Annotated in this window: 55 protein-coding genes, 1 tRNA gene and 1 riboswitch (1 of these 57 only partly in view); of the genes, 32 read left to right on the top strand and 24 right to left on the bottom strand. The window is 73.4% G+C overall.

Going from position 1 to position 55,425, the window contains the following annotated elements; translation table 11 throughout:
• Positions 1-198 carry the 3' portion of a hypothetical protein gene (locus tag V6U82_RS14735; RefSeq protein WP_128138808.1) on the top strand. The gene continues 9 nt to the left of window position 1, outside the view, so only the last 198 of its 207 coding nucleotides appear in the window; the start codon falls outside the window, past its left edge; it ends in the stop codon at positions 196-198.
• Between the two features lie 9 nt (positions 199-207).
• Here the strand turns inward: V6U82_RS14735 and V6U82_RS14730 are convergent, their stop codons facing one another.
• Positions 208-1,353 (bottom strand): polysaccharide pyruvyl transferase family protein, encoded by a 1,146-nt coding sequence (locus V6U82_RS14730; protein ID WP_334461536.1) that lies wholly within the window; start codon positions 1,351-1,353, stop codon positions 208-210.
• A gap of 74 nt (positions 1,354-1,427) precedes the next feature.
• The gene (locus V6U82_RS14725) at positions 1,428-2,006 is read right to left on the bottom strand and encodes a TetR/AcrR family transcriptional regulator (RefSeq protein WP_334461534.1); all 579 of its coding nucleotides are present in this window, start codon (positions 2,004-2,006) and stop codon (positions 1,428-1,430) included.
• A 92-nt stretch (positions 2,007-2,098) separates the two neighbouring features.
• Between V6U82_RS14725 and V6U82_RS14720 the strand changes: the two genes are divergently transcribed.
• Positions 2,099-2,674, top strand: coding sequence for a dihydrofolate reductase family protein (locus V6U82_RS14720; RefSeq protein WP_334461532.1), 576 nt, complete (start codon positions 2,099-2,101; stop codon positions 2,672-2,674).
• 41 nt (positions 2,675-2,715) lie between these two features.
• The gene (locus V6U82_RS14715) at positions 2,716-3,648 is read left to right on the top strand and encodes a phosphotransferase family protein (protein WP_334461530.1); all 933 of its coding nucleotides are present in this window, start codon (positions 2,716-2,718) and stop codon (positions 3,646-3,648) included.
• A gap of 198 nt (positions 3,649-3,846) precedes the next feature.
• On the opposite strand, the gene V6U82_RS14710 is transcribed toward V6U82_RS14715, so the two are convergent.
• The gene (locus tag V6U82_RS14710) at positions 3,847-5,061 is read right to left on the bottom strand and encodes an ROK family transcriptional regulator (protein WP_334461527.1); all 1,215 of its coding nucleotides are present in this window, start codon (positions 5,059-5,061) and stop codon (positions 3,847-3,849) included.
• Positions 5,062-5,341: 280 nt separating this feature from the next.
• Entirely contained in the window at positions 5,342-6,211 is an 870-nt protein-coding gene (locus V6U82_RS14705) for a universal stress protein (RefSeq protein WP_334461525.1), read from the bottom strand.
• Between the two features lie 104 nt (positions 6,212-6,315).
• Here V6U82_RS14705 and V6U82_RS14700 point away from each other — a divergent pair, with 104 nt between their 5' ends.
• Both V6U82_RS14700 and V6U82_RS14695 read left to right on the top strand, forming a co-directional pair.
• On the top strand, positions 6,316-6,774 hold the full coding sequence (locus V6U82_RS14700) for a MarR family winged helix-turn-helix transcriptional regulator (RefSeq protein ID WP_120568655.1): 459 nt from the start codon (positions 6,316-6,318) through the stop codon (positions 6,772-6,774).
• Between the two features lie 74 nt (positions 6,775-6,848).
• Positions 6,849-8,276 carry an MFS transporter gene (locus V6U82_RS14695; protein ID WP_334461522.1) on the top strand — a complete coding sequence of 476 codons (1,428 nt, stop codon included), beginning with the start codon at positions 6,849-6,851 and terminating at the stop codon, positions 8,274-8,276.
• 1 nt (position 8,277) lies between these two features.
• Here V6U82_RS14695 and V6U82_RS14690 read toward each other — a convergent pair whose 3' ends face one another.
• Positions 8,278-9,018 (bottom strand): alpha/beta fold hydrolase, encoded by a 741-nt coding sequence (locus V6U82_RS14690; protein ID WP_334461520.1) that lies wholly within the window; start codon positions 9,016-9,018, stop codon positions 8,278-8,280.
• A 55-nt stretch (positions 9,019-9,073) separates the two neighbouring features.
• Positions 9,074-9,658: a helix-turn-helix domain-containing protein gene (locus tag V6U82_RS14685; RefSeq protein WP_128138162.1), complete on the bottom strand. Its 585-nt coding sequence runs from the start codon at positions 9,656-9,658 to the stop codon at positions 9,074-9,076.
• Between the two features lie 80 nt (positions 9,659-9,738).
• Between V6U82_RS14685 and V6U82_RS14680 the strand changes: the two genes are divergently transcribed.
• The 4 genes from V6U82_RS14680 (at position 9,739) to V6U82_RS14665 (ending at position 15,249) form a co-directional block, all read left to right on the top strand.
• On the top strand, positions 9,739-10,707 hold the full coding sequence (locus V6U82_RS14680) for an NAD(P)/FAD-dependent oxidoreductase (RefSeq protein ID WP_334461517.1): 969 nt from the start codon (positions 9,739-9,741) through the stop codon (positions 10,705-10,707).
• A gap of 52 nt (positions 10,708-10,759) precedes the next feature.
• Entirely contained in the window at positions 10,760-12,607 is a 1,848-nt protein-coding gene (locus tag V6U82_RS14675; RefSeq protein WP_334461514.1) for a glycoside hydrolase family 15 protein, read from the top strand.
• Between the two features lie 201 nt (positions 12,608-12,808).
• Positions 12,809-14,560 (top strand): ABC-F family ATP-binding cassette domain-containing protein, encoded by a 1,752-nt coding sequence (locus V6U82_RS14670; protein WP_334461512.1) that lies wholly within the window; start codon positions 12,809-12,811, stop codon positions 14,558-14,560.
• A 179-nt stretch (positions 14,561-14,739) separates the two neighbouring features.
• Positions 14,740-15,249 carry a DUF3592 domain-containing protein gene (locus V6U82_RS14665; RefSeq protein ID WP_334461511.1) on the top strand — a complete coding sequence of 170 codons (510 nt, stop codon included), beginning with the start codon at positions 14,740-14,742 and terminating at the stop codon, positions 15,247-15,249.
• A 4-nt stretch (positions 15,250-15,253) separates the two neighbouring features.
• On the opposite strand, the gene V6U82_RS14660 is transcribed toward V6U82_RS14665, so the two are convergent.
• Both V6U82_RS14660 and V6U82_RS14655 read right to left on the bottom strand, forming a co-directional pair.
• Positions 15,254-15,493 carry a hypothetical protein gene (locus V6U82_RS14660; protein ID WP_374226025.1) on the bottom strand — a complete coding sequence of 80 codons (240 nt, stop codon included), beginning with the start codon at positions 15,491-15,493 and terminating at the stop codon, positions 15,254-15,256.
• Between the two features lie 524 nt (positions 15,494-16,017).
• Complete coding sequence (locus tag V6U82_RS14655; protein WP_334461509.1) at positions 16,018-17,214, bottom strand: helix-turn-helix domain-containing protein; 1,197 nt, start codon at positions 17,212-17,214, stop codon at positions 16,018-16,020.
• Positions 17,215-17,366: 152 nt separating this feature from the next.
• On the opposite strand from V6U82_RS14655, the gene V6U82_RS14650 reads away from it, so the two are divergent.
• The 3 genes from V6U82_RS14650 to V6U82_RS14640 all read left to right on the top strand — a co-directional run bounded on the left by V6U82_RS14650 (position 17,367) and on the right by V6U82_RS14640 (position 19,942).
• Positions 17,367-18,116, top strand: a complete 750-nt coding sequence (locus V6U82_RS14650; RefSeq protein WP_334461507.1) for an XRE family transcriptional regulator — start codon at positions 17,367-17,369, stop codon at positions 18,114-18,116.
• Positions 18,117-18,193: 77 nt separating this feature from the next.
• A complete protein-coding gene (locus tag V6U82_RS14645) occupies positions 18,194-18,652 on the top strand; it encodes a hypothetical protein (RefSeq protein ID WP_334461505.1) in 459 nt (152 codons plus the stop codon).
• Between the two features lie 423 nt (positions 18,653-19,075).
• On the top strand, positions 19,076-19,942 hold the full coding sequence (locus tag V6U82_RS14640) for a hypothetical protein (protein ID WP_128138071.1): 867 nt from the start codon (positions 19,076-19,078) through the stop codon (positions 19,940-19,942).
• A gap of 237 nt (positions 19,943-20,179) precedes the next feature.
• Here the strand turns inward: V6U82_RS14640 and V6U82_RS14635 are convergent.
• The 5 genes from V6U82_RS14635 to V6U82_RS14615 form a co-directional block, all read right to left on the bottom strand.
• A tRNA-Val gene (locus V6U82_RS14635) sits at positions 20,180-20,251 on the bottom strand.
• 83 nt (positions 20,252-20,334) lie between these two features.
• Positions 20,335-20,802: a peroxiredoxin gene (locus tag V6U82_RS14630; protein WP_128138072.1), complete on the bottom strand. Its 468-nt coding sequence runs from the start codon at positions 20,800-20,802 to the stop codon at positions 20,335-20,337.
• Between the two features lie 83 nt (positions 20,803-20,885).
• Positions 20,886-21,320: a DUF3052 domain-containing protein gene (locus V6U82_RS14625; protein ID WP_013287823.1), complete on the bottom strand. Its 435-nt coding sequence runs from the start codon at positions 21,318-21,320 to the stop codon at positions 20,886-20,888.
• Positions 21,321-21,430: 110 nt separating this feature from the next.
• Positions 21,431-23,845 (bottom strand): transketolase C-terminal domain-containing protein, encoded by a 2,415-nt coding sequence (locus V6U82_RS14620; RefSeq protein WP_442933441.1) that lies wholly within the window; start codon positions 23,843-23,845, stop codon positions 21,431-21,433.
• A 188-nt stretch (positions 23,846-24,033) separates the two neighbouring features.
• Positions 24,034-24,504, bottom strand: a complete 471-nt coding sequence (locus V6U82_RS14615) for a MarR family winged helix-turn-helix transcriptional regulator (RefSeq protein ID WP_128139335.1) — start codon at positions 24,502-24,504, stop codon at positions 24,034-24,036.
• Between the two features lie 186 nt (positions 24,505-24,690).
• Between V6U82_RS14615 and V6U82_RS14610 the strand changes: the two genes are divergently transcribed.
• Positions 24,691-26,334 (top strand): alkaline phosphatase D family protein, encoded by a 1,644-nt coding sequence (locus tag V6U82_RS14610; protein ID WP_334461497.1) that lies wholly within the window; start codon positions 24,691-24,693, stop codon positions 26,332-26,334.
• 40 nt (positions 26,335-26,374) lie between these two features.
• Here the strand turns inward: V6U82_RS14610 and V6U82_RS14605 are convergent, their stop codons facing one another.
• Entirely contained in the window at positions 26,375-26,779 is a 405-nt protein-coding gene (locus tag V6U82_RS14605; RefSeq protein ID WP_030271630.1) for a secondary thiamine-phosphate synthase enzyme YjbQ, read from the bottom strand.
• A gap of 189 nt (positions 26,780-26,968) precedes the next feature.
• Here V6U82_RS14605 and aceE point away from each other — a divergent pair, with 189 nt between their 5' ends.
• Positions 26,969-29,713, top strand: coding sequence for a pyruvate dehydrogenase (acetyl-transferring), homodimeric type (aceE, locus tag V6U82_RS14600; RefSeq protein ID WP_128137292.1), 2,745 nt, complete (start codon positions 26,969-26,971; stop codon positions 29,711-29,713).
• Positions 29,714-29,846: 133 nt separating this feature from the next.
• Here aceE and V6U82_RS14595 read toward each other — a convergent pair whose 3' ends face one another.
• Complete coding sequence (locus V6U82_RS14595; RefSeq protein WP_013287829.1) at positions 29,847-30,293, bottom strand: SRPBCC family protein; 447 nt, start codon at positions 30,291-30,293, stop codon at positions 29,847-29,849.
• 202 nt (positions 30,294-30,495) lie between these two features.
• Between V6U82_RS14595 and V6U82_RS14590 the strand changes: the two genes are divergently transcribed.
• From V6U82_RS14590 to gltX, 3 genes are read left to right on the top strand one after another with little or no spacing between them, the layout of a single operon-like run.
• A complete protein-coding gene (locus V6U82_RS14590; RefSeq protein ID WP_334461823.1) occupies positions 30,496-31,809 on the top strand; it encodes a GH1 family beta-glucosidase in 1,314 nt (437 codons plus the stop codon).
• Complete coding sequence (locus V6U82_RS14585; protein WP_334461492.1) at positions 31,806-33,083, top strand: MFS transporter; 1,278 nt, start codon at positions 31,806-31,808, stop codon at positions 33,081-33,083. The genes V6U82_RS14590 and V6U82_RS14585 overlap by 4 nt, the downstream gene beginning before the upstream one ends.
• 49 nt (positions 33,084-33,132) lie before the next feature.
• A complete protein-coding gene (gene gltX / locus V6U82_RS14580) occupies positions 33,133-34,542 on the top strand; it encodes a glutamate--tRNA ligase (protein ID WP_194802226.1) in 1,410 nt (469 codons plus the stop codon).
• A gap of 4 nt (positions 34,543-34,546) precedes the next feature.
• Here the strand turns inward: gltX and V6U82_RS14575 are convergent, their stop codons facing one another.
• The gene (locus V6U82_RS14575) at positions 34,547-35,137 is read right to left on the bottom strand and encodes a copper resistance CopC family protein (protein ID WP_334461488.1); all 591 of its coding nucleotides are present in this window, start codon (positions 35,135-35,137) and stop codon (positions 34,547-34,549) included.
• Between the two features lie 192 nt (positions 35,138-35,329).
• On the opposite strand from V6U82_RS14575, the gene V6U82_RS14570 reads away from it, so the two are divergent.
• On the top strand, positions 35,330-35,992 hold the full coding sequence (locus tag V6U82_RS14570; RefSeq protein WP_128137290.1) for a hypothetical protein: 663 nt from the start codon (positions 35,330-35,332) through the stop codon (positions 35,990-35,992).
• Positions 35,993-36,010: 18 nt separating this feature from the next.
• On the opposite strand, the gene V6U82_RS14565 is transcribed toward V6U82_RS14570, so the two are convergent.
• Positions 36,011-36,340 (bottom strand): hypothetical protein, encoded by a 330-nt coding sequence (locus V6U82_RS14565; protein ID WP_334461485.1) that lies wholly within the window; start codon positions 36,338-36,340, stop codon positions 36,011-36,013.
• Positions 36,341-36,443: 103 nt separating this feature from the next.
• On the opposite strand from V6U82_RS14565, the gene V6U82_RS14560 reads away from it, so the two are divergent.
• The 5 genes from V6U82_RS14560 (at position 36,444) to fabF (ending at position 41,485) form a co-directional block, all read left to right on the top strand.
• Positions 36,444-37,718: a PucR family transcriptional regulator gene (locus tag V6U82_RS14560; RefSeq protein ID WP_334461483.1), complete on the top strand. Its 1,275-nt coding sequence runs from the start codon at positions 36,444-36,446 to the stop codon at positions 37,716-37,718.
• Positions 37,719-37,815: 97 nt separating this feature from the next.
• A complete protein-coding gene (locus V6U82_RS14555) occupies positions 37,816-38,988 on the top strand; it encodes an acyltransferase domain-containing protein (protein WP_334461481.1) in 1,173 nt (390 codons plus the stop codon).
• Positions 38,989-39,933, top strand: coding sequence for a beta-ketoacyl-ACP synthase III (locus tag V6U82_RS14550; RefSeq protein WP_120568620.1), 945 nt, complete (start codon positions 38,989-38,991; stop codon positions 39,931-39,933).
• An 83-nt stretch (positions 39,934-40,016) separates the two neighbouring features.
• Positions 40,017-40,256 (top strand): acyl carrier protein, encoded by a 240-nt coding sequence (locus V6U82_RS14545; RefSeq protein ID WP_007072348.1) that lies wholly within the window; start codon positions 40,017-40,019, stop codon positions 40,254-40,256.
• Between the two features lie 2 nt (positions 40,257-40,258).
• Positions 40,259-41,485, top strand: a complete 1,227-nt coding sequence (gene fabF / locus V6U82_RS14540) for a beta-ketoacyl-ACP synthase II (protein ID WP_091421371.1) — start codon at positions 40,259-40,261, stop codon at positions 41,483-41,485.
• A gap of 54 nt (positions 41,486-41,539) precedes the next feature.
• On the opposite strand, the gene V6U82_RS14535 is transcribed toward fabF, so the two are convergent.
• The 3 genes from V6U82_RS14535 to V6U82_RS14525 form a co-directional block, all read right to left on the bottom strand.
• Positions 41,540-41,761: a hypothetical protein gene (locus V6U82_RS14535; RefSeq protein WP_334461452.1), complete on the bottom strand. Its 222-nt coding sequence runs from the start codon at positions 41,759-41,761 to the stop codon at positions 41,540-41,542.
• A gap of 70 nt (positions 41,762-41,831) precedes the next feature.
• Positions 41,832-43,565, bottom strand: coding sequence for a glycoside hydrolase family 3 protein (locus V6U82_RS14530; RefSeq protein WP_436837004.1), 1,734 nt, complete (start codon positions 43,563-43,565; stop codon positions 41,832-41,834).
• A gap of 24 nt (positions 43,566-43,589) precedes the next feature.
• On the bottom strand, positions 43,590-44,081 hold the full coding sequence (locus V6U82_RS14525; RefSeq protein ID WP_128137706.1) for a DUF3145 domain-containing protein: 492 nt from the start codon (positions 44,079-44,081) through the stop codon (positions 43,590-43,592).
• Positions 44,082-44,410: 329 nt separating this feature from the next.
• Here V6U82_RS14525 and V6U82_RS14520 point away from each other — a divergent pair, with 329 nt between their 5' ends.
• Positions 44,411-44,740, top strand: a complete 330-nt coding sequence (locus tag V6U82_RS14520) for a hypothetical protein (protein WP_013287842.1) — start codon at positions 44,411-44,413, stop codon at positions 44,738-44,740.
• 37 nt (positions 44,741-44,777) lie between these two features.
• On the opposite strand, the gene V6U82_RS14515 is transcribed toward V6U82_RS14520, so the two are convergent.
• Positions 44,778-45,407, bottom strand: coding sequence for a carbonic anhydrase (locus tag V6U82_RS14515; RefSeq protein ID WP_128137707.1), 630 nt, complete (start codon positions 45,405-45,407; stop codon positions 44,778-44,780).
• A 148-nt stretch (positions 45,408-45,555) separates the two neighbouring features.
• Between V6U82_RS14515 and V6U82_RS14510 the strand changes: the two genes are divergently transcribed.
• The 4 genes from V6U82_RS14510 to V6U82_RS14495 all read left to right on the top strand — a co-directional run bounded on the left by V6U82_RS14510 (position 45,556) and on the right by V6U82_RS14495 (position 51,070).
• Positions 45,556-46,470 carry an alpha/beta fold hydrolase gene (locus V6U82_RS14510; RefSeq protein ID WP_128137705.1) on the top strand — a complete coding sequence of 305 codons (915 nt, stop codon included), beginning with the start codon at positions 45,556-45,558 and terminating at the stop codon, positions 46,468-46,470.
• A 124-nt stretch (positions 46,471-46,594) separates the two neighbouring features.
• Positions 46,595-48,712, top strand: coding sequence for a HelD family protein (locus V6U82_RS14505; RefSeq protein ID WP_334461440.1), 2,118 nt, complete (start codon positions 46,595-46,597; stop codon positions 48,710-48,712).
• 91 nt (positions 48,713-48,803) lie between these two features.
• Positions 48,804-49,718 carry a cation diffusion facilitator family transporter gene (locus V6U82_RS14500; RefSeq protein WP_334461437.1) on the top strand — a complete coding sequence of 305 codons (915 nt, stop codon included), beginning with the start codon at positions 48,804-48,806 and terminating at the stop codon, positions 49,716-49,718.
• A gap of 143 nt (positions 49,719-49,861) precedes the next feature.
• Positions 49,862-49,992: riboswitch (cyclic di-AMP (ydaO/yuaA leader) on the top strand.
• 4 nt (positions 49,993-49,996) lie between these two features.
• Positions 49,997-51,070 carry a coiled-coil domain-containing protein gene (locus tag V6U82_RS14495; protein ID WP_334461434.1) on the top strand — a complete coding sequence of 358 codons (1,074 nt, stop codon included), beginning with the start codon at positions 49,997-49,999 and terminating at the stop codon, positions 51,068-51,070.
• 25 nt (positions 51,071-51,095) lie between these two features.
• Here the strand turns inward: V6U82_RS14495 and V6U82_RS14490 are convergent, their stop codons facing one another.
• Together V6U82_RS14490 and V6U82_RS14485 are read right to left on the bottom strand one after the other, a co-directional pair.
• On the bottom strand, positions 51,096-51,548 hold the full coding sequence (locus V6U82_RS14490) for an SRPBCC family protein (protein WP_128137703.1): 453 nt from the start codon (positions 51,546-51,548) through the stop codon (positions 51,096-51,098).
• Between the two features lie 101 nt (positions 51,549-51,649).
• Positions 51,650-52,009 (bottom strand): STAS domain-containing protein, encoded by a 360-nt coding sequence (locus V6U82_RS14485; RefSeq protein WP_013287849.1) that lies wholly within the window; start codon positions 52,007-52,009, stop codon positions 51,650-51,652.
• Positions 52,010-52,431: 422 nt separating this feature from the next.
• Between V6U82_RS14485 and V6U82_RS14480 the strand changes: the two genes are divergently transcribed.
• The 4 genes from V6U82_RS14480 (at position 52,432) to V6U82_RS14465 (ending at position 54,779) form a co-directional block, all read left to right on the top strand.
• Complete coding sequence (locus V6U82_RS14480; protein ID WP_120568610.1) at positions 52,432-52,836, top strand: hypothetical protein; 405 nt, start codon at positions 52,432-52,434, stop codon at positions 52,834-52,836.
• Between the two features lie 160 nt (positions 52,837-52,996).
• Positions 52,997-53,671 (top strand): BON domain-containing protein, encoded by a 675-nt coding sequence (locus tag V6U82_RS14475; protein WP_334461417.1) that lies wholly within the window; start codon positions 52,997-52,999, stop codon positions 53,669-53,671.
• Positions 53,672-53,730: 59 nt separating this feature from the next.
• Positions 53,731-54,228: a redoxin domain-containing protein gene (locus V6U82_RS14470; protein ID WP_334461415.1), complete on the top strand. Its 498-nt coding sequence runs from the start codon at positions 53,731-53,733 to the stop codon at positions 54,226-54,228.
• The gene (locus tag V6U82_RS14465) at positions 54,225-54,779 is read left to right on the top strand and encodes a DsbA family protein (protein ID WP_128139060.1); all 555 of its coding nucleotides are present in this window, start codon (positions 54,225-54,227) and stop codon (positions 54,777-54,779) included. Before V6U82_RS14470 ends, V6U82_RS14465 begins: the two co-directional genes overlap by 4 nt.
• Positions 54,780-54,786: 7 nt before the next feature.
• Here V6U82_RS14465 and V6U82_RS14460 read toward each other — a convergent pair.
• Positions 54,787-55,425 (bottom strand): helix-turn-helix transcriptional regulator (locus tag V6U82_RS14460; RefSeq protein WP_334461412.1); only part of this gene is annotated, 639 nt, incomplete at its 5' end.

Genomic DNA, 55,425 nt, shown 5'->3' with positions numbered 1-55,425 from the left:
ACGGTGCAGATCCCTCTGGTGGGCGGCGCGGCCGACGGCGAGACCGTCACCGTCGAGCTGGACGTCAACGGCCGCCCGCCACTGACCCACCACCACCTCGGGTCGAAGGGACTCGCGGAGGCGCAGATCTACGAGCTGGAGTCGGACGACCAGCCGGGCCGGGAGTGGGTCTACGCCTGGCGCGGCCCGGCGGTCTGACGGCCCGGCTCACACCGCCGGCGTCAGCGTGCGCGCCCGGATGCTGTCCAGCACGCTGCGGGTCACCTGTGAGGTGCCGCGCGCCTGCTCGCAGACCTCCGCGACCCGGCGCGCGGTCTCGTCGGCCCGGGCCGCCCGCTCGTCCCACAACCGGTCCACCTCGGCCAGCAACGGGCCCTCCACCTCCCGTTCCACGCCGCGCAGCGCCGGCACACCGAGCCGCTGGGCCAGGTCGAAGACCTTTCCGGCGTACGGCAGCGGCAGGAACGGCGTGCCCATCATGGCCGCGAAGATCAGGAAGTGCAGCCGCATGCCGACCGCGAGGTCGAAGTGGCGCATCAGCCCGAGGATCTGCGCCGGGCGGTAGTCGCCGTGCAGGATCCGGCCCCGGTCGGCGGCGGTCATGTGCGACAGCACGCCGTGCGAGTGCCGGATGTCGTCGCGTTCCATCGGCACGAACAGCACGTACGCGTCGATCCGGTGCACCAGGAAGTCACCGATCTGGGCGAGCAGGCGGTGGTAGCCGTCCACGTCGAGCCGTTCGGCGGCCCGGCCCGGTTCGCGCACGCTGAGCCCGACCAGCCGGGAGCCGGCCGGTACGCCCTCCTCGCGCAGCCACTGCTGGTGGAACTCCTCCGGTTCGAGCAGGAACGCCGGGTCGGCGGTGACGGTGATCGGGTTCACCAGTCCGGCCTCCTCCAGCACCATCCGCGACTCCTGGTCCCGGACCGTCACCTCGACGGCCTGCGCCAGCGTCTCGCGCACCATGCCGCTGTCCAGCGTGTCGGTGAGCGGGCCGACCCCGACCGCGTACGTGATCAGCGGCAGCCCTCGCTCCTGGGCGACCCGGACCACCCGCAGGTAGCGCCGGGCCTCCTTGTCGTAGAGGATCCCGCCGCCGCCGAGGATGAGCAGGTCGAGCTGGTTGAGCACCGGGGACGAGTCGACCCGGCTGACGCCCTCCCACGGCACCGCCTCGACCTCGGGGTGGGCCAGCGCGGTGTGCGCCGGGTTGCGGGAGAAGACGATGATCCGGGCGTTGGGCTCGTGGCGGCGCAGATCGTCCAGCAGGCCCGTGAGGATCGCCTCGTCGCCGAGGTTGCGACCGCCGTAGGAGCCGAGCACGCCGATGGTCAGTCCGGTGCGTTCCCTCATCCGTTGCTCCTTCCCAGGGGCGTCCGCGCCAGCGTTCCCGCTGGCCGCCCCGGGTTAACGCACGGCGAGGTGGCTCAGTCGGTGGCGTCGCCGACCAGACGGGAGACGAGGTCGGAGACCACCTGATCGGTGTCGAACCCGGCGTCGATCGAGGTGGTGAGCAGGTCGAGCAGGAGCCCGTCGACCGCGTAGTGCAGCAGTGCCACCTCGTACGCCCCGCCGGGCAGTCCGGCGGCGACGTGGTGGGCGACGTCGTCGGCGTACCCCCGGCGCAGCACGCCGCCGAGCGCGGCCCGCAGCTCCGGCCGGCGCGCGGCCTCCAGCCGCAGCTCGAACAGCGCCCGGGTGAGGCCCGGCTCGCGGGTGGTGCGCGCGACGATGTCGCGCAGGTAGTCGGTCATCAGCGCGAGTGACGGCTCGCGGCGGCCGAGGTCGGCCAGCACCGCCGGGTCGGGCGCGATCCGGTCGAAGATCCGTTCGGCCAGGCCGGCGAGCAGCGCCGCGCGGGACGGGAAGTAGTTCGAGGTGGTGCCGGTGGGCACGCCCGCCTCGGCGTCGACCGCCCGGTGGGTCAGCCCGCGCGCGCCCGCGTCGGCGAGCACCCGCAGCCCGGCGTCGGCGAGCAGGGTACGGCGTTCCGGATTCCTGGCCACCCGAACACACTAGCAACAACCACGACAGGTGTTGTACATTCATCGCCGAACCACGACAGCCGTCGTGGATCACCTCGGACATCGGAGCCGGTTTGCGCAAGCTCGTGTACTTCGTCGCCAGCACCCTCGACGGCTTCATCGCCGCGCCCGACGGGACGTTCGACTTCCTCCCGCTGACGCCCGACCTGGCGCCCCACCTGGTGGCCGAGTGGCCCCAGACGCTGCCCACGTTCGCCCACGCCCAGCTCGGCATCGACTCCCCGCCGAACGGCCGCTTCGACACCGTGCTGATGGGCCGCGGCAGCTACGAGCCGGGCCTGAAGCTCGGCGTCACCAGCCCGTACGCCCACCTGGAGCAGTACGTGTTCAGCCGCTCCCTGCCCCCGGCCGACTACCCGGACGTGCACGTCGTCGACGGTGACCCGGCGGCCCTCGTCCGCGACCTCAAGAACCGCCCCGGGCGCGACATCTGGCTCTGCGGCGGCGGGCAGCTCGCCGGTCAGCTCCTCGACGAGATCGACGAGATGGTGGTCAAGCTCAACCCGGTGGTCGTCGGCAGCGGCATCAAGCTCGTCGACAGCGGCTTCGACCCGCGACGGCTCACGCTCACCTCGGCGCGCCCGTTCGACGCCGGCGTGGTCGTCCTGCACTACACGCGCAACGGTTAACCCGGTTGCCCCGGACCGCGGGCGGCACGCACCGTGGAACCGTGACGAAGACTCGGCTGCACTGGCACGAACTGCCCGGGCACGTACGCGACGGCGTCGAGGGCGTCCTCGGCGACCGGGTGGTGGCGGCGCTGTCGCAGCCGGGCGGCTTCTCCCCCGGCACCGCCGACCGCGTCCGTACCGCCGGCGGTGGCCGGGCCTTCGTCAAGGCGGTCAGCCCGGCGCAGAACGACCGCAGTCCCGACCTGCACCGCGCCGAGGCCCGGATCGCCGCCGCCCTGCCGCCGGACGCGCCCGCGCCCCGGCTGCTCGGCGGCTACGACGACGGCCACTGGATCGCGCTCGTCTTCGCCGACGTCGAGGGCCGGCACCCGGCCACCCCGTGGCGGGCCGGCGAACTGGCCGCCGTGCTGTCCACGCTGGAGACGATGGCCGCCGCGCTCACCCCGGCGCCCGCCGCCGCGACCGTACCCACCGCCGCCGAACGGCTCGCCCACGACTTCGACGGGTGGCGACGCCTCGCCGCCGACCCACCGGCCGACCTCGACCCGTGGGTCCGGTCCCACCTGCCGGAGCTGTGCGCCGCCGCCGACCGGGGACTGGCCGCGCTCGACGGCGACACGCTCTGCCACGTCGACGTGCGCGCCGACAACCTGTTGCTCGGCGCGGACGGGTCGGTCACCGTCGTCGACTGGCCGTGGGCCTGTCGCGGGCCGGCCTGGCTGGACACGCTGCTCACCGTCGTCAACGTGCAGGTGTACGGCGGGCACGACCCCGACGCGCTGCTGGCCGCCCAGGCGCTGACCGCAGGTGTCGACGCGGCCGACCTGACCGGAGTGCTCGCCGGGTTCACCGGGTTCTTCCTCGACGGCGCCCGCCAGCCCCCACCACCCGGCATCCCGACCGTGCGCGCGTTCCAGCGCCTCCAGGGCGAGGCACTGCTCCCGTGGCTGACGCACCGCCTCACGCCCTGACCGCCCCCACCCCGCCCCGGCCCGCCCCGGCCCGCCCCGGCCCGCCCCGGCCCGCCCCGGCCCGCCCCGGCCCGGCCCGCCCCGGCGATCTTGCAGTTTCGGCCCCCGCGATGCCCCTTTGGCGCGCTTTATCAGGGCCGGAAGTGCAAGATCAACGCGCTCAGGAGGGCTGGACGCGCGGCGGTGCGCGGCGCGGGCTCAGCCGGGGGTGGGGACGCCCAGGGGGTCGGCGAACAAGGGTGAGAAGCCCAGTTCGGCGGCGCCGATCAAGGTCGCGTCGTAGCCGAGCGCGGACACGCGCAGGCGGGCCTTGTCGCGGGAGATGGGCAGCACGTTGGCGGCGATCCGGCTGCGGACGTGACCGGCGCAGACCGGGAAGACCTCGCTGAGCGTGCCTCCGAAGATCACCACGCCGGGGTTGAACAGGTTGATCACGTTCGCCACGCCGATGCCCAGCCAGTCACCGATGTGCCGCAGCGCGTCCTGCGCGGCCGGTTCCCCCTGAGCGGCGGCGGCGACCACCGCGCGTACCGCCTCGCGCCCCTTCTCCCGCGCCGGGCGGCCCGCGACGTCGAGCAGCGCCCGCTCGCCGACCTCGGCCTCCAGGCACCCGCGCGAGCCGCAACCACAGGGTCGCCCCTGGTACGGGTTCACGAGCATGTGCCCGACCTCGGAGGCGTACCCGCCGTCACCGTCGAGCAGCTCCCCGCCCACGATGATCCCGCCGCCGACACCCACGTCACCGTGCAGGTAGACGAGGTTCTGCACGCCGACGCCGGCGCCGCGCTGATGCTCGGCCAGCGCCCCGAGGTGTGCCTCGTTGCCGACCAGGACGGGCAGGCCCAGGTCCAGCCGCCCGGCCAGCTCGGTGCCGAACGCCTGGTCCACCCACCCCATGTCCGGTCCGAACCGGACCATCCCGTCGCCGGGCCGGATCATGCCGCAGTAGGAGGCGCCCACGCCCACGCACACCGACCCGGGTGGCGCCGCGTGGTGCAGGGCCCGCCCGAAGTCGGCGAGCACCGAGACCACGGAGTCGAGGTCGGCCCCGGCCCGTGGCCGTTCCGCCTCCAGCCGTGCCGACACCACACCGCCGAGCCCGACGCGGGCGGCCACCAGCCGGTCCACGGCTATGTCGAAGGCGAGGACGTAGACGGCGTCGGACGCGGGACGCACCACACGCGACGGACGCCCGGCCCGCCCGCTTCCACCGGCCGCCACCTCCCGGACCAGGCCGGCCGCCGCCAGTTCCGCCGTGAGTGCCATGACCGTGCTGCGGTTGACGCCCATCCACTCGGCCAGCTCGACGCGCGTGACCGGGCCGGTCAGGTGGACGCGCCGCAGCAGCGCGCCGAGGTTGAGCCGGCGGCTGTCCCCCTGCGCGTGCCGGTCCGCTGCCAGACCTTTCAGCATCGACCACTCCGTCGGATGGCGACTGGCTTGTGGCCCGAGGATAGTTCCCGCACATCGACGGGTGCCAGCGCCCGCTGGTGCACGCCGGCCGGGTCCGCGAGGCCGATCCGCCGTCGGGCCCCGGCGGCCGGGCGTGGTGCGGGCGGGCCCGATGGCGCTCGGTGGCCTGACGGCGTACCGGCGGCTGCGCCGCAGGCATCGGTGACGCCGGGGTGGAACGCCACGGGTGTCTCCCGGGCCGGGAGACACCCGTGGTGTTCCAGTCGTCGCGGGGTGACCGCTACTCGGCCTCGCGGACCGGGCTCTGCGGGACCACCATCACCGGCCGGTGGGCGCGGTGCAGCGTGGCCATGGCGACGCTGCCGAGCAGGATCTTGCGGACCGCCGTCCGGCCGCGCGAGCCGACCACGACCAAACTCGCCTTGCGCTCGGTGGCGACGGCGGAGAGCGCGTCGGCCACCGCGCGGCCGGGCGCGCCGCCGCCGGCGCGTACGCGCACCGTGGTCACCCCGTCGACCGTCTCCGGCGCGTCCTCCTCGTCGCCGTCCACGGCGGCCAGGACGATCTCCCGCTCCGGGAAGAGGCGGCGGGCGGCGGCGAGCGCGGCCTCGGACCCGGCCGAGGCGTCCCAGCCGACCACCACCGGTCCGGCGGCGAGCGCGTCGTACTCGTCGGTCAGCAGCGGGTGCGGCACGACGAGCACGGGACGCGGGCTGTAGTGCACGGCCATGTCGGAGACGCTGCCGAGCACCGCGCGGGCGCCGCCGAGGCCCCGCGAGCCGAGCAGCAGGACGTCGGCCTGCTTCTCGTCGGCCAGTTCGGCGAGGCGGAGACCCTCACCGCCGTAGCTGCGGCACACGAGCGGTTCGGCGTCCCAGCCGGCGGCCCGGCCCAGCATCACGCCGACGGACGTCATCCGGTCGGCCTCCCGGCCGCCCTCGCGCTCGATCGCCTCGACGAACACGTTGATGTTGCGGGTGCCGGTCCAGAGCCGCTTGCGCAGTTCCTCGCTGGCGAAGGGGGGCGTCCACAGATGCCCGATCCACGCGTGCGCGCCGGGGAACAGCAGCGCGCCCGCCTCGATGGCGGCGCTAGCGGCCGGAGAACCGTCGTAACCCACCACCACTTGCCTGCCGTGCTCGTCGCTCACCGCACCAAACCTCTCTCACCGACGACATCTCACAAGATCGTATCCGGGTCCGGACCGGGTCCGAGCCGGATCATCCGGCACGGAATCATCGGTACGCTGGGCGGATGAGCACCCCGGACCTGTCGTACCTACTCGACCACACCAGCCACGTGTTGCGTACCCGGGTGGCGGCGGCGCTCGCCGAGATCGGGCTGACCGCCCGGATGCACTGCGTGCTCGCGCACGCGCTGCCCGAGGAGCGTACGCAGATCCAGCTCGCCGAGATGGGCGACATGGACAAGACGACGATGGTCGTCACCGTGGACGCGCTGGAGCGGGCCGGGCTGGCCGAACGGCGTCCGGCGCGTACCGACCGGCGGGCTCGGATCATCGCGGTGACCGAGGAGGGTGCCCGGGTCGCCGCGCGCAGCCAGGAGATCGTCGACCGGGTGCACGCCGAGGCGCTGGCGAGCCTGCCGGACGACGAGCGGGAGGTCTTCCTGCGCGCGCTTCGGCGCCTGGCCGGCGGCCACCTGGCCACGCCGGTGCAGAGCCCGAAACCGGCACGCCGGGCTCGCCAATAATCCCTCAATAGATTGTCTGTAACGGAACTATCCGCTACGGTCCCTCCTGTCGCACCTCTCGACAGGAGGACACCATGTCCGCTCCCCGCTCCCGTCGGCTCGCCCTCGGCGTGCTCGCCACCGGCGCCCTGATGACCATCCTCGACGGCAGCATCGTCACCGTGGCGATGCCGGCCATCCAGCGCGACCTGCGCTTCTCCCCGGCCGGCCTGAGCTGGGTGGTCAACGCGTACCTGATCGCGTTCGGCAGCCTGCTCCTGCTCGCCGGCCGACTCGGCGACCTGGTCGGGCGCCGGGCGATGTTCCTCGGCGGCACCGCGCTGTTCACCGCCGCCTCCGTGCTGGCCGGGGTGGCGGCGAACGGCGCCACGCTCGTCGCGGCCCGCTTCCTCCAGGGCGTCGGCAGCGCGGCGGCCACAGCGGTGAGCCTCGGCATCCTGGTCACGCTGTTCCCCGACGCCGCCGAGCGGGCGCGGGCGTTCGCCGTGTTCGCCTTCACCGGCGCGGCCGGGGCGGCCATCGGCCAGGTCGCCGGCGGCCTGCTCACCGACGCGCTGGGCTGGCACTGGATCTTCCTGATCAACCTGCCGATCGGCCTGGCGACGATCGCGCTCGCGGTCCGTACGCTGCCCGCCGACCGGGGCCTGGGCCTGGCCGCCGGGGCCGACGTGGCGGGCGCGCTGCTGGTCACCGCCGGGCTGGTGCTGGGCATCTACACGGTGGTCACGATCGAGCGGTACGGGGCGACGTCGCCGCACACGCTCGGCCTGGGCACGCTCGCCGCCGCGCTCGTCGCCGGTTTCGTGGTCCGGCAGGCCACCGCGCGCCGCCCGCTCATGCCGTTGCGGCTCCTGCGCTCGCGCGGCGTCGCCGTGGCGAACCTGGTCCAGATCCTCACCGTGGCCGCGACGTTCGCGTTCCAGGTCCTCGTCACGCTCTACCTCCAGCAGGTGCTCGGCTACGACGCCACGCGCACCGGGCTGGCGCTGCTCCCGGCCGCTGTCGTCATCGGCACGGTGTCGCTCGGCGTCTCGGCCCGGCTCAACGCCCGCTTCGGCGAGCGGGCCGTGCTGATCGCCGGGCTCGTGCTGCTCGCCGCCATGTTCGCACTGCTGGCCCGGGTGCCGGTGGACGGCCGGTACCTGCGCGACGTGCTCCCGGTGATGCTGCTCGCCGGCGGGTTCGGGCTGGTGCTGCCGGCGCTCACCGCGCTCGGCATGTCCGCCGCCCGCGCCGAGGACGCCGGTCTCGCCTCCGGGCTGTTCAACACCACCCAGCAACTCGGCATGGCGTTCGGCGTCGCGGTGCTGTCCACGCTGGCCGCCGCCCGTACCGCGGACCGGGTCGCCCTCGGCGACGACCGGGCCACGGCGCTGACCAGCGGATTCCACCTGGCGTTCGCGGTCGGCGCGGGGCTCGTGGTGGTCGCCGTCGTGCTCGCGTACGCGCTGCTGCGCCCCCGCACGACGGAGCGCGCCGGCGCCCCGGCGCTCGTGGGGTGAGTCAGCCGGGGGCGCGGGCCGGACGGGTGAGGAACGGCAGCACCGCGAGCCGGGACGCGGGACGGCCGGCGCCGTCGCCGCCCGCGTCCCGCCGGCCGCCGCCGAGCAGGCCGAAGAACTCCGCCGCGTGGCTCACCGGGATCTCGTCCGCGTCGGCGAAGACCAGCAGCACCGGCATCGGCAGCGCGGCCACCTCGGCGGACCAGTCGTAGTCCCGCCGCAGCAGTTCCCCGCTGCGGGCCCAGAGCAGGGGCCAGTCCTGCGGGCGGGGCGCGACCCGCGCGTACCGCTCGTACGGCGGGGTGCCGCGCATGCGCTCGGCGGCCCGCTCGTCGTGGGCGGACATCGCGGCCAGCGTCTCCGGGTACCAGCCGCCCCGCCGGAACGGCGTGGAGACGAGCACCAGGCGGCGGACCAGATCGGGGTGCTGGATCGCGGTACGCAGGGCCACCGCGCCCCCGAGCGAGTAGCCGAGCACGTCGGCGTGCGGCAGCCCGAGGTGACGCAGCAGCCCGGCGACGTCGTCGGCCATCGACTCGTACCGCAGCGGCCGGTCCAGACCGCCGGTGCGGCCGTGGCCCCGCAGGTCGGCGGCGATCAGCCGGCGGCGCGCGGCCAGCGCCTGCCGGACCGGCGCGAACGTCTCCGTCGACCCGTATCCGCCGTGCAGCAGGACCAGCGGCTTGCCGGTGCCGTGCTCCTCGTACCAGATCCGCAGCCCGCCGACGCCCGCATAGGTCACCCGCCGATCGTCGCGCCCTCGGCGCCGCGGCGGGCGCGTTACCGGCGCGCCGGTCTCAGCGGGCCGTGCGAGGGCGGGCGCGCAGGTGGGCGCGTTCGCCCTGGCTGCCGAAGAGGCTGAGGAACTCCACCCCTTCGCTGTCGGCGCGGCCGAACCAGTGCGGCACGCGGGTGTCGAACTCGGCCGCCTCACCGGGTTCGAGCACCAGGTCGTGCTCGCCGAGCACGAGCCGCAGCCGTCCGTTGAGCACGTAGACCCACTCGTACCCCTCGTGGGTCTTCGGCTCGGGCTCGGACCGGCCGCCGGCCGGGATGATCAGCTTGTACGCCTGGATGCCGCCGGCCCGGCGGGTGAGCGGCAGCATGGTCATCCCGTACGCGGCGACCGGCCGCAGGTGGATGCGAGGGTCGCCGGTGGGCGGGGCGCCGACCAGCTCGTCGAGCGTCACGCCGTGTGCGCGGGCCAGCGGGAGCAGCAGCTCCAGCGTGGGCTTGCGTCCGCCGGACTCCAGCCGGGACAGGGTGCTCACCGAGATGCCGGTGGCGGCGGAGAGATCGGTGAGGGTGGTCTCCCGCTCGCGGCGCAGCGCGCGCAGCCGGGGGCCGACCGCGTCGAGGGCCTGGTCGAGGTCGTCGTCCATGCCTGTCAGTTTGCCACATCAGCAACAGAGTTTGCAGCTTTGCCGTCCTCGACCGCAGTCTGGTCGCGGAGGTGGTCACGATGACCGAGAACTACGAGGTAATGGTGGTCGGCGGCGGCGCGGCCGGGCTGAACGGCGCGCTGATGCTCGCCCGGGCACGCCGGTCGGTGCTGGTGGTGGACGGGGGTGAGCCCCGCAACGCGCCCGCCGACGGCGTGCACGCCCTGCTGGGGCACGACGGTCTGCCGCCGGCCGAGCTGCTGGCACGCGGCCGGGACGAGGTGCGCCGCTACGGCGGGCACCTGACCGAGGGCCGGGTCGAGACGGTGAACCGCGACGGCGACGGGTTCGAGGTGGCGCTCGCCGACGGCCGCCGGATCCGCGCCGGGCACGTGCTGGTCGCCACCGGCCTGGTCGACGAGCTGCCCGACGTGCCCGGCCTGCGCGAGCGCTGGGGACGGGACGTGGTGCACTGCCCGTACTGCCACGGCTGGGAGGTGCGCGAGCGGCCGATCGGGGTGATCGGCACCGGCCCGATGTCGGTGCACCAGACGCTGCTGTTCCGGCAGTGGAGCGACGACGTGGTCTACCTGCGGCACACCGCGCCGCCGCTCACCGACGAGCAGGCCGAGCAGCTCGCCGCGCGCGGCGTGCAGGTGGTCGAGGGTGAGATCGCGGCCGTCGAGACGGCCGGGGACCGGCTGACCGGGGTACGTCTGCGCGACGGCCGCACGGTCGGCCGCGAGGTGCTGACCGTCGCGCCCCGGATGGTGGCGCGCACCGGGTTCCTGGCCGGACTGGGCCTGCGCCCGCAACCGCACCCCAGCGGGATGGGCGAGTACCTGCCGGCCGACGAGTCGGGGCGGACCGATGTGCCCGGGGTGTGGGTCGCGGGCAACGTGACCGACCTGTCGGCGCAGGTCGGGGCTGCCGCGGCGGCCGGGGCCCGGACCGCGGCGATGATCAACGCGGACCTGGTGAACGAGGAGACCCGCCGGGCGGTCGAGGCACGGCGGAGGGTGGGTGACCACGAATCCCCTCTAACCTGACAATTCTTCCCTTAGGTTGGAGCGCAGAGGCGGCTGACACCGGGGGGGCGACGTGAAGGGCTATCCGGCGATCGAGGATCACGGGCTCATCGGCGACCTTCAGACCGCGGCGCTGGTGACCTGTGACGGGACGATGGACTGGTTCTGCGCGCCGCGCTTCGACTCGCCGAGCATCTTCGCCGCGCTGCTGGACAAGGACAAGGGCGGCTTCTTCCAGATCGCCCCGCACGAGGTCCGGTACGTCACCAAGCAGCTCTACCTGCCCGGCACACCGATCCTGATCACGCGGTTCATCAGCGCGGACGGCGTCGCCGAGGTGATGGACTTCATGCCGGTCACCGGCGAGCGGGTCACCGACTCGCACCGCATCGTGCGCATGGTCAACATGGTGCGCGGCAGCATGCGCTTCCGGGTGGAGTGCCGGCCCCGGTTCGACTACGCCCGGCAGAACCACGAGCTGGAGCGGCACCGCAACGGCTACCTGTTCCGCAGCCCGTCGGGGACGCTCACCTTCAACCCGATCGACCCGGTGCGGCAGCTCTGGGCCCAGACCGGCGAGATCCGCATGGAGGGCGGCGACCTCATCGCGTACGGCACGCTCAACGAGGGCGACACCGGCGGGGTGATCCTGGAGACCGGCAGTGAGGAACCCCGGATCATCCCGCCGGAAGAGGTCCAGGGCATGTTCGAGTGGACCCGGGACTACTGGCGGCGCTGGGTCGAACGCTCCCGCTACACCGGCCGCTGGCGGGAGATGGTCGAGCGCTCCGCCATCACGCTCAAACTCATGACGTACGCGCCGACCGGCGCGATGATCGCCGCCCCGACCGCCGCGCTGCCCGAGCTGGTCGGCGGCTCCCGCAACTGGGACTACCGCTACACCTGGGTACGCGACACCTCGTTCTCGGTGCACGCCCTGCTCGGCCTCGGGTTCACCGAGGAGGTCAGCCGGTACATGGACTGGCTGGACGAGCGCATCCGCGAAGCCGGCGACCACCAGGACCCGCTGAAGATCATGTACCGGGTGGACGGCTCCTCCGACCTGCACGAGGAGGTGCTCGACCACCTGGAGGGATATCGGGGCTCCCGCCCGGTACGAATCGGCAACGGTGCCGCCGACCAGCTCCAGCTCGACATCCACGGCGAGGCGCTGTACGCCATGCACCTCGCCGACGAGCAGGGCATCCGCGTGTCGCACCAGGTGTGGAAGAGCACCGTGCGCCTGGTCGACTGGCTCTGCCACAACTGGGACAAGCGCGACGCCGGGATCTGGGAGAGCCGGCACCACCCCCGCAACTACACGTTCGGCCGGGTGATGTCCTGGGTGGCGCTGGACCGGGCCATCCGGCTGGCCACCCGCACCGGCCGACCCGGGGACATGAGCTGCTGGACCGAGCAACGCAACCGGATCTACAACCAGGTCATGGCCCGCGGTTTCCACCGGGAACGCGGCAGCTTCGTGCAGGCGTACGACGAGAACGTGCTCGACGCCGCCCTGCTCTACATGCCGGCGGTCGGGTTCGTCACGCCCAGCGACCCGCTCTGGCTGTCCACGCTGGAGTCGATCGAGCGCGACCTGGTCTCGGACAGCCTGGTCCACCGGTACGATCCGCTGCACTCCCCCGACGGGCTGCCCGGCCACGAGGGCACGTTCAACATGTGCACGTTCTGGTACGTGGAGGCGCTGGCCCGCTCCGGCCGGCTGGACGACGCCCGGCTCACCCTGGAAAAGATGTTCACCTTCAGCAACCACCTTGGCCTCTACGCCGAGGAGATCGCCTCCACCGGTGAGCAGATCGGCAACTACCCGCAGGCGTTCAGCCACCTCGCCCTGATCAACTCGGCGCTGGCGGTCAACGACCTGCTCGACGCCGAGGCCCACGCCCGCCTCCGCCGGTAACTCCGGTGATCTCCCGTCCGGCTCCGGGTAGGGTTGGCCGCATGAGGTTCCACGCCGCCGTCATGAAGCCCTGGTCCCTCCGCTGACGGCGGCAGGGTGACCGGCTTCTTCTGACGTACCAGCTCTGCTCCGCCGTCCCGGCGTTCCCGCCGGGCGGTGTCCTCGCGCTGCCCGGCTCCACGACGAGCCGAAGAGCGGACTGTGAACAACCTCGACAACATCCCTTCATCCCCATTCACCTCGGGCGGCCTGCTGCCCGCCGGGCACCGGGCGCACGTCCGGGCCGACGGCGTCGGCGTCGTACGCGGCGGCCGGGTCGTGCTGTCCGACGTCGGCGTGACCGTCTCCGCCGGATCCCGCCTGGCGGTCGTCGGCGAGAACGGCCGCGGCAAGACCACCCTGCTCCACGTGTTGGCCGGCATCATCGCGCCCGACCAGGGCACCGTGGAACGGCTGGGCACGATCGGCGTCGCCCGGCAGCACCTGGAGGCGCGCAACGGCGAGACGGTGGGCACGCTCGTCCACGGGGCGATCCGGGAGTCCGAACGCGCGCTGCGGGCGCTGGACGCCGCCGCCGACGCGCTGGCCGAGGGCCGGGCGGGCGCGGACGACGCGTACGCCACAGCACTCGACGCGGCGACCCGGCTCGACGCCTGGGACGCGCAGCGTCGCGTCGACGTGGCACTGGCCGGTCTCGACGCCTGCCCGGACCGGGACCGCCCGCTGGCGACGCTGTCGGTCGGCCAGCGCTACCGGGTGCGGCTGGCGTGCCTGCTCGGGGCCCGGGTCGACCTGCTGATGCTGGACGAGCCCACGAACCACCTCGACGCGGACAGCCTGGCCTTCCTCACCGCGCGGCTGCGCGAGCATCCGGGCGGCGTGGTGCTGGTGACCCACGACCGCGCGCTGCTGCGGGACGTGGCCACGGAGTTCCTCGACCTCGACCCCAGCGCCGACGGCCGCCCGCGCCGCTACGCCGGGGACTACACCGCCTGGCAGGACGGGCGCAGCCGGGACTTCGCGCACTGGGTACGCGACCACGAGGCGCAGCAGGCCGAGCAGCAGCGCCTTGCCGACGCGGTACGGGAGGCGCAGGGCCGGCTCAGCACCGGCTGGCGTCCGGAGAAGGGCCACGGCAAGCACCAGCGCCAGTCCCGCGCCCCGGGGCTGGTCCAGGCGCTGCGACGCCGGCAGGAGGCGCTCGACGCGCACCGGATCACCGTCCCGGAGCCACCGCAGCCGCTGCGCTGGCCGCCGCTGGACACCCGGGCCGGACTGCCGATCCTGCGGTGCCACGACGTGACGGTGACCGGGCGCCTGCGTACCCCTGTCACGCTCACGCTCGACGGCGGGGACCGCCTGCTGGTGACCGGGCCCAACGGCGCGGGCAAGTCGACGTTGCTCTCCGTGCTGGCCGGCGACCTCGCGCCGTCGACCGGCGAGGTCCGTCACCCGTCCGGCGCGCGCGTGGCGTACCTCGGTCAGGAGGTGCCCGACTGGCCGTCCGGGATGCTCGCCCACGACCTGTACGAGCAGCACGTGGGCCGGCTGCGCTCCACCGGGCGCCTCGGCTCCGGCACGCCCCTGCCCCTGGGCGCGACGAACCTGCTCGACGCCGACGCCCGGCGTACCCCGGTCGGCCGGATGTCGCTGGGACAGCAACGGCGGCTGAACCTGGCGCTGCGCCTGGCCGAACGTCCCGACCTGCTGATCCTCGACGAACCCACGAACCATCTGTCCGCGCCACTGGTCGACGACCTCACCGCGGCCCTGCTGACGACCAGGGCCGCGGTGGTCGTCGCCACCCACGACCGGCAGATGCTCCACGACCTGGCGGCCTGGCCGGCACTGCCGCTCACCGCCCCGGCCCCGGACCGGCGGGTGACGGCGTTCGCGCCCCCGGCGACGCCGGGTCGTCCGGTCACGGAGGGTCATGCCCCTCCGGAAGAGTGATACTTCGAGCGGTATGCCTGAGAGTCATAAATATGCCTCTCAGGCATATCGACTTCTCGTCACCACGTCCTCACCGGGCCGGCGCTGCCCGCGCCACTGCCGGAGCGCGCCGGCCGGGTGCCCGGCTGGACCGGCTGGCTACTGTGGGATCCCGGGACAGTCGGCGAAGGAGCGGCGGGATGGCTGTCGACGGAGCGGACGCCGGGCACGTCGGCCGCCCCTCGCGCTACGAGGAGGCCGTCCTCGGCCTGCTGCGGGGCGACGGGGCGACCGTGCTGACAGCCGGCCTCTGGCTGCTCGTCACGTCCCTGTTCACCGGGCTGTTCCTGACCTTCGCCGGCTGGCAGGTGTGGGAGAACCGCATGCTGGAGACCAGGGGCCGGATCGCCGAGGCGCAGGTGGTGCGCGCCAACTACGAGGGGCGCGGCAAGTCCCTGAACGTCGTCTACGTGTCGGGACCGGTGGGCACGACGGCGATCCTGGAGAACCCGGCGCACCGGCCGGCCGCGGGCGACGTGATAGCGGTCCGCTACGACCCCCGGCACCCCACCCACCTGCGGGAAGCCGACGCGCCGATCTGGCGGTGGCCGGACTTCCTGGTGACCGTGCCGCCGGCGGTGGTGGGCTGCCTCGTCGTACCGGCCGAGTGGATGCGGTTCCGGCGGCGGCTGCGGGAGCGGCGCGGCTGAGCAGTCACCGCCCCCGCGGACCGGCCTCCCGGGTCCACCCGACGAAGCGGCGGTGCAGCGCGCCGGCAGGCGCCCACGGCATGTCCTCGGAGGCCTGCACGAGGTAGGCGCCGAGGTAGAGGGCCAGCGACACGGGCGCACCGGCGTACTCCGCGCGCAGCTCCCGTCTCCGCGTGGGACACGGCCAGGGCAGGTCGCAGCCACCGCAGCTCCAGACCGGCATGACCGGGCCGTGGGTGGTCACCGCGCACCCTCCAGGAACCGCGCGGTGACCGCCCGCGCCTGCCGGCTGGTCGCCCATTCCACCTGCCAGCAGGGGTACGGCGTGAGCCGCGCCCACCACACTCGGCAGCCGGCACACATGCCGTCGAGTCCTCGGACGTGTACCGCGAGGATCGTCTCCTCCGGCCCGCCGCCGCCGGGCCAACGTCAGCGCGGCAGCGGACAGGTACGCGTCGTACGAGACGCGGCGCTCGCGCTCGCGCGAGGCGTCGCCTGCCGGGAACCCGTGCGCGCCTCGCGCCTGGTCCAGTAAGCGCCGCCGGGCGATCTCCTGCTCCAGCGCCTGGAGGCGCTCGCCGAAGCCGGACACCGCCGACGACGCAAGGTACCGACCGACGAGCCGCCGCAGGAACGCAATGGTCACCGTCATCCGTCCGGCCCTCCGTGGTGGGGCACGGAGGACATCTGCTGATGTGCCTCGATCCGCGCCCGGTGGAGATCCAGCGTCACGCCGCGCGCGTCCACGATCCAGGAGGTGACCGTCCGCTAACCAGGTGTGCTGTCCGCTGTCGATCGGCGGCCCGGTGCGTATTCGACGCACAGGTCACGCAACATCGCGGCCTCCGGCACGCCCGACTGCTCCACCTTCGCGAGCAGTTCCGCGGCTCGCCACCAGTTCGACGGCACCACCCGCCCGGACGCCACCGCCTGGGCCCCGAGCGCAACCGCCTCATCCGGCTCACCGGCGGCGACCAGGGCAAGTCCGAGGTCGAGACGCGCCGACGCGGAACGGCGAGGGCGCGCTCCCCCGTCACCGTGTGGATCCAGATCGGCCAGTACCGCCCGCGCCACCTGCTCAGCACCCGGGTCACCGGCCCATGCCAACGTCGTGGCCATATAGGCGGCGGCCTTCGCGGGGTCGTAGCGGTAGTGATGCTCGGCCCGTTCCGGTAGGGGCAGATTCGCCGTCAACCGCTCCACCCGCTCCAGCGCCCGCCGGGTGGCGGCCACATCACCGAGGCGCGCCCACGCGCGAGCTTCCTGAGCGGTCGCCTGAATCCTGGCCGAGCTGCCTTTCGGCGCGACCCGCTGCGCTTGGTGAGAGAGATCGAGTGCCGTGCGGTAGTCACCTTGCGTCAACACGTCCCAGGCCCGGGTCTCCAGACACCACGCCTGGATCTCCGCATGCTCGGCGTGCTCGGCGAGCTCACGAGCAGCGCGCAGATGAGCAGCCGCCGCACTGCGCTGCCGCAGGTCGATGTGAACAGTCGCCCGCAGCACCGCCAACCAGCCACCGGCGACCAACAGCCGGCGCTGCTGAGCAAGCGTGACCCGACCGTCCAGCAGCCGCACCACATAGGCCAGATGCCGTCGGACCAGCGGCAACAGATCCGCCGGTGTCATGGTCGGATAGGCACTGGCGAGGTCGTCGACGCCCTGCTCGATCCGTTCGAGCACCTCACCGCTGACATCACTGGCGGCTACCCTCGCCCGCAACTCGCCCGCCTCGGCCGCATGGTCGATCGGCGCATCGACCAGACGAGCTAGCACACCTCCGGCGTCGAGAATCCGATCCAAGTGGCGCGCCGTGTCGACAGTCGGAGCCTTGAGCCCTGCTTCCATCTCGTGCAGGTGGCTCTTGCTCCGATGGGCGAGCTGCCCGAGGGACCGAAGCGACAGACCACGCCGCTCCCGAAACTCGCGCAGAGCTGCACCGAATCGCGGATCGACGGATGAAGCCACAGCCCAGCTCCAAGCTCAAGAGGCCAGGCGAACTCACCCGGCCGCCATTCTGTCGACCGTACCCCGAAACGTCGCCCGTCGATGACCACCACCGGCCCGACTCGGCCAGATCGGCGGCGACATTACGGCGACACAGGGCTATCGTGTCGTTCATGGCCGCCCCCAACACGGTGCTGCGCGGCGTCCGTACCGGAATGCGCATGAGCCAGGACGACTTCGCCCGCGCGCTCCAAGCCGCCGGCCACCGCGTTGGCGAGCCCAACGACGCCAACAAGCGACTCGTCCAGCGGTGGGAGTCCGGTGCGATCGCCGCACCGCGCCCCGTCTACGCCCGCGCCCTGGAGGTCGTCACCGGTCTGCCCATCTCACTGCTCGGCTTCGCCGCCGTGCCCGGCGGGCACGTCGCCGACGACCAACACGGTGGCCACGACCTGAGCTCACCCGTATCGAGCCTGGCCACGCCGACGCCGTCCTCCAAGCCGGCCACGGCCCACAGGTCGTACGAGGGCGTGTGGCTCAGCCGCTACCAGTACTACTCCAGCGGCCGGGAGGAGTCCTTCGCCGGGCAGCACTTCGTCGTCCTGTTGCAGCACGGCGACAGGCTGACCGCGCGCAGCTTGCCCGGATCGGCGTCCTCGTCTCTGTCGCTGGACCTGACCGTGGACGGCGCCGTCATCACCGGCACCTGGGTGGAACAGACCGAGCCGGCCGGTTACTACCGGGGCGCCCGCTATCACGGGGCGATCCAGCTCCTGGCCGAGCCGACGGGCCGACGGATGGCCGGGAAGTGGGTCGGATTCGGCAAGGACATGGACGTGAACACCGGTCCGTGGGAGCTTGTCTTCCGCGACGCGTCAACCTCCAAGGCGACGCTGGACCGGTACAACACGCCAGCGACGTAGCAAGCGCCGCGCCATCGACTCGACGTCGGACCGGCGACGAACAACACTGCCCTCACGCACCACCTAGCCTCTCGGGCATGGAACGACTACGCGACCTCGCCGTCCGGCTGACGATGGACGAACCGGTCGGCGACGACCTGCCGATGGCGGCTGCTCACGCTCTGGCCCGGGGCGTCGACTCGCCGAGCCTGCGTGAGCTCGCCGGCCTGTCGAAGGGCCAGTCGCGGGAGGCGGTCGATCTGTTCCGGCAGGCGATGGACGAACTCGGCTCACCGGTGCCGGACGAGCGCGGCGCTCGGCTGCACCTCATGCGTCAGATAGCGGCGAGCATCGTTGCGGGAGAGGGTGACGCCGAGGACCTGGCCCACGAGATCTACTGCCAGGCGGCCGAATCCCAGTTGCCGGAGCTGCGACCCGTGGCCGATCGCTTCCTGGAGCTGTACGTCGGATGGGGCGCGGCGTACGACCAGACAAACGAGGCCGTAGCGGCCACGAAGGCGGCTGCCCAGTCTTTCCTGTACGACCATCCAGCCTGAGCGGCTCCCGAAAGTCTCGCCAACAGCGGTGATCGCGAGGAAGCGAGCCCTTGACCGGCTGCGGACACTGGGGGCAGGCATCTGACCCGGGGAGGTCGACATGCGTTCACGTCTGCGACCTCGGGCGGCGGTCTGCGCCCCGCGCTTGCCGACTGTCCTCGTCCTGGCCGGTTGCTGTCACCGTTGCTGTCGGCAGCCGCGCCCTGGCCCGCCTGTCCAGGAGCTGCCGGTCATAACCGTAGGCAGCTTGTCGCAGCGGACCTGGCGCGGCTGTGGTTCAACGGTTGCTGGGCGACGCGTCCGCTGAACGCCGATCAGGCAGGCGGCCGATTGGATCGGTGCTCTTCACATGACTTGGCCGGCGCTCTTAACATGATCAGCCGTCCGTCGCGTAGCCGGGCGGGGATCGGCCGGGGGTGTGGCGTGGGCAAGCGATCACGTGTCGAGTGGCACGACAACGGCGCGCTCATCTGGACTTGGGGGCTGACACTGATCGTGTCGGGCGTCGGGCTGCTGCTGTTGGGCGTTGCGGCGGTCCTCTGGGCGGTCCGCGCCCCGGCCGAGGTCGCCGATGGAGGCGGCAGATTCATGGTCCCGGCGATATTCGGTGCCGTCGCGCTTCTGGTAGCGGTGGCTGGACGAATCACCTCGGTCAACGCCCTGAGGTTCGCAGACTCGGCCCTGCCGAAGGTTCCCGACGAACTGGGGGTGACACACCACGTCGGGAGGCAGCGGCGCTCGCTACGACGTCGCAGCGGCATCGCCTACCTGTATATGGCGGTCATCGCTGGCGGGCTCGCCGGCGCCGCTCTGGTGAACTGGGATGAGCAGCCTCGCGCCGGCAGCCTGCTTGAACTGGCGCTCGCCGCGAGCGGCGCTGCCGGCTGCTACCTGGCCGGGCCGGCCGCCCGGTTCGTCGTCACACCGGAATATCTCCGCATCGAGACGGCGCTGCGCCGCATATCGATACCCCGGCACATGCTCGGCGACTTCTCCCAGCGCGGCGTAAAGATCCGTCTCGACCTGACCAACGGCGATCACGTCCAGTTCCGGGTCGACTCACCCATATTGGATGCCGGCAGCAGCAGGTACCGAACCAACGGGCGGACCCAGGCGCGCACGGTCGAGCGAATCGTGGCGATGCTACGCGACGTGACCAGCGCCGGTAGCACCGACAGTCAGGTCGTAAGAGCGCCGAGGTGGGCCATGATCACCCTCGCCGTCGCCGCCGGGGTGGTGTCGGTCGGAGCGTTCATCGCGCCATTCTTGCTACCGGCGCTTAGACCCTGACCGAGAGACGCTGCACAGCCTCGCGCTGGTGATCTCGCCCTGCTTGGCTTGAAGTCTCGAGGAGCGGACGATCATCGGGCGCCGTCGTCATCGTGAGGCTTCCAGCCGCACAGTTCCCCGCAACCGTGGACGCGGGGGCTGAGTCGCAGTAGAGCGGCCTCGCCCGACAGGCGCGAGCACCGCGAGAGCGTCGTGATCTCGCGCCGCCTCGGGGCGGTTTCCGCTGCTTGTGAAGGGTGGGCGCGGCAGGTTTCGAACCTGCGACCCCTCGCTTGTAAGGCGAGTGCTCTCCCACTGAGCTACGCGCCCGGAACGCCCGTACGGCGGGCCGGAGCGGCCAGCTTACCTGCCCGCCTCCGGCCCCGCGCAACGACGTGCCTGGGGTGTGGGACTCAGGCGGCGACGGCCTCGGCCAGCGCCTTGCGCCAGCCCTGCTGGTCGCGCGCCTCGCCGGGCATGTTCATCTCGGCGAACCGGACCACGCCGGCCTTGTCGATGACGAAGGTGCCCCGGTTGGCGATGCCCGCGACGTCGTTGAAGACGCCGTACGCCTGCGCCACCGCGCCGTGCGGCCAGAAGTCGGCCAGCAGCGGGAACTGGTAGCCCTCCCGGTCGGCCCAGATCTTGTGGGCGTACACGGAGTCGACGCTGACGGTCAGCACCTGGACGTCGTCGTTGACGTACTCGTTGAGGTTGTCCCGCACCTCGCACAGCTCGCCCTGGCAGATGCCGGTGAAGGCGAGCGGGTAGAAGACCAGCAGCACGGTCTTGCGACCGCGGAAGTCGGAGAGCCGGACCTCCTGGTTGTTCTGGTCCTTGAGCAGGAAGTCGGGCGCCTCGGCGCCAACCTCGATGGGCATGCGTGCTCCCTCGGGGATCGGGTCTGGAGATGATCAGCCTGCCACACCCGGCGACCTCGGTCGCCGGGTGTCGGGCGCCGCCCCTACTTCTTGCTCTTGGACCCGCGCCGCATGACGAGGCGGGCTCCGCTCCAGTCGCGGCCGGCGTTGATGGTGGAGGTCTGCTGGAGCCCGGCGGTCTGCGCGCTCTCCGCGACCTCGCTCGGCTCGACGTGGCCGTCGCGGCCGGCCTTCGGGGTCAGGAGCCAGACCACGCCGTTGTCCGCGAGCGGCCCGAGGGCGTCGACGAGGAGCTCGAACAGGTCACCGTCGCCGTCTCGGTGCCAGACCAGAACCGCGTCGACCACCTCGTCGGTGTCCTCGTCGACGAGTTCCCCACAGCGGTCGGTCAGGGCGTCCCGGAGATCGGTGTCGACGTCGTCGTCGTAGCCCATCTCCATGACGACCATGCCCGGCTCGATACCGAACCGGTCCGCCAGGCTGCGTACCCCGTCGGCCTGGCCAGCGGTCGCGCTCACTGTCGAGTGCCTCCTCATCTATCCCTGCTCGTGGCGTCGGGTGACACCGTCGGGCTCAGTCCACACAGTTGCGGCTCGCCGCGCAAGTGGCGCACCGGGTGGAACGGAATTTACCGTGCCAGCAGCGTACGGGCACCCTGGGTGATGGCTTCCGCGGAGACCAGAACCTGACGGGCAGCCGGACCTAATGGTACAAACGAGTCAAGTGCGGCTACGCGGCGCGCGGCGCCCACGTATCCGGTGTCGACGAGTGCGGACAGCACGCCCTCGCCCACCCCGCCGGTTCGCCGCGTCTCGTCCACCACCAGCACCCGGCCGGTCGCCGAGGCCTCCCGGATGATGTCGGCCACCGGCAGCGGGGCCAGCCAGCGCAGGTCCACCACCCGGCTGCCCACGCCCTCCCCGGCCAGCGTGGCGGCGGCGCGCAGCGACATCCGCACCCCGTTACCGAACGTGATGATGGTGAGGTCCTCGGCGGAGCCGATCCCGTAGACGCGGGCCCGCCCGATCGGCACGTGCCGGTCCGCCCAGGTGCCCGGCTCGGCGTACTCGGCGGTCCACTCGTCGTCACCGTCGGTGTACAGGTCACGCACGTGGTAGAGCGCGATCGGCTCCACGAAGACGCAGACGCTGCCGTCCACCCGGGCCGCCGCCAGGCAGGTACGCAGCATCGGCGCGGCGTCGTCCGGCCGGGCCGGCACGGCCACCACCAGCCCCGGTACGTCCCGCAGCGCCCCCAGCGAGTTGTCGTTGCGGTCGTGCCCGCCGAGCCCGTCCGGGCTCGCCAGGCCGGGCACCCGCACCACCATCGGGTTGCGGAACGCGCCCCGGGACAGGAACCGCATGGTGGCCGCCTCGCCGCGGAGCTGGTCCTCGGCCCCGTGCAGCGACGCGAGGTGGCGGATCTCGGGCACCGGCAGCAGGCCGGCCAGTCCGGCGCCCAGACCGAGCCCGAGGATCGAGGTCTCGTCCGGCAGCGTGTCGAACACGCGCGCCGCCCCGAACCGGTCCCGCAGCCCCTCGGTCACCCCGTACACCCCGCCGCGGGCGGCCACCTCGTGGCCGAACACCGCCGTACCGGGATGGTCGAGCATGCCGTCGGCGAGCGCGGCGTTGATGCTCTGCGCCAGCGTCAGCGGGCCGGTCAGCTCCGGCGGCTTGCCGCCGAACGCCTCCGCCCGTGCTCCGGCGCCCGGTCCGGCCGCGTGTGCCGCCGCCTCGGCGACCGCCCGGGACACCCGCACCGGCCGGCGCGGCGCCAGTTCCCGCACGATCTCGACCGGGGAGGCGAGCTTCGGCTCGTCCAGCACCTCCTCGGCGACGCGGCGCAGTTGCCAGCCCCGCTCGTCGTAGCGGGCCAGCAGTTCCTCGCCACCGGCGTACCCGGAGGTCACCAGCAGCCGCGCGGTGGCCAGCAGCGGGTCGCGGGCCGCGTCGCCGTCACCCTGCTCCATCAGCCGGACCGTGCTCAGGTGCAGCACGGCGGGCCGGCGCTGCCGGCGTACCCAGTCGGCCGCCTCCGCCGCGATCCGGTAGGTCGCGGCCACGTCAGTGCCGTCGGCGGCGAAGTACCGGATGCCGGGCCGGGACCGCAGCGTGGCGGCCACCCAGCCCTCGGCGGAGGCGCCGCTGTCCGCGCAGACGAACAGCACCGGGATGCGCAGGCCGGTGTGGTCGTACCAGCCGGTCGTGTTCAGCGCGGCGGTGGCCGTGGCGTGGTCGACCGCGGCGTCGTCGAAGGAGCAGACGACCACGGCGTCGGCGGGCCAGGGCGCCGCGTCGGCCTCGCCGTCGGACGCCCGCGCGCCGCGGCGCAGCCGCTCCAGCGCGAGCCCCAGGCCGACGGCGCGCGGCAGGTGCGAACCGGCGGCCGAGGTGGTCGGCACGACCGCCAGGTCGGCGCGGCCGAAGACCTTCGCCCGGCCGCCGGCTGCGGGTTCCTCGGCGGAGGCGACGATGCCGCGCAGCACGTCGCGCGCCGCCGCCGCGAACGCGTCGTCGGGCGCGGGCTGCGGCAGATCGGGTACGACGACAGTCGCGTCACCGTCGGCGTCCACCACGATCCCGGCGCCCGAGGGGAGGCTCCCCGCCTCCCCTCCCGCCCCCGGGTCAGCGTCGAGATCTTGGTAGGAAACGGCCCCCATAGGGGCACTTTCGCTCCAAGATCTCTCCGCGTCCCGATTGGTGGAACGCTTCTCCCGGGAAGTGGTATCGGGTGAGGTGCCGAGGTCGGTAGCACCGGGAGCGGCGTCCGGCGAAGCGGTGAAGGCGGTGTCGGCAGCGGGGGCGGGTGGCGGCGGCGCGGGTGGGAACGCGCCGGCGGCCTGGGCGGCGCGCAGGCAGTAGAAGGCGCCGGAGCGGGCGTGCAGCAGCGCGGGGTCGGTCGGCCGCAGCGCGGCGGCCACCGCGGCGTCGCCCTCGTGACCGGCCGACTCGACGGTGAAGTACCCCTCGCCGAAGCCGGACAGCCACCGCCCGGCCAGGTCGAGCAGCCGGCTGGTCACCTGCGCGTCGAACAGGGCCAGCGTCTGCGCCCCGGTCAACGGCCCGCCGTCGGGCAGCGGTTCGCCCAGGTCGCGCCGCTGGTCGGGCGCCCCGAGCGCGGCCAGTTCGGCTCGGAGCCGGTCGTCGAGATCGTGCGGGGTGGTCACGCGGACAGCATTACCGACTCGGGGCCGCCTCGCCCACTCGGACACGTTCCGCCCGGCGTGGCTCAGACCTGCCCACACTCCTGCGGGCAGCCTCCGTCGGAGACCTTGAGCACCAGGTCCCGCAGTGTGGCCAGTTCGTCGGTGCTCAGCCCGTCGAGCAGTCGGGAGTCCGACATCACCTGGCGGAGCCGTTCGCGTACCTGCCGCCCCCGCCGGGTGACCACGAGCGCCTTCTGCCGCCGGTCGGCCGGGTCGGTACGCCGTTCCACCAGTCCCGCCTGCTCCAGCTTGTCGGCCAGGCCGGTGACGTTGGACCTGTCGCAGCCGAGCTGCTCGGCGAGGTCACGGGCCGGGAGCGGACGGTCCGGGTCGAGCTGGTGCAGCGCCCGGGCGACCGCCGGGGTGAGGCCCAGCGCCGCGATCCCCTCGTCCTGGTGGTGCCGCATCGCGGCGGCGACGTGCAGGATCCGGCGCACGGTCTCCCCGGCCAGCTCCGCCCGGCTGTGGACGGTGGGAACGGTGGATTGCGCCATCCGATCATCGTATGGGCGAGTCGATCTTCGATCAGCCGAACGGTCAGGCACCTCCTGCAACCGATTGCCGATCATGAAGCGCTGTTCGACGAAAATTCCCGGCCGGTCGTCCGCGCGTCACCTTCCGGCCATCGACGTCCGTGAGGCTGCCCGGAGTCGACGAACCGGATTCCCGGGAGGAAAACCGTGGCTCTGTCCCGACGTACCATCCTGCTCAGCGGCGCGGCGCTCGGCGCCGCCGGCGTGGCGGCCGGCCTGCCGGTCGCGGCCGCCGCGTCGCCCGGCCCACTGCGCCGCGACCCGTTCACGCTCGGCGTGGCCTCCGGCGACCCGGACCACGAGGGCTTCGTGCTCTGGACCCGGCTGGCGCCGGAGCCGCTGGCCGAGGACGGCCTGGGCGGCATGCCGTCGCGGGCCGTGCCGGTGAACTGGGAGGTGGCCGCCGACGAGCGCTTCCGGCACGTGGTGCGCCGCGGCGTGGCCCTGGCCCGGCCGGAGTCGGCGCACAGCGTGCACGTCGAGCTGGGCGGCCTGCTGCCCGGACGCGAGTACTTCTACCGGTTCCGGGCGCAGCGCTGGATCTCCCCGGCCGGGCGCACCCGGACCGCACCGGCGCCGTGGCTGATGCCGTCCGCCCTCGCGATGGGCTTCGCCTCCTGCTCGCAGTACGAGCACGGCTACTTCACCGCGTACCGCCGGCTGGCCGAGACCGAGCCGGAACTGATCCTGCACCTCGGCGACTACCAGTACGAGTACGCGAAGGGCACGTACACCGTGCCCGGCGGCAACCCGCGCGACCACGAGGGCCCGGAGACCCGCACGCTGGCGAACTACCGGCAACGGCACGCCCAGTACAAGACCGACGCCGACCTCCGGGCGGCGCACGCGGTCGCGCCCTGGGTGGTGGTCTTCGACGACCACGAGGTGGAGAACAACTGGGCCGACGAGGTGCCCGAGGCGCCCGATCCGGACTTCCTCACCCGTCGGGCGGCGGCGTTCCAGGCGTACTACGAGAACATGCCGTTGCGCCGCACCTCGATCCCGCGCGGCATCGACATGCAGCTCTACCGCCGGGTGCGCTGGGGGCGGCTGGCCACCTTCCACATGCTCGACACCCGGCAGTACCGGGACGACCAGGCGTGCGGCGACGGCTACAAGAGCTGCGCCGACGCGTCCGACCCGGCCCGCTCGATCACCGGCGCCGCGCAGGAGGCGTGGCTGCTGGACGGCTTCCGCCGCTCCGACGCCCGCTGGGACCTGCTCGGCCAGCAGGTCTTCTTCGCCCAGCGGGACAACAACTCCGGCCCGCTGACGGTGACGAGCATGGACGCCTGGGACGGGTACGCCGCCTCCCGGGACCGGATCACCCGGGGCTGGACGGCCGCCGGGGTGCGCAACGCGGTGGTGCTCACCGGCGACGTGCACGCGCACTGGGCCAGCGACCTGAAGCTGGACTACGCCGACCCGACCTCACGCACCGTCGGCAGCGAGCTGGTCTGCTCGTCGATCACCTCGACCGGCGACGGCGCGGACTCGCCGACCGGCTCGCACCCGTGGCTGGCGTTCAACCCGCACCTGCGCTTCCAGAACAACCTTCGGGGGTACGTGCGCACCACGATCACCCCGACCGAGCTGACCGCGGACTTCGACGTCCTGCCGTACGTGAGCCGGCCGGACGCGCCCGCGTACACCCGGGCCACGTTCGTGATCGAGGACCGCGTACCCGGGTTGAACCTGACCCACGACCGGCCGCCGGCCGCGGCGCGCACCGCCGCCCCCGGCGTCGACCAGGGCCGGCAGACGGTGGAGGCGGAGACGGTCCGCCCGTGACGGCGCGGCCGGGCCGGGCGCGGGCGCCCGGTCCGGCCGGTCAGCCGGCCAGGAACGAGAAGCGCACCTGACGGTCGGGGTTGTCGCCGTTGGTGTCGACCAGGCAGATCGACTGCCAGGTGCCGAGCTGGAGCCGCCCGCCGAGCACCGGCAGCGTCGCGTACGGCGGCACGAACGCCGGCAGCACGTGGTCGCGGCCGTGCCCGGGTGAGCCGTGCCGGTGCCGCCACCTGTCGTCGGTGGGGAGCAGGTCGTCGAGCGCCCGCAGCAGGTCGTCGTCGGACCCGGCGCCGGTCTCGATGATCGCCAGCCCGGCGGTGGCGTGCGGGACGAAGACGTGCAGCAGGCCGTCGCCGGCCCCGGACACGAACCGCTCGGCCTCGCTCGTGATGTCCCGGACGGTCGGCCGGGAGCCGGTCCGGACGGTGATCACCTCACTGCGCATACGGCGCATTCTGCCGCAGTGCCCGGTTCGCCGCCGCGTCCGCCGATAGCGCATCCCGTGATCGCGCAAAGTTACTGATGGGTACCTGTGTTCAGCGTCGCGTCTGAGGGTGGGAGAGGTGACGACACGCGCCACCAGGGGGCAGGATGGCGCTAGAGACCTATCCCACACGAAACCGAGGGAACGCCTGTGGCTACGGAACGCAAGCGCCCGGTGATCACCGCTGGTCTGCCGAGCCAGCTTCCGGACATCGACCCTGAAGAGACCAGCGAATGGGTCGAGTCACTCGACGGTGTCATCGACGAGCGCGGGACAAAGCGAGCCCGGTACGTCATGCTGCGCCTGCTGGAGCGGGCCCGCGAGCGGCAGGTCGGGGTGCCGTCCCTGACCACCACCGACTACATCAACACGATCCCGCCGGAGCGCGAACCGTGGTTCCCGGGTGACGAGCACGTCGAGCGGCGGCTGCGGGCGTACATCAGGTGGAACGCCGCGATGCTGGTGCACCGGGCGCAGCGCCCGGAGATCGGCGTCGGTGGGCACATCTCCACGTTCGCCAGCTCGGCGTCCCTCTACGAGGTGGGCTTCAACCACTTCTTCCGGGGCAAGAACCACCCGGGCGGCGGCGACCAGATCTTCTACCAGGGTCACGCCTCCCCCGGCATGTACGCGCGGGCGTTCCTGGAGGGCCGGCTCAGCGAGAGCCAGCTCGACGGCTTCCGGCAGGAGCTGTCGCACCCCGGCGGCGGTCTGCCGTCGTACCCGCACCCGCGGCTGATGCCGGACTTCTGGGAGTTCCCCACGGTCTCCATGGGCCTCGGCCCGCTGAACGCCATCTACCAGGCGCGGTTCAACCGCTACCTGCACCACCGGGGCATCAAGGACACCTCCCAGCAGCACGTCTGGGCGTTCCTCGGCGACGGTGAGATGGACGAGGTCGAGTCGCTCGGCGCGATCGGCGTGGCCGCCCGCGAGGAGCTGGACAACCTCACCTTCGTGATCAACTGCAACCTCCAGCGCCTGGACGGACCGGTCCGCGGCAACGGCAAGGTCATGCAGGAGCTGGAGGCGTTCTTCCGGGGCGCCGGCTGGAACGTCATCAAGGTGGTCTGGGGCCGCGAGTGGGATCCGCTGCTCGCCGCGGACACCGACGGCGCGCTGGTCAACCTGATGAACACCACGCCCGACGGTGACTACCAGACCTACAAGGCGGAGTCCGGGGCGTACGTGCGGGAGCACTTCTTCGGCCGCGACCCGCGGACCCGCAAGATGGTCGAGGGACTGACCGACGACGAGATCTGGAACCTCAAGCGGGGTGGCCACGACTACCGCAAGCTCTACGCGGCCTACAAGGCGGCCACGGAGCACACCGGCCAGCCCACTGTGATCCTCGCCAAGACGATCAAGGGCTGGACGCTCGGCTCGCACTTCGAGGGCCGCAACGCCACGCACCAGATGAAGAAGCTGACGCTGGAGGATCTGAAGCTCTTCCGCGACCGCCTCTACCTGGACATCCCGGACAAGCAGCTGGAGGAGAACCCGTACCTCCCGCCGTACTACACCCCGGGTGAGAAGTCGGACGAGATCACGTACCTGAAGGACCGGCGTCAGCAGCTCGGCGGCTACCTGCCGACGCGCAGCACCGCGCGCAAGACGCTGGCCATCCCGGGCACCGAGCGGTTCTCCGACGTCAAGCGCGGGTCGGGCAAGCAGAAGGTCGCCACCACGATGGCCTTCGTCCGCCTGCTCAAGGACATCATGAAGGACAAGGAGTTCGGCAAGCGCTGGGTGCCGATCATCCCGGACGAGGCCCGTACCTTCGGTATGGACTCGCTGTTCCCGACCCAGAAGATCTACTCGCCGCACGGCCAGCGCTACACCTCGGTGGACCGGGAGCTGTTCCTGTCCTACAAGGAGTCGACCACCGGCCAGATCCTGCACGAGGGGATCAACGAGGCCGGGTCGGTGGCCTCGTTCACGGCGGCGGGCACGGCGTACGCCACCCACGGCGAGCCGATGATCCCGCTGTACATCTTCTACTCGATGTTCGGCTTCCAGCGCACCGGCGACGGGTTCTGGGCGGCGGCGGACCAGATGGCGCGGGGCTTCGTGCTCGGCGCGACCGCCGGCCGGACCACGCTCAACGGTGAGGGCCTCCAGCACGAGGACGGCCACTCGCTGCTGCTCGCCGCCACCAACCCGGCGGTGGTCGCGTACGACGCGGCGTTCGCCTACGAGCTGGCGCACATCGTGGAGAACGGCCTGCACCGGATGTACGGGGAGGCGCAGGAGAACATCTTCTACTACCTCACCGTCTACAACGAGCCGATCTTCCAGCCGGCCGAGCCGGAGGGGGTGGACGTCGAGGGCATCGTCAACGGCATCTACCGCTACTCCCCCGCGCCGCAGGTCGGCGACGACGCGCCGAAGGCGAACATCCTCGCCTCCGGCACCGGCATGCAGTGGGCGCTCAAGGCCCAGCAGTTGCTCGCCGAGGACTGGGGCGTCTCGGCCGACGTGTGGTCGGTGACGTCCTGGACCGAGCTGCGCCGCGACGCGGTGGAGTGCGAGGAGCACAACCTGCTCAACCCGGGCGAGGAGCCGCGGGTGCCGTACATCGCGCGGAAGCTGGCCGACGCCGACGGGCCGAAGGTCGCGGTCAGCGACTGGATGCGCGCGGTACCGGACCTGATCGCCCGCTGGGTACCCGGGGACTACACCTCGCTCGGCACGGACGGCTTCGGCATGTCGGACACCCGGCACGCGCTGCGCCGCCACTTCCACGTGGACGCCGAGTCGGTCGCCGTCGCGACGCTGCGCCAGCTCGCGCTGCGCGGCGTGGTGCCGGCCCACGTGCCGGCCGACGCCGCCCGCAAGTACGCGCTGGACGACGTCAGCGCCGCACCGGTCGGCGAGACCGGCGGCGACAGCTAGTACCCGTCCCGCGAGAAGGGCCCGGCGCCAGGCGCGCCGGGCCCTTCTCGTCCCCCGATGCGACGACGGCCCGGCGTCCCTGGCGGGAACGCCGGGCCGTCACCATCGCGGGCGACGCCGGGACGGGGCTCGGTCAGCCGACGGCGGCCAGGTCGGTCAGCCGGGCCAGCGAGTCCTCCAGGTCGGCGCCGACCCGGCGCAGGCCGAGCCGGAGCAGGGCCGCCTTGACGGGTCCGGCGGGCCACCGCACGACGATCAGGCGTACGACGGTGCCGCCGCCCTCCTCGTCCGGGGTCAGCTGGACGTAGATCTCGGTGCGCGCCTCGGCCCGGGCGCCGGCACCCTTCGCGCGTTCGCGCCAGCCGATCAGGGTCGGCTCCTGGAAGGCGATCACCTCGGCCTCGTGCGCGGCGCCGCGTCCAGCCTGGACGAGTTGCCGCCGCCCGAATCCCTCCCCGGACAGGACCTCGGCCGCGCGGACTCCCGCCAGCCAGGCCGGCAGCTGTTCGGCGCGCTGCACGACGTCCCAGACCACATCCACCGGCGCCGCCACGTGCGCGCTTCGTTCCACGAGGATCATGAGTATCTTTCCCCCACTTAAATCACATCCGCGATATTCGGCACTCTATGTGTAAATCGGACTTAAGTGGACGGGTTCGGAAAAGACACGCCGAACCGCCTTGCCTTACCCAGTCATCTCGGCCTATGGCGCAGCGGTCCGCGGAGTCCTAGAGTCGCGAGCACGCTTCACGTTCTTGGAGGGTGACTTGACGACCGCGCCGATGCCCGAGTTCCCCGCCGGCTTCCGCTGGGGGGTCTCCACCTCCGCGTACCAGATCGAGGGCGCGACCACAGTCGACGGCCGCGGCCAGTCCATCTGGGACACCTTCGCCCACGACCCGGGCCGGATCGCCGACGGCAGCACCGGCGACCAGGCGTGCGACCACTACCACCGGTACGCCGAGGACACCGCGCTGCTGGGCGGGCTGGGAGTGTCCGCGTACCGCTTCTCGATCGCCTGGCCCCGGATCCAGCCGGCCGGCACCGGCCCGGCCAACGCCGCCGGGCTGGACTTCTACGACCGGCTGGTGGACGGCCTGCTCGCCGCCGGCGTGGACCCGGTCGCCACGCTGTTCCACTGGGACCTGCCGCAGGCGCTGGAGGACGCCGGCGGCTGGCTGAACCGGGACACCGCCGCCCGGTTCGCCGAGTACGCCGACCTGAGCGCCGCCCGCCTCGGCGACCGGGTGAAGCTCTGGATCACGCTCAACGAGCCGTTCATCCACATGAGCCTCGGCCACGGCGTGGGCGAGCACGCCCCCGGCCGGACGCTGCTGTTCGACGCCTTCCCGGTGGCCCACCACCAGCTCCTCGGGCACGGTCTCGCGGTCGCCGCGCTGCGCGCCCGCAGCACGTCCCCGGTGGCGATCGCCAACAACTACTCCCCGGCGCGCCTGGCCGGCGACACCGACGCGGACCGGGCCGCCGCCGCGGCGTACGACGCGCTGCACAACCGGCTGTTCACCGATCCGTTGCTCGGGCGCGGCTACCCGGACGCGCTCGGCCCCGACCCGGGCGTGGTGCGCGACGGCGACCTGGACGTCATCGCCGCCCCGATCGACGTGCTCGGCGTCAACTACTACAACCCGACCGGCATCCGGGCGCCCGGGGCCGACTCGCCGCTGCCGTTCGAGATCGTGCCGCTGGAGGGCTACCCGCGCACCGCGTTCGACTGGCCGGTGGCCCCGGACGGGCTGCGCGAGCTGCTGCTGCACCTGCGCGAGCGGTACGGCGACGCGCTGCCGCCGATCCAGGTCACCGAGAGCGGTTGCGCGTACGACGACGCACCGGACGCCGACGGCCGGGTGCACGACCCGGAGCGGATCGCGTACCTGGACGGGCACATCCGCGCGGTGCGCGAGGCGATGGCCGAGGGCGTGCCGGTGACCGGGTACTTCGTCTGGTCGCTGCTGGACAACTGGGAGTGGGCCGAGGGCTTCACCAAGCGGTTCGGCCTGGTGCACGTCGACTTCGACACGCAGCGGCGGACGCCGAAGTCGTCGTACACATGGTTCCGGGACCTGGTGCGGCGATGACCACTGTGAACCCGACGCCGGCCTCGCTGCCGGCGGCGCTCGCCGAGCCGACCGTCCCGGTGCGGCGGGGCTGGATCGCGCTGATCTTCGCGGCCAACCTGGGCGTCTGGATGGCGTTCTTCACCCCGATCCAGGTGCTGCTGCCGCAGCAGGTGGAACGGATCGCCCCGGCCGACAAGGAGGCCATGCTGGCTGTGGTCACCGGCATCGGCGCGCTCGCCGCGGTGCTGGCGAACCCGCTCGCCGGGGCGCTGTCCGACCGCACGTCGCTGCGGCTGGCCAACCGGCACTTCGGCCGCCGGCACGTCTGGACCGCGCTCGGCGCGGTGGTCGGCGCGCTCGCCCTGGTGCTGCTGGCCCGGCAGAACACCATCGCCGGGGTGGCGGTGGCCTGGGTGGCCGCGCAGGTCTGTTTCAACGCGATGCTCGCCAGCCTCACCGCCGCGATCCCGGACCGGGTGCCGGTGGCGCAGCGGGGCGGCGTGTCCGGCTGGGTGGGCATCCCGCAGGCGCTGGGCCTGGTGCTCGGCGCGGTGCTGGTGACCGCCGTGGTCACCGGCAACGCCGCCGGGTACGCCGCGATCGCGCTCGCCGTGCTGCTGCTGTCGCTGCCGTTCGCGCTGCTGACCCAGGACGACCCGCTGCCCCGGGAGCACCGCTCGCCGCTGCGGCTGCGCTCGCTGTTCGCCTCGATGTGGATCAGCCCGCGCCGCCACCCCGACTTCGCCTGGGCCTGGTTCACCCGGTTCCTGGTGCAGACCGGCAACGCGCTGGGCACGCTCTACCTGCTCTACTTCCTCACCGACGGGGTACGGGTGGCCGACCCCGAGGGCTCCCTGCTGGTGCTGATCCTGCTCTACACGGTGGGCATGATGCTCACCGCCGTGGTCGCCGGACGGATGTCGGACCGCTCAGGCCGGCGCAAGGTCTTCGTGATCGCCTCCGGGCTGATCATGGCGGTGGCGGCGGTGCTGCTGGCGGTGGCGCCGACCTGGCCGATGGCGATCGTCGCGGCGCTGCTGCTCGGCGCAGGGTACGGGGTCTACCTGTCGGTGGACGCCGCGCTGATCACGCAGGTGCTGCCCGCCGCCACGGACCGGGCCAAGGATCTCGGCGTGATCAACATCGCCAACTCCGCGCCGCAGGTGCTCGGGCCGGCGCTGTCCGCGCCGATCGTCGTGCACCTCGGCGGCTACCCGACGCTGTACGCGGTGACCGCGGCGGTCACCCTGCTCGGCAGCGCCCTGGTCGTGAAGATCAAGGCGGTGCCCTGACCCGGCCCCCTGCCGGAAACCCGTCGCGGTCCGCCGTAGGCTGGGGGGCGTGACGGTACGTGTACGCTTCGCCCCTTCCCCGACCGGTATGTTCCACGTCGGCGGCGCCCGCTCGGCGCTGCAGAACTGGATCTTCGCCAAGCAGCAGGGCGGGGTGTTCGTGCTGCGCATCGAGGACACCGACGCGGCGCGTAACCGGCCCGAGTGGACCGAGGGCATCCTCTCCGCGCTCGACTGGATCGGCATCGCCCGGGGCAGCTACGAGGGCCCGTACTTCCAGTCCTCGTACGCGGGCGAGCACCGGGCCGCCGCGCAGCGGCTGTACGAGGGCGGCCGGGCCTACTACTGCGACTGCACCCGGGAGGACGTGCAGGCGCGTACCGGCCCGCAGCAGCGCGGCTACGACGGCTTCTGCCGCGACCGCGGCCTGGAGCCGGGCGAGGGCCGGGCACTGCGCTTCCGCACGCCGGACGAGGGCGAGACCGTGGTGGTCGACCTGGTGCGCGGCGAGCCGACGTTCGAGAACAAGCTGATCGAGGACTTCGTCATCGCCCGCGGCGACGGCTCCCCGGTGTTCCTGCTGGCGAACGTGGTCGACGACATGTCGATGGGGATCACCCACGTGATCCGGGCGGAGGAGCACCTGCCGAACACCCCGAAGCAGCAGTTGCTGTGGGACGCGCTCGGCGTCAAGCCGCCGGTCTGGGCGCACGTGCCGGTGGTGGTGAACGAGAAGCGGCAGAAGCTGTCCAAGCGGCGGGACAAGGTCGCGCTGGAGGCGTACCGGGACGAGGGCTACCTCGCCGACGCGATGCGCAACTACCTGATGCTGCTGGGCTGGGCGCCGTCGGGCGACCGGGAGATCGTGCCCTGGTCGGTGATCGAGGAGGAGTTCCGGCTGGACGAGGTCAATCCGTCCCCGGCGTTCTTCGACGAGAAGAAGCTGCGCGCGTTCAACGGCGACTACATCCGGGCGCTGCCGGTGGCGGACTTCGTCGAGGCGTGCCGGCCGTGGCTCACCGGCACCGGGACCATCGCCCCGCCGCCGTGGCAGCCCGAGGAGTTCGACCCGGCCGCGTTCGCGGCGGTGGCCCCGCTGGCGCAGACCCGGATCGCGGTGCTCAGCGAGATCGTGCCGAACGTCGACTTCCTGTTCCTGGCCGACCCGCTGATCGACGAGGCGGCCTGGGCCAAGGCGATGAAGGAGGGCGCGGCCGACCTGCTGGACGCGGCGATCGTCGCGTTCGAGGCGCTGGAGTCCTGGGACGCCGAGTCGCTCAAGGCCACGCTGGAGGCGGTCGGCGCGGAGCGCGGGCTGAAGCTGGGCAAGGCGCAGGCGCCGGTACGCGTCGCGGTCACCGGGCGCACCGTCGGCCTGCCGCTGTTCGAGTCGCTGGAGGTGCTCGGCCGCGACCGTACGCTGACCCGGCTGCGCGCCGCCCGCGTACGCCTGGTTTGAGCGGTCAGCGGCGGGCGGCGCGGCGGCGCAGCAGCAGTCCGCCGCCCAGCGCGGCCAGCACCACCACGGCCCCGGCCGCCCACAGCCAGCCCGTACCCCCGTCGTCGTCCGTCCCGGCGGCGGCCGGGGTCGGGCTCGCCGGGGTCGGCGCGGCGCTGGTCGGCGCGACGGTGGTGGGCGACGCGCTCGCCGACGGCGACTCCGCCGGGGTGCCGGTGGTCAGGGTGAACCGGATCTCCCCCTTGACCGGATGGCCGTCGTCGGAGGCCAGCCGGTAGGTCACGATGTAGAGACCGGCCGCGCCCGGCCGGAACGGCACGGTCACGCGCTTGCCGGCGAAGGCCGGCGCGCCGCCGGTCGCTGCCACGTTGTCCGGGCCGGTGACGGTGACCTCGGTGGTCGCCGCCTTCGGCGTGGCGAGGAACCGCAGCTCGATCCGCTCGGGTGCGGCGGCCAGCCGGGCCCCGTCGCGCGGGTCACTGCCGGTCAGCGAGTTGTGCGCGGCGGCCGGCACGGCCGGCAGCAGCGCGGACGCCGCGACCACCCCGAGCACCACCGCCCAGGTACGCGCCACACGGGCGACCCTGCCCCCCATGGTTCCCTCCGTCCGGGTAGGATCCGGCCGATGATCATCGACCGTTCATTGGTCGGTCTCAGCTCGCAGATAGTTCCAAATACTCTTCCACCAGCTGCAACCGAGCGCCGTTCTGCGGAGTCTTGTGGTGGACACCGGGTCCAGTGTGACCTGCAGCGGAAGCCAGCCATCGAACGGGGCGAGGAGGCGGCGATGATCCGGAGGGTGAGACGGCTGCTGGTCGCCGTGACCGGGGGCGTGGCGGCCCTGGCGTGCACGCTGACCCTGGCCGGCACGGCGGCGGTCCAGGCGGCGCCCAAGCCGAAGCCGGCCCCGACCGGCGTCGACATCAGCGGCGAGCGGCTCGACGCACCGCTGAAGCTGCGCGCCGACACCAGCCCGAACGAGGTCAACCTGGTGATCGACCAGGTCAAATGGCTGGGTACGACCGGCCAGCTGCGCGGCCCGGCCGCGAAGGATCTCGGTCCGAAGTACACGGTGGTGGTGCTCGCCGCCGCCGGTCCGCAGCGCACCTACGACCTGTTCCCGCTGGCCAAGGGCGGTCCCCGGATCTACCGGCCGGGCAAGCAGCCGGACCTGAGCAGCACCCGGGCCGGCTGGTTCTTCGGGCGGCTCAACATGCCCGAGACACTGCGTTCGGTCGGCGTGCCGATGCCGGCCCAGTTCGACACGCTCGCCGGCGGCATCGGCGGCGGCGAGCGGGTGCTTCCGGAGGAGGCGCTCGACCCGGTGCAGAACATCGACACCGCGCTCGGCGAACTCCAGCGGCTGCTGCTGCTCAACGTGGGCATCGTGCTGGTCATCACCGCCGGGCTGGCCGGCATCGCGCTGCTGGTCCGCCGCCGCACCCGCTGAGCCGCATCAGGCGGCGCGTCAGCACCAGCGGCGCGGCGGGCGTTCCCGGCGGACGGTGCGGTTGCGCGGGCGTACCGCGCCGTGACGGTGGGCCCCAGCCCAACCCGCCAGGCCGCTGCGGCAACTCCGGTCGACCGGTTCCTCGTCGGCCGGGTGCGCCGGCTCCGCCGCCCGCTGGCGGGGCACACCCGGCTCGTCCTCGGCGCGCTCCGGCGTCCGGCCGGCCGGCTCCTCCCCCTGCGGGTTCAGGCACGGCCGGCGCGGGTGTGTGGCAGTCGCCGGCTGGTCGTGACCCCGCCGGCAGGCTTCACCCTGGGCGCAACCGTGCTCGGCCTCCCCCTGCGCCATCCCGGCCCCCCTCACGCGTCGCCCTCGCCCGCCCGGCCGAGTCTGGCCCGGCGTGCCCTGACACCGTACTGGCCCGGCCGAACAAGATCGTCAGCGCGTACCGGTGGAGATCGTCACGCGGGGGCGGGCCCGTCACCTCGAAGTGGATCCGCTGGTCACGCCGTGTCAGGCTGGTGCGGTGAGCGAACCGGGCGGAACGGAGACGTCGGCGACGCTGCGCCGCATCGAACGGGCGGCGGGCGGGCTGGCCACCGCCAGCGTGGCCCGGATGGACGAGACGCTTCCGTGGTTCCGTGAGCTGCCCGCCGACCAGCGCTCCTGGGTCATGCTCGTGGCCCAGGCCGGCGTGCGCTCGCTGGTGCAGTGGCTGCGCCAGGGCGGCGGCGCGACCGACCGCACCCAGGAGGTGTCGGACGAGGTCTTCGCCGCCGCACCGCAGGCGCTGGCCCGCTCGATCAGCCTCCAGCAGACGGTGGCGCTGATCAAGGTGACCATCGACGTGGTCGAGGAGCAGGTGTCGGAGCTGGCCGTGCCGGGCGAGGAGCAGTCGCTGCGCGAGGCGGTGCTGCGCTTCTCCCGGGAGATCGCGTTCGCCGCCGCGCGGGTCTACGCCCGGGCCGCCGAGAGCCGCGGCTCGTGGGACGCCCGGTTGCAGGCGCTGCTGGTCGACGCGCTGCTGCGGGGCGACTCCCCGGACGTGCTGGCCAGCCGGGCCGCCGCGCTGGGCTGGACGGACGCGCCGCCGGTGGCGGTGGCGGTGGGCCGCTCCCCCGGCGGCGAGGTGGCAGCCGTGCTGCACACCGTCTACCGGCAGGCCCGGCGCATCGGCGTCGAGGTGATCGGCGGCGTGCACGGCGACCGCCTGGTCATCGTGCTGGGCGGGGCGGCCGACCCGGTGGCGGCCACGGAGAAGCTGCGTACCGCCTTCGGCGACGGGCCGGTGGTGGTCGGCCCGGCGGTGCCCAGCCTGGACGAGGCCACCGAGTCGGCACGGGCGGCGCTGGCCGGGTTCCGGGCCGCGCCGGCCTGGCCGACCGCGCCGTGCCCGGTCGCCGCCGACGAGCTGCTCCCGGAACGCGCGCTGGCCGGCGACACCGAGGCCCGCCGCCGGTTGCGCCACGACGTGTACGCGGCACTGGCCCGCTCCGGCGGCGAGCTGCTGGAGACGCTCGACGCGTTCTTCGCCGCCGGTGGCACGCTGGAGAGCGCGGCGCGGGCGCTGTTCGTGCACCCGAACACCGTGCGCTACCGGCTGAAGCGGATCGCCGAGGTGACCGGCTTCTCGCCGCTGGCCCCGCGCGACGCGTTCGCGTTGCAGGTCGCGCTGACGGTGGGACGCCTCGACCCGGTGGTGCCGACGGTCTCCGACCGGCGATGACCGACGACGATCTTTGTAGGTTTCCTCTAAAGGTTCTAGTGCGGTTTCGTGCCGTACGTTACAGCGCGGCACGCCGGTATCCGTCAGAGTCGTACACGTGCTCGCCGTACTCTCTCCCGGACAGGGTTCCCAGAAGCCCGGCTTCCTCGCGCCGTGGCTCGACCTCCCCGGCGCCGAGGCGCGTCTGCGCTGGTGGTCGGCGCTGGCCGGGGTGGACCTGATCCACCTGGGCACCCGTGCGGACGCGGACGAGATCAAGGACACCGCCCGTACCCAGCCGCTGCTGGTCGCCGCCGCGCTGCTCGCCGCCGAGCACCTGCCGATGCACGACGTCGGGCTGGTCGCCGGGCACAGCGTCGGTGAGCTGGGCGCTGCCGCGCTGGCCGGGGTGCTGCCCGCCGAGTCCGCCGTGACGCTCGCCGGCGTACGCGGGCGGGAGATGGCCGCCGCCTGCGCGCTGGAGCCGACCGGGATGGCCGCCGTGCTCGGCGGTGACCCGGACGAGGTAATCGCCGCGCTGACGGCGCACGGGCTGCACCCGGCCAACCGCAACGGGGCCGGTCAGATCGTCGCGGCCGGCGCGATCGACGCGCTGGACAAGCTGGCCGCCGAGCCGCCGGCCCGCACCCGGGTCATCCGGCTCCAGGTCGCGGGCGCGTTCCACACGCCGTACATGGCGACCGCCGAGACCGCCCTCGCCGCGGTGGCCGCCGGCGTCCCGGCCTCCGCGCCGGCCCGGATCCTGCTGTCCAACCTCGACGGCACGCCGGTCGGGCACGGCCCGGAGACGGTGCGGCGGCTGGTCCGGCAGGTGACCGCGCCGGTCCGCTGGGACCTGTGCATGCGCACGCTGGCCGACCTCGGCGTCACGGGCGTGATCGAGCTGCCGCCGGCCGGCACCCTCGCCGGGCTGGTCAAGCGGGAGCTCAAGGGCGAGGGCGCACCGGAGATCGTCACCCTGAACACCCCGGCCGACCTGCCCGCCGCGCGCCGCCTGATCGCCCGGCACGCCGGCGGTCCCGCCGCCCGCCCGGCCGCGCCGCCGTTCCGGGTGGTCGTCTCCCCCGCCGCCGGCCGCCTCGACCGGTCGGCCGCACCGGCCGAGGGCGCCGAGGTACGCGCCGGGCAGCTCCTCGGCCACGTCGCCACCGGCCGGGGGCCGGTCGAGGTGACCGCGCACGACAACGGGCCGCTCGTCGAGTGGCTCGCACACCACGACGACCCGGTCGCACCGGGCCAGCCCCTCGTCCGTATCGGAGGAACGCACTAAATGGCCGGCAGCCGGATCGTCGCGATGGGGCACTACCAGCCCTCCCGCGTCGTCACGAACGACGAGATCGCGCAGATGGTGGACACGAACGACGAGTGGATCCGGGACCGGGTCGGCATCGTCACCCGGCGGATCGCGGGCGACGAGACGGTGGCCGACATGGCCACCGCCGCCGCCGGCAAGGCACTCGCCAACTCCGGCCTCACCGCCGCCGACATCGACCTGGTCGTGGTGGCGACCTGCTCGTCGGTGGACCGCAGCCCCAACGTGGCCTGCCGGGTCGCGGCCAAGCTGGGCATCAACGCGCCCGGGGCGTTCGACCTCAACACCGCCTGCTCCGGTTTCGCGTACGCGCTGGGCACGGTGGACCACGCGATCCGGGCCGGCGCGGCGCGCAACGCGATCGTCGTCGGCGCCGAGAAGCTCTCCGACTTCACCGACTGGACCGACCGCTCGACCTGCATCATCTTCGCCGACGGCGCCGGGGCGGCGGTGGTCACCGCGACCGCCGACGACGAGCCGGCCGGGATCGGGCCGGTGGTCTGGGGTTCCGCGCCGGAGAAGAGCGACGCGGTCCGGATCGAGGGCTGGCAGCCGTACATCACCCAGGAGGGGCAGTCGGTGTTCCGCTGGGCCACCACCGCGATCGCCCCGCTCGCGCTGCAGGCCTGCGAGCGCGCCGGGGTGGATCCGTCGGAGCTGGCCGCGTTCGTGCCGCACCAGGCCAACGCCCGGATCATCGACGGCATCGCCAAGCGGCTGAACATCCCGGACGCGATCATCGCCAAGGACATCGTCGAGTCCGGCAACACGTCGGCGGCGAGCATCCCACTGGCGCTGTCGAAGCTGGTCGAGCGGCGCGAGGTGCCCTCGGGCGCCCCGGTGCTGCTCTTCGGCTTCGGCGGCGGCCTGACCTACGCCGGTCAGGTCGTGCGCTGCCCCTGAGACCCCCTCGGGCGCGAACGCGCCGAGGTGTGTGACCGGCGACGCCGGTGACACGTGACCCCCGATGAGAGGAACCAACCGCAATGACCCGTGACGAGATCACCGCCGGCCTCGCCGAGATCCTCGAAGAGGTTGCCGGCGTGAACCCGGACGACGTGGCCGAGGGGAAGTCCTTCACCGACGACCTCGACGTCGACTCGCTCTCCATGGTCGAGGTCGTGGTGGCGGCCGAGGAGAAGTTCGGCGTCAAGATCCCGGACAACGAGGTGCAGAACCTCAAGACCGTCGGGGACGCGGTCAGCTACATCGAGGCGCAGTCCTGATCATGAGTCGTCCCGACGTCGTCGTCACCGGGCTCGGCGCGACGACCCCGCTCGGCGGGGACGTCGCGTCGACCTGGGACGCCATGCTCGCCGGCCGCTCCGGGGTGAGTGCGCTCACCCAGGAGTGGGCCGCGCAACTGCCCGTCCGGATCGCCGCCGAACTGGCGGTCGACCCGTCCGAGGTGCTGGACCGGGTGAAGCTGCGCCGGCTGGACCGCTCGGAGGCGATCGCCATCATCGCCGCCCGGCAGGCGTGGGCCGACGCCGGTCTGGACGAGGCCGGGCCGGACCCGGAGCGGCTGGCGGTCAGCGTCGGCTCGGGCATCGGCGGCGCCACCACCCTGCTCGCCCAGGACGACATCCTGGAGGCGTCCGGACCGCGGCGGGTCTCGCCGCACACGATCCCGATGCTGATGCCGAACGGCCCGGCCGCCTGGGTCGGTCTGGAGCTGGGCGCCAAGGCCGGCGTGCACACGGTGGCCAGCGCCTGCGCGACCGGCGCGGAGGCGATCGCGCTGGGGCTGGACATCATCCGCGCCGGCCGGGCCGACGTGGTGGTGGCCGGTGGCACCGAAGCGGTCATCCACCCGCTGCCGATCGCCGGCTTCAGCTCGATGCGGGCCATGTCGACCCGCAACGACGAGCCGGAGCGGGCCTCCCGGCCGTGGGACTCCGGCCGCGACGGCTTCGTGCTCGGTGAGGGCGCGGGCGTGGTGATCCTGGAGCGTGCCGACCACGCCGCCGCCCGGGGCGCCCGGGTGTACGCGCGCCTGGCCGGCGCGGGCATCACCTCGGACGCGTACGACATCGTGCAGCCGCACGCCGAGGGTGAGGGCGCCATCCGCGCCATCGCCCGGGCGGTCGCCGACGCGGACGTGGCCCGTACCGACATCGTGCACGTCAACGCGCACGCCACCTCCACCCCGGTGGGGGACATGCTGGAGATCGGCGCGCTGCGTCAGGCGGTCGGCGACCACCCGGTGCTCACCGCCACGAAGTCGATGACCGGGCACCTGCTCGGCGCGGCCGGCGCGCTGGAGTCGATCGCCACCATCCTGGCCATCCGGGACGGCGTGATCCCGCCGACGATCAACCTGGACGACCCGGACGAGGGCCTGACGCTGGACGTCGCCGCGCACAAGGCGCGTCACATGGAGATCCCGGCGGCGCTGAACAACGCGTTCGGCTTCGGCGGGCACAACGTGGCGCTGGTCTTCACCCGCCCCTGAGCGGATGTGCGGAAGGGCCCCTTCTCCGTTCGAGAAGGGGCCCTTCCGCGCGTCTCAGCCGCGGTTGCGGGGGTGCTGCCGGGCGGTCCGCTCGTTGCCCCGCCGGTAGTTGCCGGTCCACCGGGCCATGACCAGCTGCGGGTCGTCGCCGGCCTCGGCCAGGAACTGCGCGGCCCGGCCGCCGCGCAACGTGGCGGCGACCCGGTTGTGATGCGTGATGACCACCGTGCCGTCGGCGCGCTCGACGTAGCGGAAACCCTGTGCTGCCTCTCCCATGGGCGCCACCCTGCCAGCCGGGGCCACCCGGACGCATCCGGGTTTCGGCGCGGCCGGGCGGGCCGCCGGGTCAGGTGCGGCAGGTGGTGGCCGGCAGGCCGGAGACCGGCACCGGGGAGCGCCCGGCCGGGCGGGCCTTGCCGGCGAGCACCGCGGCGAGCCCGGTCATCGAGGCGCGGGTGGACGAGTAGGTCGCCATCAGGGTCGGGGACTTCGCCCCGGACAGCACGTACGGCGTGTCCATCGCCACCGTCACGGCGGCGTCGGCGCGCAGGTCCTTCGCGCCGTCGCCGTACCCGACCAGGTGCACCACAGTGCCGCCGGAGGGCACCACCTTGACCCCGGCCGCGGTGAGCGCCTCGGTCAGCAGCTTCCGGGTGCGCTCCCGGCCGCCGGAGGAGGTGACGCTCACCGGCCCGCCCACCGCGCCGCCGCACTTGCCGCGCAGCACCGTCACGGCGGCGGTGGCCAGGTCGTCGGCGGCCTTGCGGTGTGCGGCGCCGTCGAGCGTGGACAGCGCGGGCGCGTCCCGCCCGGCCAGCCGGAACTTCATGGTCAGCACCCGGGTGACCGCCTCGACCAGGCGGGCGCGGGGCAGCGAGCCGTCCTTGAGCGCGGCGCGCAGCCCGTCGTACGCCTGCTTGACGTTCGGGGTCATCAGGATGAGGTCGTTGCCGGCGTTGAGCGCACGTACGGCGGCCTCGCCCGGCGACCACTTCTTCGCCGGGGCCATGTTCATCCCGTCGGTGATCACCACGCCCTGGAAGCCCATCTGGCCGCGCAGCACGTCGGTGAGCAGCTTGCGCGAGAACGTCGCGGGGGTGCCCGGGTCGACGGCCTTGACGTCCAGGTGGGCCGACATCACCGCCATGGCCCCGGCCCCGATCCCGGCCCGGAACGGCGGGAACGCGAGGCGGTCCAGCTCGGCGCGGGACTGCTTGATCACCGGCAGTTCGGTGTGCGAGTCCTCGGCGCTCAGGCCGTGCCCGGGGAAGTGCTTGACCGCGGCGCCGACGCCCTCCGCCTGCAGGCCGCGTACCGCGCCCGCCACCTGCGGGGACGCGGTCGCCGGGTCGGCGCCGAAGGACCGGGAGCCGATCACCGTGCTGCGAGTGGCCAGCACGTCGGCGACCGGGGCGAAGTCGAGGTTGATGCCCATCGCGGCCAGTTCGGCCCCGGCGGCCCGCCAGGCGGCCTCTGTCAGCGCCGGGTTCCCGGCGGCGCCGGCGGCGAGCGGGCTGGGCAGCAGCGTCACCCCGTCGGTGATCCGGGTGACCACGCCGTACTCCTGGTCGGTGCCGATCAGGAACGGCGCGGCGCCGGCGGGCAGCTTGCCGGCGGCGGCGCGCAGGCCGTCGGTGAGCGCACGAACCTGCTTGGGGTTGTCCACGTTCGTGGTGGCCTGGTTGCCCGAGGTCGGGTCGTCGGCGCTGAAGCCGACCAGGATCACGCCGCCGAGCCGGTACTTCGCCACCATCTCGGCGGGGGTGTCGACGCCGGCGAGCGCCCGGTTCCCGGCCGCCGACCCGGCCGAGACCTCGGTGGCCGAGCTGCCGTACGCGTACGGCATCAGCACCTGCCCGACCAGGTCCTCGTCGCTCAGCGTGCCGGCGAGCGCGGCGGCCCGGGCGGCCGGATCGGCGGCCGGCGACTCAGTCGGCGCGGGCGCGGCCGACGACGGCGCCGGGCTCGTCGGGGCAGGCCGGGGCCGGTCCGGCCCGTCCGAGCACCCGGAGACGAGCAGCGCGGTCAGTGCGGCGAGCGCGACGGCGGAGCGCCGCGAGGAAATCGACACGCGGCCCACCGTATCGGGGCAACTCGGCCGCCGTCACCCGACCTGGGTGAGCAGCGTCACCGGCGCACCGTCGCCGGCGTACCGGTAGGGCTCCAGCTCGGCGTCCCAGGCGGTGCCGAGCGCCTTGTCCAGTGCGTGTGCCAGTGCCTCCGGGCTGCGCGCGGCGGCCATCAGGCTGCGGAGCCGGTCCTCGCCGAGCTGGATGTCGCCGGCCGCGCCGACCGCGGCGCGGAACAGGCCCCGGCCCGGTACGTACATGAAGCGCTCGCCGTCGACGCCGGGACTGGGTTCCTCGGTGACCTCGAAACGGATCATGGGCCACTGCCGGAGGGCAGCGGCCAGCTCCGCGCCGGTCCCCGGGCTGCCGGTCCAGCCGCACTCGGCGCGACGGGCGCCCGGGTCGGCGGGCTGGGCCGTCCAGTGCAGGTTGACCGGCGCGGCTAGGACGCGCGCAATCGCCCACTCGACGTGCGAGCACACGGCGAGCGGGGTCGAGTGGACGTATACGACGCCACGCGTTGGCACGGTGACCTCCCGGTGAGCCGAGGTGCGTCTTCCCCTACGACCTCGTCGTACCGAGTGGTACCTGGCACACATGATTACCCGTGTGACTGGTGGTGCGCCAGCGAATCGGAAAATTCGCCGGTCCCCGGGGGCGGGAAATACCCGGGTGGTGGACCCGGTTATGCCCCCTGACGCCGCGACGACCAGCCAGGTGTCGTGGTCGTGTACAGTTCTCTGGGCGGTTCTCTGTGCCGCCGTACATCTTCGCGGGCCGGCGCCCACCCGGGCGTCACTCGCACAGCCCCCGGACGGCCTTCCGTCCCCACCGTACGTCTGCAAGGAGTACCTCCGTGGCGAGCAACACCTCTAAGACCGCGCGCGCGTCCGTCCGGGCCGGCCAGGCTGGCCAGGGTGGCGCCCTCAGCGTGCTGGGCGAGTTCAAGTACCTGATCCCGCTCAACGGCGGCAAGCACGCCTACGTGCGCAACCTGACCAACGGCAAGACCGCGCACCTGCGCACCGACTCCGACGCCTTCGTCGAGGAGATCCGGGTGCTGGCCGCCGCCGGCCACGCCGCCAAGATCCGCGCCGAGATCAACGGCCTGGCCGCGTCCTACCCGGACCACGGCTGGGACGCCACCGAGAAGCGCCTGGTCGAGGCCGGCGTCTTCGAGGGCTGAGCGCCCTCACCCGCACCACCGCGACCGCCCGCCGGGATCACCCCGGCGGGCGGTTTCGCGTCGGCTCCTGCGGCAGCAGCGTGACCTCGCCCGAGGCCAGGTCGTAGAGCGCGCCCTCCACCGCCAGCTCACCGGCGTCCACGGGTCCGGCCAGCCGGTCGTCGGAGCGCAACGCGGCCACGGTGCGCCGGACGTGGCGGCGGATCGCCAGCGGGTGCGCGTCCGGGTCGTCCACCCCGACGTCGGTCACCGCCGGGGCGATCCGGTCCACCACGTACGCCAGGTCGCCGCCGGGGCGCCGCCCCGTGCGCAGCGCCTCGACCGTCGAGCCGACCGCGCCGCAGCGCTCGTGGCCCAGCACCATCACCAGGCGGACGCCGAGCTGCTCCACCACGTACTCGATCGAGCCCCGCACGGCCCGGTCCAGCACGTGCCCGCCGGTACGGATCACGCAGATCGAACCGAACGTCTGGTCGAAGATCGCCTCCAGCGGCACGCGCGAGTCGATACAGCCCAGCACCACCGCGTACGGCTGCTGGTCGCCGGAGGCCACCGCCGCGGCGGCGGTGACGTCGTGCCCGTGCACCGGCTGCCCGCTGACGAAGCGGCGGTTGCCGGCGAGCAGCTCGGCCAGCGCGGCGCGTGGAGTGCGGGCGGTGGACGGCATGCCTCCCAGCCTGGTCACCGATCCGACGCCGTGGGGCCGGACCGGAATCTTCTCTCCGGGCCGGTTGCCGTGGTCTCATGGCGGGTAACGCCGGTGTCACCGCCGGGTCATCCGGTGGACACACACCGGTGGGCCCGGGAGGTGGACGATGCCGGACCTGGAACTGCGGCTCCCCGACGACGTACGCCTGCACGTCAGCGTCACCGGGCCGGTCGACGCCGAGGTCACCGCCGTCCTGCTGCACGGCTGGACGCTGGACGGGCGTAGCTGGCACCGCCAGGTCGCGGAGCTGCGGGAGCGCTTCGGCGGCCGGGTCCGGGTGGTCACCTACGACGCGCGCGGCCACGGCCGGTCGAGCTGCCTGGCGCTGCGCGACGCCACCCTCGCCCAGCTCGGTGACGACCTGGCGGCGGTGGTCGAGGAGATCGTCCCGTCCGGCCCGGTCGTCCTGGTCGGGCACTCGATGGGCGGGATGACGGTGATGGAGTACGCCCACCGCCACCCCGACCGGTTCGCCGCGCGTACCGCCGGGCTCGTCTTCGTCTCCACCACCGCCGAGGGGCACACGCACACCGCGTACGGCCTCTCCCCCCGGATCACCCGGCTGATCCGCCTGGCCGAGACCACCGGCGCCGGGGTGCTGGCCCGCTGCGGCGGCTGGCGGCCCCCGCACGCGCTGCTGCGCGCGCTGCGCCCGAGCATCCGCTGGATGCTGTTCGGCGACCGCTGCGACCCCGCGGACATCCGGCTGGTCACCTCGGCGGTGGCCCGGGCCACGCTGCGCTCGATCGGCGGTTTCCGCGCCTCGATCGGCGCCCAGCACCGGCTGGAGACGCTCGCCACGCTCGGCGGGCTGCCGGCCGCCGCGCTGGTCGGGGACCGGGACCGGCTCACCCCGCCACCCTGCGCCGAGTCGATCGCGGCGGCGCTGCCCACCACGGAGCTGACCGTCTGCCCGGGCGCCGGGCACATGCTCATGATGGAGCGCCCCGACGAGGTGAACGCCGCCCTCTCCGGCGTGCTGGACCGGGTGCTGGCCGAACGCCCGGCGACCCGCCTCTGAGCGTCCCCCGCCCTCGGGCGGCACCGGCGTACGCCACGTGCGCGGCATGCCCCGGCGTGCCGGTTGCCGGCGGCCCGTACCCTCATTCAGCCCGTCGTGCCCTCCGAACACAGGAGCATCCGCGTTGACCGACCAGACCACGCTGGACCGGGAGATCGCCGCCGAGCAGCGCCACCTCGACCGGGTGTACGCCCGGCTGGCCGAACTGCGGCGCTCCGCGGCCGAGGCCGAGCGGGAGGGCTACCGGCTGGCCCGGGTCGGCAACTTCGGCGCGCTGGTCGAGCGGGACGCTATGGTCTTCCACGCCGCGCAGCGCCGGCACGTGCTGGACGCCGAGCACGAGGGGCTGGTGTTCGGCCGGCTGGACCTGCGTACCGGGCAGGTGCTGCACGTCGGCCGCCTCGGCGTGCGGGGCGTGGACGCGGAGACGCTGGTGGTGGACTGGCGGGCGCCCGCCGCCGCCGCGTTCTACCAGGCCACGCCCGCCGAGCCGCGTGGGGTGGTGCGCCGGCGCACGATCCAGTCCGCCTCGGAGAAGGTCACCCGGATCGAGGACGACCTGCTGGACCCGGAGGCCGCCCCGCCGGACATGGCGGTGGTCGGCGACGGGGCGCTGCTGGCCACGCTGTCCCGGGCCACCGGCCGGGGCATGCGGGACATCGTCGCCACCATCCAGCGCGAGCAGGACGAGGCGATCCGCTCCCCCGGCAACGGCGTCACGATCGTCTCCGGCGGCCCGGGCACCGGCAAGACGGCGGTGGCGCTGCACCGGGCCGCGTACCTGCTCTACTCCGACCGGGCCCGGTACGCCGGCGGCGGCATCCTGGTGGTCGGCCCGTCCGGCGTGTTCGTCGAGTACATCGCCTCGGTGCTGCCCTCGCTGGGCGAGGAGACCGCCACGCTGCACTCGCTCGGCTCGCTGTTCCCCGGCCTGTCCGCGTCCCGGACCGACCCGCCGGACGTGGCGGCGGTGAAGGGGTCGCTGCGGATGCGCCGGGTGCTGGAGCGCGCGGTACGTGACGCGGTGCCGGACTCGCCCGCCGAGCTGCGCCTGCTCTACCGGGGCGAGCTGCTGCGCCTGGAACGCCCCGCGCTGGACGCGATCCGGGACCGGACGCTGGCCCGGGGCGCGCGCCGCAACGAGGTACGCCGGGCGGCGTTCGACGCGGTGCTCGCCGCGCTCTACGCGCAGGCCCGCACGCTGCGGGTGGGCCGGCTGCCGGAGCAGCCCGCGTTCGAGGACGAGATTATCGAGCGGCCGGAGTTCCGCGAGTTCCTCAAGGCGTGGTGGCCCCGGCTGCACCCGCGGCACGTGCTGGACTGGCTGGCCCGCCCGGACCGGCTGCGCCGCTACGCGGGCGGGATCCTCTCCTCGGCGGAGATCCGGCTGCTCGGCGACGCGTACCGGAGCCTGGCGACCGAGGGGCTGACGGTGGCCGACATCGCGCTGCTGGACGAGCTGGACGCGCTGCTCGGCAAGCCGGTGCAGCGGGCCCGGCCCAAGCGCGACCCGTACCAGCTCGCCGGTGGTGTGCGCGAGCTGAGCACGTACGCCGACCGGCAGCGCGCCGCCCGCGCGGCGGCGCGGGAGCGTCCGGGCGACTACCGCGACTACGCTCACGTGGTGGTGGACGAGTCGCAGGACGTCTCGCCGATGCAGTGGCGGATGATCGGCCGGCGCGGGCGGCTGGCGTCCTGGACCGTGGTCGGTGACCCGGCGCAGACCGCCTGGACGGGCGACCCGCAGGAGCTGGACCGGGCCCGTGACCAGGCGCTGGGCCGGCGCAAGCGGCACCGCTACGAGCTGACCACCAACTACCGCAACTCGGCGGAGATCTTCGCGGTGGCGGCGGCGGAGATCCGCCGGCTCTACCCGGATCTGCCGCTGCCCGACGCGGTCCGGTCCACGGGCGTTCCGCCGATCGAGCGCACGGTGCCCGCCGCCGACCTGCCGGCGGCCACCGTCGAGGCGGCCGAGGCGCTGCTCGCGCAGGTGGAGGGCACCGTCGGCGTGATCACGCCGGTGCCGCGCCGGGACGAGGTGGCGGGCTGGCTGGGCGCGCTCGGCGCGGGCCGGCTCCAGGTCGTCACCAGCCTCCAGGCCAAGGGCATGGAGTACGACGGCGTGGTGTTGGTGGCGCCGGGCGAGATCCGGTCCGACCCCGGCTCGGGCGTGCGCACGCTCTACGTGGCGCTGTCCCGGGCGACCCAGCGCCTCACCACGCTCGACCCGGTGGGGTGACGGGCCCCGCCGCCACCCACAGTTCACTTGCACACATAGCGATGTGAACATACATTGGGCCGGGCCGGTACGCGGCAGGGAGGGTGTTGGCGTGGGCGCAGGTCATGACCACAGCGGCGCGGTGGCCAACGCGGCACACCGCCACCGGGGCCGTCTCTGGGCCGCATTCGCGCTGCTCGCCGCCCTGATGGTGGTCGAGGCGGTGGCCGCCTTCACGACCGGCTCACTGGCGCTGCTCTCCGACGCCGGGCACATGTTCACCGACGTCCTCGGCATCGGCATGGCCCTCGCGGCGATCACCGCCACCCGCCGCGCCGGCACCGACCCGCAACGCACGTTCGGCCTCTACCGGCTGGAGGTGCTCGCCGCCCTCGCCAACGCCGTGCTGCTCGGCGCCGTCGCCATCTACGTCCTGGTCGAGGCGGTACGCCGCTTCGGCGAGCCGCCGGAGGTGCTGGCCGGTCCGATGCTCGTGGTGGCGGTGCTCGGCCTGCTCGCCAACATCGTCGCGTTCGCGCTGCTGCGCGCCGGGTCGAAGGAGAGCATCAACCTGAGGGGGGCGTACCTGGAGGTGCTCGGCGACCTGCTCGGCTCGCTCGGCGTGATCGCCGCCGCGCTGGTCATCGCGGTGACCGACTGGTGGTGGGCGGACCCACTGGTCGCCGTCGGGATCGGCCTGTTCATCCTGCCGCGCACCTGGCGGCTCGGCCGGGCCGCGCTGCGCATCCTGGTGCAGGCCGCGCCGGAGCACCTCCAGGTGACCGCCGTGCGCGACCGGCTGGCCGCCGTGCCCGGCGTGGCCGAGGTGCACGACCTGCACGTCTGGACGCTCACCTCGGGCATGGAGGTGGCCTCGGCACACCTGACCACCGACCCGGGCGTGGACCCGGGCGGGGTGCTCGCCGCCGCGCGGGCCGCCCTGCACGAGGACTTCTCCATCGACCACGCCACGTTGCAGGTCGAACCCGGAGCGTCAGCCGGCGTGTGCGGACCGACCGAGTGGTGATTAGGACACACTTAAATCACTGTGACTGATGTAGTCTTATGCCGGTTTTGCCCCGCCTAGTGGCACTCCTCCACGGAGCCGTGCCCGGGCAGCGCCGGTAGTCTCGGTCGCGGCCGCACCCGCGGGCGCCACCGGCCCCGGTGGGGCGGCCGTCGCCTAATCGTCCGCAGGGACGAGCCGGGGAACCACGTACGTGGGGTGCATCCGCGTCAGCGGTAGGGATCTTCCGTCCCGAACCCGTCAGCTAACCCGGTCGGCGCTGACGGAAGGACGTGTGAATGCCCCCAGTGGCACCTGTACGACGGACGGCCGCCCGGTTGGCGGCCCTGCTCGTCGCGACGCTGACCCTCGGCGTCGCGACCGTTCCGGCCTCCCCCGCCTCGGCGGCGCCGGCGACCGGCCTGCTCGCCGCCGCGCCCGGCGACGACGAGGGCGGCACGCCCGAACTGCGCGCCCAGCTCGACGCGGCCAGCAAGGGCTGGCTGGAGGCGAAGGCCGCGCTGAACCGGTCGGTGAGCCGCCAGAAGCAACTCAACGAACAACTCAAGACGGTCGGCGCCGAGCTGGCCGTCCGGGACGCCAAGGTCGGCGAGATCGCCGCCGTGGCGTACCGCAACGGCCGCCTGGGCACCGCCGGGGCGCTGCTCGGCAGCAGCAGCCCGGAGGGTTTCATGGACCGGGCCGCGGCGCTGGAGCAGGTCGCCGCGCACGAGGACCGTACGCTGCGCGACCTGATCGCCACCCGGGACGAGGCCACCCGCACCCGAGTCCAGCTCGACGGCGAGATCCGCGAGCAGCGCAAGCAGGTCGCGGTGATGGGCAAGCGCAAGGAGCAGGCCGAGCGCGCCCTGGAGGTGGCGAACGACCGGGCTTCGCGCAGCAGCAGCGGCGGTGGCAGCGTCCAGGGCACCTCCAGCAAGAACGCGAAGCCCGCGCCGCGCAACTCGGACGGCTCCTGGCCGTCGGAGTCGTGCAGCGTCAACGACCCGACCCCGGCGAACGGCTGCATCACGCCGCGCACGCTGCACGCGCTGCAACAGGCCAAGGCGGCGGGCTTCACCCGGTACGTCTCCTGCCACCGGCCCAGCGGCTCGGGTGAGCACCCGAAGGGGCGGGCCTGCGACTTCGCCGCGCAGAAGAACGGCTTCGGCGGCGTGGCCACCGGCGGCGACCGGACGTACGGCAACAACCTGGCCGCGTACTTCGTGCGCAACGCCGACCCGCTCGCCGTGCTCTACGTGATCTGGTTCAAGCAGATCTGGCTGCCCAGCAGCGGGTGGAAGTCGTACAGCGGCGGTAACGGCGACCCGTCCAGCGACCACACCAACCACGTGCACCTGTCGGTGTACTGAGCGCGCCCGGAAGGGACCGGCCGGATCAGGCCGGCCGGCCCTCCAGGGTCGCTCCGAGACGCGCCGCCAGGCCCAGGTGAGCCGCCCGGGCCTGGCGGAACGCGTACCCGAACAGCGGCGCCGGCGCGGTGAGCGTGATCTCCACGTCGATGCGTACCGTGCCGTCGGGCTCGTCGCGCAGCCGGGTGTGGTTGCGTACCGTCGTGGCGGGTTGCTGCCGTGCCACGGTGACCACCTCGTCCTCGCTCGCGATCAGCACGTCCGCCTGGTACGTGACCGGGAAGTGCAGCGGGCCGAGTTGCAGCCGGTCGGTGATCGCGTAGCTGGCCAGCGCGCCCGGCCGGGACGGCAGCGTCCGGACCCGGACGATCAGCGGATGCAGCTCACCCTGGCGACTCAGGTCACCCAGCAGGGCCACCGCTTCGGCCCGGCTGCACCGGGCCTGCACGGTGTAGCTGAAGCTGTCGCTGCTCTGCAAGCGGGCCCCCTCGCCGTCGTGCGTCGCGACGATCGTCCCGTACCGACGCCGGACTGGCAACGGGTAGAAGGTCCCCTGGCCGCAGGGGGTGTGAACGGCGCTCAGGCGCCGGGCAGCACCTCGGGGGTGTCGTCGGCGAACCACGGCTCGGGCGCGCCGAACAGGCCGAGCAGGCCGGTCACCCAGAGCTGCCGGTGCACGAACCGGCTCGGCTCGGTGACCACGAGCTTGACGCCGCTGACCTCGCAGGTCTGGAAGCCCGCGACCATGGCGCTGATGCCGACCGAGTCGATGAACGTGACGAGCCGCATGTTCAGCTCGATCCGCGAGGGACGGCCCTTCGCGAGCACTTCGGCGATCGCTTCCCGCACCTCGTACGCGGTGTCGACGTCGATCTCCCCACGGGGCGCGATCTGGACGACACCACCCGGCCGCACCGACTTCACGATCGACAGGCTCACGCGAGCACCTCCACTCGCCCATGACGGGCGCCTCATCAGTACGCGGGCCGCGACCGAGCGTATTCCTCCGACGGCCCGGTCGCCACCCCCCGGGATGAGCAATTCGCGAACTGGGCACACCTGGGCGTACCCAATCCGGACCTCCGGGTTCCAGTTTCCCCTTCGAGGCCGGCCGCGGCCAGCCCTGCGGCCGGGCGGGCCCGGCCGATCCGCCGACCAGGGTAGCGGGCGCACGCACGTCCCGTGGGCACCGGTCCCGGCGCGTTCGGGTGGTTCGTCCCGTTCGCCGCCCCGGGCCGCCCGTGACCGGGGCATGGTTTGCCGGGCGCGCCGGTGGGGCACTGCCCGAGACAGTGAACCCGCCGGATGGGCACCGGAGTCCGAAGTGGCCGCCGGCCTTCGGCACCCGAGGAGGTAGAACGATGTTCGGATCCAACCTGCTGGACCGCCGGGGCAAGGCCGAGCGGGTCGCCGACCAGGCGTGGCAGCACCTGCTCTCCGCCGTCGGTTCCGCCGGTGACAGCGTGCGCGACGCCACCCGTACCGCCCGCCGCAGCTCCTCCGGCCTGGCCGACGACGCCACCGACCTGGTCGGCTCCGCCGCCGAGGAGGCACGCCGCCGCGCCGGCCTCGCCTTCGACGCGCTCGCCGGCCGCCGGCCCGCGCTGCCCTGGACGCTGCTGATCGCGGCGGCGCTCGCCGGCGCGGCGATCGGCTGGGCCGCCGGGACCGCGGCGCGCGCCGCCGGCAGCCGGGACCGCGCCGCGGACGAGATCGAGTTCGTGGACGTGGACCGGCCGAACTCCCCGGCCGGCCTGGACGGCTGACCCCACCCGTACGACACGACGACGGCCGCTCCCGGGACTCCCGGGGCGGCCGTCGTGCTGCTTCACCCGCAGCGGGTGAGGGCCGCTCACCCGGGACAGGCGCAGGATCGCGGGTGCGGGAGCACGTGCCCGCGCCGCGATCGACGGGAGGGAGAGCCGGATGGCCACCGACACGATCACGCGTACCGACCGGGACATCCAGTCCGCCGTGCTCGACGAGCTGACCTGGGAGCCGCGGGTCGGCCCGGACGAGATCGGGGTGACCGTCACCGAGGGCGTGGTGACGCTCACCGGCCGGGTGGACAGCTACGCCAAGAAGTGGGCCGCCGAACGGGCCGCGCACCGGGTCGCCCGGGTCCGCGCGGTCGCCAACGACCTCGCCGTCCGGATCGACACCGGGGCCGGACGGGATGACCCGGAGATCGCCGTCGCGGCCGTACGGGCGCTGGAGTGGGACGCGTTCGTACCGATCGAGGCGTTGCAGGTGACCGTGGCCGACGGCTGGGTCACGCTGCACGGCGAGGTCGAGTGGGAGTACCAGCGGCGGGCCGCCGAACGGTCGGTCGCCCGGCTCACCGGCGTACGCGGGGTGAGCAACGGGATCGCCGTGCGCCCCGCGGTGCACGCCGACGGCCGCGACCTGGCCGAGCAGATCGTGGACGCGCTGACCCGCAACCGCGCCACCGAGGCCGAGGAGGTCGACGTACGGGTGCACGGCGACACGGTGCTGCTGGACGGGCAGGTCCACTCGGCCGGCGAGCGCGAGGAGATCGAGCGGGTGGTGTGGAACGCCCCCGGCATCCGGGAGGTGCACAACCACCTCGTCGTGCGCTGACCGGAACCACCCCGCCCGGGTGAGCCCGCCTCACCCGGGCCGCGGCCAGGGTGGGAGGCATGAGTGATCCGAACGGGCTGATCACACCCGGGCAGGCCGCGCCCGGGTTCACGCTGCCGGCGGCGCCGGACGGGCGCGAGGTGGGCCCCGGGCAGTTCCGGGGCCGTCCCGTGGTACTGGCGTTCTACCCCGCGGACTGGTCACCGGTCTGCGGCGAGCAGATGGCCCTGTACCAGGCCGCCCTGCCGGAGCTGGAGCGGTACGACGCGGTGCTGCTGGGCATCTCGGTGGACAGCGTCGACTCGCACCGGGCGTTCGCCGAGAGCCGGGGCATCCGGTTCCCGCTGCTCGCCGACTTCGAGCCCAAGGGTGAGGTGTCGCGCCGGTACGGGGCGTACGCGCCGCACGGGCAGTCGGAGCGGGCACTCGTGGTGGTCGGCCCGGACGGCCGGGTGGCCTGGAGCCATCTGTCCCCGCCCGAGGTGAACCCGGGCGTGGACGGCATCCTCGACGCGCTGGAGCGGCTGGACTCGGATCGGCGGGTGAGTGCCGCATGACCACGCCCCTCCAGGTCACCACCGCACGGCTGCGGATCCCGGTGACCGAACGCGACCATGTCCGCGGGCCGGTGGACGCGCCGGTCACGATCGTCGAGTACGGCGACTTCCAGTGCCGGTTCTGCGGCGCCGCCTACCCGAACCTGACCGAGGTGCTGCGCCAGCGGGCCGACACGGTGCGGCTGGCGTACCGGCACTTCCCGATCACCAACGTCCACCCGTACGCGGAGAGCGCCGCGGAGACCGCCGAGGCGGCCGCCGCCCGGGGGCGGTTCTGGGAGATGTACGACTGGCTCTACCAGCACCAGGACCAGCTCGACCCGGTGCACCTGTCGCTGGGCGTCGAGCAGATCGGCCTGTCGCCGGAGGAGATCGCCGCGGAGGTCGGCCGGCAGGAGTACGCCGACCGGGTCCGGCAGGACTTCGTCGGCGGCATCCGCAGCGGCGTCAACGGCACCCCGACGTTGTTCGTCAACGACGTCCGCCACGACGGCGGCTACGACCTGGCCGAGCTGCTCGCCGTGGTGGACGCCGCCACCGACGACGGCTGAGCGACGGTCAGATCAACCGCAGCTCGCGCGCCCGCCGGACGGCGTCCCGCCGGCGGGTCGCGTCGAGCTTGCGGTAGATGTTGCGCACGTGCGTCTTCACCGTGTTGACCGACAGTGACAGCTCGGCGGCGATCTCCACGTTGGACAGGATGCTCTGCAGGTAGCGCAGGATGGTCAGCTCCCGCTCGGTGAGCGGCTCGTCGAGCGTCCGGGCCGGACCGTCAGCCGTCGTCGTGACCGGTTGCGCGTCCACGCCCCGGACCAGCTCACTCACCGTCGCCCAGTACGCGGTGCCGGAGTCCAGCCGCGCGGCGAGCAGGTCCCGTACCCCGGGGTCGGCGCGGGTGAAGACGCGCCGGAAACCGTCCGGCTCGGCGAGCGCCAGCACCTCCTCCAGCAGCCGGCCGGCCCGCCGGGCGTCACCCGACACGCCGGCGAGCGTCGCGTCGATCAGCCCGGCGCCCAGCCGCACCGGCAGCGGCCAGTCCGCCGCACCGGCCGCGGTCCAGTCGGGCAGCGCCCGCTCGGCGGCCCGGGCGTCACCGGCGCGCAGCCGCAGCCGCGCGGCCGCCAGCGCCGGGGCCGGGCCGTCGCCCGCCGCGCCGGGCCGGGCCCGGGCGCCGCCCGCGTCACCGCCGACGGCGCG

This window comes from Micromonospora sp. CPCC 205554 (genome assembly GCF_036902745.1).
GTDB lineage: Bacteria > Actinomycetota > Actinomycetes > Mycobacteriales > Micromonosporaceae > Micromonospora > Micromonospora tulbaghiae.
The sequence above is the reverse complement of the archived record's forward strand: the minus strand, read 5'-3'. Positions and strand labels throughout refer to the sequence as shown.

What these genes read in the sequence shown, in the direction of transcription:
- V6U82_RS14730 (WP_334461536.1), bottom strand. Translation starts at nt 1,353, where the DNA reads ATGAGGGAACGCACCGGACTGACCATCGGCGTGCTCGGCTCCTACGGC.
- V6U82_RS14710 (WP_334461527.1), bottom strand. Translation starts at nt 5,061, where the DNA reads ATGCTGAAAGGTCTGGCAGCGGACCGGCACGCGCAGGGGGACAGCCGC.
- V6U82_RS14700 (WP_120568655.1), top strand. Translation starts at nt 6,316, where the DNA reads ATGAGCACCCCGGACCTGTCGTACCTACTCGACCACACCAGCCACGTG.
- V6U82_RS14695 (WP_334461522.1), top strand. Translation starts at nt 6,849, where the DNA reads ATGTCCGCTCCCCGCTCCCGTCGGCTCGCCCTCGGCGTGCTCGCCACC.
- V6U82_RS14685 (WP_128138162.1), bottom strand. Translation starts at nt 9,658, where the DNA reads ATGGACGACGACCTCGACCAGGCCCTCGACGCGGTCGGCCCCCGGCTG.
- V6U82_RS14680 (WP_334461517.1), top strand. Translation starts at nt 9,739, where the DNA reads ATGACCGAGAACTACGAGGTAATGGTGGTCGGCGGCGGCGCGGCCGGG.
- V6U82_RS14665 (WP_334461511.1), top strand. Translation starts at nt 14,740, where the DNA reads ATGGCTGTCGACGGAGCGGACGCCGGGCACGTCGGCCGCCCCTCGCGC.
- V6U82_RS14650 (WP_334461507.1), top strand. Translation starts at nt 17,367, where the DNA reads ATGGCCGCCCCCAACACGGTGCTGCGCGGCGTCCGTACCGGAATGCGC.
- V6U82_RS14645 (WP_334461505.1), top strand. Translation starts at nt 18,194, where the DNA reads ATGGAACGACTACGCGACCTCGCCGTCCGGCTGACGATGGACGAACCG.
- V6U82_RS14630 (WP_128138072.1), bottom strand. Translation starts at nt 20,802, where the DNA reads ATGCCCATCGAGGTTGGCGCCGAGGCGCCCGACTTCCTGCTCAAGGAC.
- V6U82_RS14615 (WP_128139335.1), bottom strand. Translation starts at nt 24,504, where the DNA reads ATGGCGCAATCCACCGTTCCCACCGTCCACAGCCGGGCGGAGCTGGCC.
- V6U82_RS14605 (WP_030271630.1), bottom strand. Translation starts at nt 26,779, where the DNA reads ATGCGCAGTGAGGTGATCACCGTCCGGACCGGCTCCCGGCCGACCGTC.
- V6U82_RS14595 (WP_013287829.1), bottom strand. Translation starts at nt 30,293, where the DNA reads ATGATCCTCGTGGAACGAAGCGCGCACGTGGCGGCGCCGGTGGATGTG.
- V6U82_RS14590 (WP_334461823.1), top strand. Translation starts at nt 30,496, where the DNA reads ATGCCCGAGTTCCCCGCCGGCTTCCGCTGGGGGGTCTCCACCTCCGCG.
- V6U82_RS14585 (WP_334461492.1), top strand. Translation starts at nt 31,806, where the DNA reads ATGACCACTGTGAACCCGACGCCGGCCTCGCTGCCGGCGGCGCTCGCC.
- V6U82_RS14575 (WP_334461488.1), bottom strand. Translation starts at nt 35,137, where the DNA reads ATGGGGGGCAGGGTCGCCCGTGTGGCGCGTACCTGGGCGGTGGTGCTC.
- V6U82_RS14570 (WP_128137290.1), top strand. Translation starts at nt 35,330, where the DNA reads ATGATCCGGAGGGTGAGACGGCTGCTGGTCGCCGTGACCGGGGGCGTG.
- V6U82_RS14565 (WP_334461485.1), bottom strand. Translation starts at nt 36,340, where the DNA reads ATGGCGCAGGGGGAGGCCGAGCACGGTTGCGCCCAGGGTGAAGCCTGC.
- V6U82_RS14550 (WP_120568620.1), top strand. Translation starts at nt 38,989, where the DNA reads ATGGCCGGCAGCCGGATCGTCGCGATGGGGCACTACCAGCCCTCCCGC.
- V6U82_RS14545 (WP_007072348.1), top strand. Translation starts at nt 40,017, where the DNA reads ATGACCCGTGACGAGATCACCGCCGGCCTCGCCGAGATCCTCGAAGAG.
- fabF (WP_091421371.1), top strand. Translation starts at nt 40,259, where the DNA reads ATGAGTCGTCCCGACGTCGTCGTCACCGGGCTCGGCGCGACGACCCCG.
- V6U82_RS14535 (WP_334461452.1), bottom strand. Translation starts at nt 41,761, where the DNA reads ATGGGAGAGGCAGCACAGGGTTTCCGCTACGTCGAGCGCGCCGACGGC.
- V6U82_RS14515 (WP_128137707.1), bottom strand. Translation starts at nt 45,407, where the DNA reads ATGCCGTCCACCGCCCGCACTCCACGCGCCGCGCTGGCCGAGCTGCTC.
- V6U82_RS14510 (WP_128137705.1), top strand. Translation starts at nt 45,556, where the DNA reads ATGCCGGACCTGGAACTGCGGCTCCCCGACGACGTACGCCTGCACGTC.
- V6U82_RS14495 (WP_334461434.1), top strand. Translation starts at nt 49,997, where the DNA reads ATGCCCCCAGTGGCACCTGTACGACGGACGGCCGCCCGGTTGGCGGCC.
- V6U82_RS14480 (WP_120568610.1), top strand. Translation starts at nt 52,432, where the DNA reads ATGTTCGGATCCAACCTGCTGGACCGCCGGGGCAAGGCCGAGCGGGTC.
- V6U82_RS14475 (WP_334461417.1), top strand. Translation starts at nt 52,997, where the DNA reads ATGGCCACCGACACGATCACGCGTACCGACCGGGACATCCAGTCCGCC.
- V6U82_RS14470 (WP_334461415.1), top strand. Translation starts at nt 53,731, where the DNA reads ATGAGTGATCCGAACGGGCTGATCACACCCGGGCAGGCCGCGCCCGGG.
- V6U82_RS14465 (WP_128139060.1), top strand. Translation starts at nt 54,225, where the DNA reads ATGACCACGCCCCTCCAGGTCACCACCGCACGGCTGCGGATCCCGGTG.